This window comes from Streptomyces pseudoechinosporeus, from assembly GCF_054783935.1.
Genome location: NZ_BAAGPS010000009.1, coordinates 668,604 through 726,274, shown reverse-complemented (window position 1 = coordinate 726,274; position 57,671 = coordinate 668,604). Strand labels below are relative to the sequence as shown.

General features: G+C 70.1%; 30 protein-coding genes (2 of these 30 cut by a window edge). 12 read left to right on the top strand and 18 right to left on the bottom strand.

From position 1 onward, the window contains the following. The 5 genes from ACYVO6_RS14700 to ACYVO6_RS14680 form a co-directional block, all read left to right on the top strand. Positions 1 to 1,916, top strand: the 3' portion of a protein-coding gene (locus ACYVO6_RS14700) for a GDSL-type esterase/lipase family protein (protein ID WP_461061175.1). Its footprint begins 190 nt before the window's first position; only the last 1,916 of its 2,106 coding nucleotides appear in the window; its start codon lies beyond the left edge, outside the window; the stop codon is at positions 1,914 to 1,916. Positions 1,917 to 1,957: 41 nt separating this feature from the next. Beyond that, positions 1,958 to 3,406: an alpha-L-fucosidase gene (locus tag ACYVO6_RS14695; protein ID WP_461061173.1), complete on the top strand. Its 1,449-nt coding sequence runs from the start codon at positions 1,958 to 1,960 to the stop codon at positions 3,404 to 3,406. A gap of 5 nt (positions 3,407 to 3,411) precedes the next feature. Next, the gene (locus ACYVO6_RS14690; RefSeq protein WP_461061399.1) at positions 3,412 to 4,356 is read left to right on the top strand and encodes a hypothetical protein; all 945 of its coding nucleotides are present in this window, start codon (positions 3,412 to 3,414) and stop codon (positions 4,354 to 4,356) included. Continuing rightward, on the top strand, positions 4,353 to 5,267 hold the full coding sequence (locus tag ACYVO6_RS14685; RefSeq protein ID WP_461061171.1) for a beta-glucosidase: 915 nt from the start codon (positions 4,353 to 4,355) through the stop codon (positions 5,265 to 5,267). The genes ACYVO6_RS14690 and ACYVO6_RS14685 overlap by 4 nt, the downstream gene beginning before the upstream one ends. Before the next feature lie 75 nt (positions 5,268 to 5,342). After that, the gene (locus ACYVO6_RS14680; RefSeq protein ID WP_461061169.1) at positions 5,343 to 8,456 is read left to right on the top strand and encodes an alpha-N-acetylglucosaminidase; all 3,114 of its coding nucleotides are present in this window, start codon (positions 5,343 to 5,345) and stop codon (positions 8,454 to 8,456) included. 411 nt (positions 8,457 to 8,867) lie between these two features. Here ACYVO6_RS14680 and ACYVO6_RS14675 read toward each other — a convergent pair whose 3' ends face one another. The 4 genes from ACYVO6_RS14675 to ACYVO6_RS14660 all read right to left on the bottom strand — a co-directional run bounded on the left by ACYVO6_RS14675 (position 8,868) and on the right by ACYVO6_RS14660 (position 13,797). After that, complete coding sequence (locus ACYVO6_RS14675; protein WP_461061167.1) at positions 8,868 to 10,328, bottom strand: GH1 family beta-glucosidase; 1,461 nt, start codon at positions 10,326 to 10,328, stop codon at positions 8,868 to 8,870. Positions 10,329 to 10,419: 91 nt separating this feature from the next. Then, a complete protein-coding gene (locus ACYVO6_RS14670) occupies positions 10,420 to 11,361 on the bottom strand; it encodes a carbohydrate ABC transporter permease (RefSeq protein ID WP_461061165.1) in 942 nt (313 codons plus the stop codon). Positions 11,362 to 11,374: 13 nt separating this feature from the next. Next, positions 11,375 to 12,364: a carbohydrate ABC transporter permease gene (locus ACYVO6_RS14665; protein WP_461061397.1), complete on the bottom strand. Its 990-nt coding sequence runs from the start codon at positions 12,362 to 12,364 to the stop codon at positions 11,375 to 11,377. 119 nt (positions 12,365 to 12,483) lie between these two features. Next, the gene (locus tag ACYVO6_RS14660; RefSeq protein ID WP_461061163.1) at positions 12,484 to 13,797 is read right to left on the bottom strand and encodes an extracellular solute-binding protein; all 1,314 of its coding nucleotides are present in this window, start codon (positions 13,795 to 13,797) and stop codon (positions 12,484 to 12,486) included. A gap of 285 nt (positions 13,798 to 14,082) precedes the next feature. Between ACYVO6_RS14660 and ACYVO6_RS14655 the strand changes: the two genes are divergently transcribed. Then, positions 14,083 to 15,099 (top strand): LacI family DNA-binding transcriptional regulator, encoded by a 1,017-nt coding sequence (locus tag ACYVO6_RS14655; RefSeq protein WP_461061161.1) that lies wholly within the window; start codon positions 14,083 to 14,085, stop codon positions 15,097 to 15,099. A gap of 52 nt (positions 15,100 to 15,151) precedes the next feature. Here ACYVO6_RS14655 and ACYVO6_RS14650 read toward each other — a convergent pair whose 3' ends face one another. The 10 genes from ACYVO6_RS14650 to ACYVO6_RS14605 all read right to left on the bottom strand — a co-directional run bounded on the left by ACYVO6_RS14650 (position 15,152) and on the right by ACYVO6_RS14605 (position 29,087). Further along, positions 15,152 to 16,159 (bottom strand): RNA polymerase sigma factor, encoded by a 1,008-nt coding sequence (locus ACYVO6_RS14650; RefSeq protein ID WP_461061160.1) that lies wholly within the window; start codon positions 16,157 to 16,159, stop codon positions 15,152 to 15,154. Next, entirely contained in the window at positions 16,156 to 19,005 is a 2,850-nt protein-coding gene (gene uvrA, locus ACYVO6_RS14645) for an excinuclease ABC subunit UvrA (protein WP_461061158.1), read from the bottom strand. The genes ACYVO6_RS14650 and uvrA overlap by 4 nt, the downstream gene beginning before the upstream one ends. 271 nt (positions 19,006 to 19,276) lie before the next feature. Then, positions 19,277 to 21,652 carry a discoidin domain-containing protein gene (locus ACYVO6_RS14640; protein ID WP_461061156.1) on the bottom strand — a complete coding sequence of 792 codons (2,376 nt, stop codon included), beginning with the start codon at positions 21,650 to 21,652 and terminating at the stop codon, positions 19,277 to 19,279. After that, positions 21,649 to 22,722: a peptidyl-prolyl cis-trans isomerase gene (locus tag ACYVO6_RS14635; RefSeq protein ID WP_461061154.1), complete on the bottom strand. Its 1,074-nt coding sequence runs from the start codon at positions 22,720 to 22,722 to the stop codon at positions 21,649 to 21,651. The genes ACYVO6_RS14640 and ACYVO6_RS14635 overlap by 4 nt, the downstream gene beginning before the upstream one ends. Before the next feature lie 104 nt (positions 22,723 to 22,826). Beyond that, positions 22,827 to 24,257, bottom strand: a complete 1,431-nt coding sequence (locus tag ACYVO6_RS14630; RefSeq protein WP_461061152.1) for an alpha-L-fucosidase — start codon at positions 24,255 to 24,257, stop codon at positions 22,827 to 22,829. Next, positions 24,254 to 24,433, bottom strand: coding sequence for a DUF6903 family protein (locus ACYVO6_RS14625; protein ID WP_461061150.1), 180 nt, complete (start codon positions 24,431 to 24,433; stop codon positions 24,254 to 24,256). The genes ACYVO6_RS14630 and ACYVO6_RS14625 overlap by 4 nt, the downstream gene beginning before the upstream one ends. A gap of 34 nt (positions 24,434 to 24,467) precedes the next feature. After that, on the bottom strand, positions 24,468 to 25,349 hold the full coding sequence (locus ACYVO6_RS14620; RefSeq protein ID WP_461061148.1) for a carbohydrate ABC transporter permease: 882 nt from the start codon (positions 25,347 to 25,349) through the stop codon (positions 24,468 to 24,470). 22 nt (positions 25,350 to 25,371) lie between these two features. Next, the gene (locus ACYVO6_RS14615; protein ID WP_461061146.1) at positions 25,372 to 26,361 is read right to left on the bottom strand and encodes a carbohydrate ABC transporter permease; all 990 of its coding nucleotides are present in this window, start codon (positions 26,359 to 26,361) and stop codon (positions 25,372 to 25,374) included. A gap of 129 nt (positions 26,362 to 26,490) precedes the next feature. Further along, positions 26,491 to 27,813: a carbohydrate ABC transporter substrate-binding protein gene (locus ACYVO6_RS14610; RefSeq protein WP_461061144.1), complete on the bottom strand. Its 1,323-nt coding sequence runs from the start codon at positions 27,811 to 27,813 to the stop codon at positions 26,491 to 26,493. Positions 27,814 to 28,067: 254 nt separating this feature from the next. Beyond that, positions 28,068 to 29,087, bottom strand: coding sequence for a LacI family DNA-binding transcriptional regulator (locus ACYVO6_RS14605; protein ID WP_461061142.1), 1,020 nt, complete (start codon positions 29,085 to 29,087; stop codon positions 28,068 to 28,070). A gap of 71 nt (positions 29,088 to 29,158) precedes the next feature. Here ACYVO6_RS14605 and ACYVO6_RS14600 point away from each other — a divergent pair, with 71 nt between their 5' ends. Further along, positions 29,159 to 31,027, top strand: coding sequence for a glycoside hydrolase family 35 protein (locus tag ACYVO6_RS14600; RefSeq protein ID WP_461061140.1), 1,869 nt, complete (start codon positions 29,159 to 29,161; stop codon positions 31,025 to 31,027). A 175-nt stretch (positions 31,028 to 31,202) separates the two neighbouring features. On the opposite strand, the gene ACYVO6_RS14595 is transcribed toward ACYVO6_RS14600, so the two are convergent. Further along, positions 31,203 to 32,150, bottom strand: a complete 948-nt coding sequence (locus ACYVO6_RS14595) for a methionyl-tRNA formyltransferase (RefSeq protein ID WP_461061138.1) — start codon at positions 32,148 to 32,150, stop codon at positions 31,203 to 31,205. Positions 32,151 to 32,235: 85 nt separating this feature from the next. Between ACYVO6_RS14595 and ACYVO6_RS14590 the strand changes: the two genes are divergently transcribed. The 5 genes from ACYVO6_RS14590 (at position 32,236) to ACYVO6_RS14570 (ending at position 39,260) form a co-directional block, all read left to right on the top strand. Further along, entirely contained in the window at positions 32,236 to 33,606 is a 1,371-nt protein-coding gene (locus ACYVO6_RS14590) for a lysine N(6)-hydroxylase/L-ornithine N(5)-oxygenase family protein (RefSeq protein ID WP_461061136.1), read from the top strand. A gap of 153 nt (positions 33,607 to 33,759) precedes the next feature. After that, positions 33,760 to 35,454: an ABC transporter ATP-binding protein gene (locus tag ACYVO6_RS14585; RefSeq protein ID WP_461061134.1), complete on the top strand. Its 1,695-nt coding sequence runs from the start codon at positions 33,760 to 33,762 to the stop codon at positions 35,452 to 35,454. A 32-nt stretch (positions 35,455 to 35,486) separates the two neighbouring features. Beyond that, complete coding sequence (locus ACYVO6_RS14580; protein WP_461061395.1) at positions 35,487 to 37,352, top strand: ABC transporter ATP-binding protein; 1,866 nt, start codon at positions 35,487 to 35,489, stop codon at positions 37,350 to 37,352. Then, entirely contained in the window at positions 37,352 to 38,404 is a 1,053-nt protein-coding gene (locus ACYVO6_RS14575; RefSeq protein ID WP_461061132.1) for an iron-siderophore ABC transporter substrate-binding protein, read from the top strand. Before ACYVO6_RS14580 ends, ACYVO6_RS14575 begins: the two co-directional genes overlap by 1 nt. Before the next feature lie 157 nt (positions 38,405 to 38,561). Further along, a complete protein-coding gene (locus tag ACYVO6_RS14570) occupies positions 38,562 to 39,260 on the top strand; it encodes an isochorismatase family protein (RefSeq protein WP_461061130.1) in 699 nt (232 codons plus the stop codon). Here ACYVO6_RS14570 and ACYVO6_RS14565 read toward each other — a convergent pair. The 3 genes in view from ACYVO6_RS14565 to ACYVO6_RS14555 are tightly spaced (at most 39 nt apart) and all read right to left on the bottom strand, a layout consistent with a single transcriptional unit that may run on beyond the window. Further along, complete coding sequence (locus ACYVO6_RS14565; RefSeq protein WP_461061128.1) at positions 39,257 to 40,822, bottom strand: amidohydrolase; 1,566 nt, start codon at positions 40,820 to 40,822, stop codon at positions 39,257 to 39,259. The genes ACYVO6_RS14570 and ACYVO6_RS14565 overlap by 4 nt on opposite strands. A 4-nt stretch (positions 40,823 to 40,826) precedes the next feature. Next, positions 40,827 to 41,054 carry an MbtH family protein gene (locus tag ACYVO6_RS14560; RefSeq protein ID WP_352370378.1) on the bottom strand — a complete coding sequence of 76 codons (228 nt, stop codon included), beginning with the start codon at positions 41,052 to 41,054 and terminating at the stop codon, positions 40,827 to 40,829. A gap of 39 nt (positions 41,055 to 41,093) precedes the next feature. Then, on the bottom strand, positions 41,094 to 57,671 hold the 3' portion of the coding sequence (locus tag ACYVO6_RS14555; RefSeq protein ID WP_461061126.1) for an amino acid adenylation domain-containing protein. It continues 2,247 nt past the right edge of the window; 16,578 of the gene's 18,825 nt are visible here — the last part of the coding sequence; its start codon lies off the right edge, out of view — the gene reads right to left on this strand; its stop codon occupies positions 41,094 to 41,096.

Sequence of the window (57,671 nt, the reverse complement as noted above, 5' to 3'; positions counted from 1 at the left end):
GCATCCGCCTGACCAACGACTTCACCACCGAGCCGGTGAAGATCGGGCACGCGACCGTGGGCCGCAGTGACGGCGGCTCGGCCGTCGCGAAGCCGTACGAGTTGCGCTTCGGCGGCAAGGAGGAGGTGACGATCGCCGCGGGGGAGCAGGCCGTGAGCGATTCCGTCCGGCTCCCTGTGGTCGCGCGCAGCGACCTGGTGGTCAGCCTGTATTTCCCGGGGCGGCTGACCCACATCAGCCAGCACTGGATGGGCCTCCAGACCGTCTACTGGACGCCCGACGGCGGCGGCGACCACGCCTCGGACGCCGACGGAGACGCCTTCACCAGGACCGACTCCACCTTCCCGTTCCTGACAGGTGTCGACGTACAGGGCGGTGACACGGCGGGCGCCGTGGTAGCGCTCGGCGACTCCATCACCGACGGGGCGTCCTCCACGGCCAACGCCAACCGGCGCTGGCCGGACTATCTGGCGGGGCGGCTGTCGGCCTGTTCGTCCACCGCCGGAGTGCTGAACGAGGGCATCAGCGGCAACCGGATCACGGCCGGTGTCGACGGCAACCCGTCGGCGCTGGACCGGCTGGAACGCGATGTGCTGTCGCAGCCGGGCGCCCGGACGGTGCTCCTGTTCGAGGGCGTCAACGACCTCAGCTGGGGCGGCGCCACCGGCGATCAGGTGATCGACGGCATGAAGGAGATCGCGCGCCGCGCCCACGCCCGCGGGCTGCGCGTGATCGGCGCGACCGTCGTCCCGTATCGCGGCTGGGGCGACTGGTGGACCGAGGCGAAGGAGGCCGACCGGCAGAAGGTCAACACATTCGTACGCGACGGCGGAGTCTTCGACGACTACGCCGATTTCGACAAGGCGGTACGGGATCCGGCCGACCCCACGCGCTACGCCCCCGCGTTCGACTCCGGTGACCATCTGCACCCGAACGACACCGGGATGAAGGCGTTCGCCGACGCGGTCGACCTCACCACGCTCGGGGCGGCCCGCGACTGCCCCTCGGCCCGCGTCCGGCTCACCCCGTACCGGCCGACCCTGCAAGCCGGCGGTGACGGTACGGAGGTCACGTCGACCGTCACCAACACCGGCCCCAAAACGGTCACTCAGGTCAGCACTCGCCTCGATGTCCCCGACGGCTGGTCCGCCGAACCGGCCGACAGCGCACGCTTCCGCTCCCTCGCGCCGGGCGACAGCGCCACCGTCACCTGGACGGTGACCCCGGCGGCCGACGCGGCCTGGGGTACCCACGAGATCGGCGTACGCACATCCTTCGTTCAGGACGGCCGCACACGGCACGACTCGGACAGCGTGGACGCCACGGTGACCCCCGTTCCGTCCGAGGTGCGGGCGCCGTATCTGACGACCGCCACGACCACCGAGGAGGCTCAATACGCGCAGAACGGCGACCAGTTCGCCATCTGGGCAGGCGGCCAGGACCTATCCGGCTGGAAGGACGAGAAGGCGGCGGTCTACCTCGCCGACGCCGCGCCGCCGTCCGGCACCGTGACCGCCCGGGTCGCCGGTCAGACCGGCAGCGGCCCGTCCGCCAAGGCAGGGATCGCCGTCGCCAACGACTTCACCGCACCGGAGGCGGGCGGCTACGCGGTGCTCACCATGTCCGCGCAGTACGGCCTGGAGTTCCTGACCGACAGTGACGGCGACGGGAGGCTCGACACCTGGGCGGGTGGCGGCAGTTCGTACCATCCCGCCTGGCTGAAGCTCGTCCGTGACGGCACTGCCTACACCGCGTACGCCAGCCCCGACGGCACCGCCTGGCAGCAGATCACCACCGCCACCGTGCCGTCCGCGAGCGGCACCGGCGACGCCGGGCTGGTCGCGAGCGCCGTCAACCTCAATTACCCCGGCCAGACCACGACAGCACTCTTCGACTCCTTCTCCACGCACGCGTGATCCACCCACGAGTTCTCCACCCACGAGTGAGAGGCACGTTCATGGCAGTCGACCGCAGACACTTCATGACCACCGCGGCCGCCCTCGGCGGCGCGGTACTGCTCGCCCCGCCCGGCACCGCCCAGGCCCTCGCCCGAGGTGCGACGCCCGGCGCCTCGGGCGTTCCCGACTACCAGCCCACCAAGGCATCCCTGGACACCCACCCGGTGCCGCGCTGGTACAAGGACGCCAAGTTCGGCATCTTCATTCACTGGGGCGTCTACTCGGTGCCCGCCGGCTCCGGACGGCACATCGCCGCCGAGTGGTACCTCTGGTACCAGAGCTACAAGGACACCGCTGAGTGGAGGTATCACCGCGACACCTACGGCCAGGATTTCGTCTACGACGACTTCATCCCGCAGTTCACGGCGGAGAACTACGACCCGGACTCCTGGGTGAAGCTGTTCGAGCAGGCGGGCGCCGAGTACTTCGCGCTGACCAGCAAGCACCACGACGGATTCGCCCTGTACCCCAGCGAGTTCACCGACCGGCACTCGGTCGAGTACGGCCCGAAGCGCGACCTGGTCGGCGAGCTGATGACCGCGGCCCGCAAGCGCGGCACCGTACGGCCCGGCCTGTACTACTCGCTCGGCGAGTTCTTCAACCCGTCGATCGGCCGGCCGATGAAGAACTTCTACACCGACGAAGAGATCCCGATGGTCGGCTACAAGCCGGTCCAGGACTACATCGGCGACTACGAACTCAAGCAGCTGTACGAGATCGTCGACCGCTACGACCCGGAGCTGCTCTGGGCGGACGGCCAGTGGTTCCGGCCGACGGGCGAACCGCCGTGGCGCAGCGAAGAACCCCTCGCCCACTACTACAACCAGGCCAAGAACCGTCGCAGGCCCAAGGGAGTCGTGGTCAACGACCGCTTCGACACGCACTTCGACTTCGCGACGTACGAGCAGCGCACCAACCCCACCATGGATCCGCAGAAGTGGGAGTGCTGCATCACCATGGGCTACTCCTGGGGCTACAACAAGCACGAGCTGGACGAGGACTACAAGACCTCCGAGTTCCTGATCCAGCTGCTCGCCGACGTGGTCAGCAAGAACGGCAACCTGCTGCTCAACATAGGTCCCAGGCCGGACGGCACGATCCCCGAGATCATGCGGGAGCGGCTGCGGGACATCGGCGCCTGGCTGAAGGTCAACGGCCCGGCGATCTACGGGTCGACGCCCTGGGTGCGGGCGGAGGAGGAGGGCGGCTCGCTCGGCATCCGCTACACCGTCTCGCCGGGCAAGTTCAACATCATCGTGCTGGGCGCGCCCAGTGGCACCCTCTCGGTGCCCGGCGACATCCCCATCAGCGCCACGTCCCGGATCCGGCTGCTCGGCACGAGCGGCAGTCTGAGGTGGACCCGCGGTGACGGAAAGATCAACATCACCGTCCCGTCCTCCCTGCCCAGCGACATCGCCAACGTCTTCACCGTCGACTGGGCCCGGTGACCGGCATGGGAATCCGTAACGGCACCCAGTTCGACACCCTGGGCCCCACCCTCACCGTCACCACGCAGCCGGCCGAGCCGGCCGGCGGTGACACGGTCACCGCCACAGCGGTCCTCACCAACGACTGCCCGTTCCCGCTCCGCAACGCCGTGCTCCACCTGATAGACCCCGGCGCCACCACGGCGGCGAGGACCATCCCGCTCGGCGACCTGCGGCGCGGCGCGAGGACAACCCGGCGCTGGGAGACGGCGATGCCGGCCGACGTGGCCGGGAACGTGTCGTTCACCGCGCACGTGGTCTTCGACGTCGACGGGCGCAGCAGCGACTGCGCGCGGTCCGCGAAGACGGTCACGGTGCCCTACGAGCCCAATGAGGTGCGGGACCCGTACCGGACGTTCGCCACCACCGACGACGCCGAGTTCGGCCAGTACGGCAGCCAGCTGGTGATCTGGGCGGGCGGCCGCGACTTCTCCGGCGGCACCGACGAGAAGGGGGGCATCCTCCGTCCCGGCTCCGCCGCCGAGGCGAGCGTGGTGCAGGTCAAGACGGTCAGCCTCACCGGCAGCGACAACCCCACCGCCAAGTACGGCATCGCAGTCGCCAGCGACCTCACCGCCCCGGAGAAGGGCGGCTACGCCGTACTCACCATGTCGAAGTCGTTCGGCCTGGAGTTCATGACCGACAGCGACGGCGACGGACGGCTCGACACCTGGGCCGGTGGCGGCGGCTCCACCCACCCCGCCTGGCTGCGCATGGTCCGCGACGGCACCACCTGCACCGCGTACTCCAGCACCAACAACGGCCTTTCCTGGACCGAGATCGCGAGCGTGAACGTCCCCTCCTCGAGCGGCGCCCTGGACGCCGGCGTGGTGGCGAGCGCCGTGAACCTCAACTACCCCGGCACCACCGTGCAGGCCGTGTTCGACCACTTCTCAGTGGAGACGAGATGACAACCCATCGCCTCGCCCAGGCCGCCTACCGCCCCGAACAGGACTTCCTCCCGCCTCCCGTCTCCCTCACCGTCATCCCGGCCACCCCCGGGCCGGGCCAGGACGTGACCCTGACCGCCACCCTCAAGAACACCACCGGCATCACCCTGCGCGGCACCGTTCTCTACCTCGCCGTGGGCGACCTCGCGGAGTCGGACGGCCTGGGCGGCATCGCGCCCGGACGGTCGGTCACCCGCAGCTGGCGGACCCGGCTCCCCGACGACGTCGAGGGCCGGATCGAGCTCACCGCCCACGCGCTCTTCGACGTGCACGAGGACGGGTCCGACTGCACTCGCACCACCTCGCGGCTGCTGCTGCCGTACAGGTCGCTGGCCAGTTCCTTCGACAACGCCGGCATCTCCTCCGACGACGCCACCACCACCGCCGACATCGACGCCTCACGTTCCAGCCTGTCCGCCGAGGCGCTGGCATCGGTCGGACTGACTCGCGGAGCCTCGGTCACGTACGGCGGGACGACCTTCACCTGGCCGGACACCGAGCCCGGGGCCAAGGACAACGTGGTGTCCTCCGGGCAGACCGTGCGGCTGTCCGGCACCGGCTCGCGGCTGGCCTTCCTCGGCACCTGCACCTGGGGCGACGGCAAGGGGCCGGGGAGGGTCGTGTACGCGGACGGTACAGAGCAGGCCTTCTCCGTCGAGGTCTCCGACTGGTACTCGGCGAACCCCGAGGCCGCGGTGGTACTGCCGTACCGCAACACCCCCTCGGGCCAGGACAGGAACCCGGTCAGCCTCTTCGCCTTCGGCGTCGAGCTGGAGGACAAGGAACTGCACTCCGTCGTGCTGCCGAAGGTCAGCGACGGCCTGACGAGCGGTGTTCCCGCTCTGCACATCTTCGCGATGACCGTCGCCTGAACCGAGCCGCGGTGCGGTGCGACCACCACATCGCACCGCGGCTCGGAAGATCCGAAAAGTTCTGAGAGGACGTTCATGACAGGCAATCAACCCCTCAGCCGCAGACGCCTGCTGACCGGAGCGACCGCGTTCGGCGGAGTGGTGCTGCTGACCCCGCAGCCAGGTGCCCACGCCGCCCCAGGGGCCGCGGACAAGGCCGACAAGCCGTTCAACACGATCCCCGCATCGGTCGCGCTACGACGGCTGCTGCCCGACCACCACCGGCAGGTGACGCTGCGCGCGCTGGACGCCGGCAGTGCCGACCGGTTCAGGGTCACCGGCCGGGCCGGGGCGATCACCGTGGAGGGCACCAGCCCGGCGGTGCTGCTCACCGGCCTCAACACCTATCTCGCGCGGGCGGCGAAGGCCGACATCTCCTGGAACGGCGAACAGCTGAACCTCCCCAGATTGCTGCCCGCCCCCGACGGGGAGATCGCCGGATCGGCGAATGTGCCGCACCGGTTCGCCCTCAACGACACCAACGACGGCTACACCGGCCCCTACCGGGACTGGGACGCGTGGGAGCGCGAGCTGGACGTGCTCGCGCTGCACGGCATCAACAGGGTGCTGGTCTACACCGGCGGCGATGCCGTCTACTACGACGCCTTCAGGCAGTTCGGCTACTCGGACGCCGAAATGCGGGCGTGGATTCCGGCACCGGCCCATCAGCCGTGGTGGTTGCTGCAGAACATGTCGGGGTTCGGCGGCCCGGTGTCCCGGCGGCTCATCGAGCGCCGGGCCGACCTCGCGCGGAAGATCGCCGACCGGGTACGGGAACTGGGCATGACCCCGGTCCTGCCCGGCTACTTCGGTACTGTGCCGGACGACTTCGTCGCGAAGCACGGCGGGGATGCGGCCGTGGTGCCCCAGGGCGACTGGGGAGCCTTCAAACGGCCCGACTGGCTCGACCCGCGCACGACGGCCTTCGCCGAGGTGTCCGCCGCCTTCTACCGGGCCCAATCGGAGCGGTTCGGCGACAGCACGATGTACAAGATGGACCTGCTGCACGAGGGCGGCAACCCTGGTGACGTCCCGGTGGACGAGGCCGCGGCAGCCGTCGAAGGGGCGCTCCAGAAAACTCACCCGGGCGCGATCTGGGCCATCCTGGGCTGGCAGTCCAACCCGTCGAAGGCGCTTCTCGACGGCGTCGACAAGTCCCGGATGCTGATCGTGGACGGCCTGTCCGACCGCTACACCACCGTCACGGACCGGGAGAGCGACTGGGACGGCACCCCGTACGCCTTCGGCAGCATCTGGAACTTCGGCGGCCACACCCCGATGGGCGCCAACGCCCCGGACTGGGTGGAGCAGTACCCCAAGTGGCGTGACAAGGAAGGCAGCGCGCTCGCCGGTATCGCGGCGATGCCGGAGGCCGCCGACAACAACGCACCCGCCCTCGCCCTCCTCACCGACCTGGCCTGGACACCCGGCGTCATCGACCTGGACGACTGGTTCGCCGCCTACGCCCTCTCCCGCTACGGCGGCCCCGACCGGCACGCCGCCGCAGCCTGGCAGACGATCCGCGACACCGCGTACAACATGTCCCGCGCGGACTCCTGGAGCGAGGCACCCGACGGCCTGTTCGGCGCCCGTCCAAGCCTGACGGCGAACAAGGCCGCCGCCTGGGGCCCGGAGAAGGACCGCTACGACACCACCGCCTTCGACACCGCACTCACCGAACTCCTTGCTGTACGCGCGGAGTTGAGAGACAGCTCGGCCTACCGGTACGACGTCGTCGACGTGGCCCGGCAGGTCCTGTCCAACCGCAGCCGTGTCCTGCTGCCGCAGATCAAGGCCGCGTACGAGGCCGGGGAAAGGGCCCTGTTCGGCAGGCTGACCGGGACCTGGCTGTACTGGATGAACCTCCTCGACGACCTGCTGGCGGCCTCCGGCCCGCACCTGCTCGGGCGGTGGCTTGCCGACGCACGCTCCTGGGGCGCCGACCGTACCGAGAAGGACCGCCTGGAATACGACGCCCGCTCTCTCCTCACCACCTGGGGCGGACGCGCCAGCAGCGACGAGGGCCTGCACGACTACGCGAACCGGGAGTGGTCCGGGCTGGTCGGCGGCCTGTACCGCACCCGGTGGAAGACGTACTTCGACGCGCTCGCCACGGGACTCGCCACGGGAAAGGACCCGGCGACGATCGACTGGTTCGCCCTGGAGGACCGCTGGGCTCACGCGCACGAGACGCACCCGACCGAGCCCCACGGCTCCCCGTACGCCCTGGCCCGCCGCGTGCGCGACCTGCTCGCCGCGACTCCCCATCAGGCGGCCCTCACCGCGGGGGCCGACCGGGGAGCGGTGGCCGAGGACACGCCCGCGACGGTGACAGTCACCTTCACCAACAGGAACGGGTTCGCGGCGGCACGCGGCGTGACCCTCTCCGTCACCGCCCCCGAGGGCATGGCGGTGAAGCCGCTCGATCCGGTGCGCACCGAGTCGGTGGCGTCCGGCGAGACGTTCGCCGCTCGCTTCGAGGTCTCTCTTGCGGGTGAGCCGACGGAACTGGTCGCCCAGGTCGTCGCGGCGGCGGCGTACGCGGGCGGCGGGAAGGCGGTCGCGCCGGTACGGCTGGTGGCCGCGGCCGGGGTCGGCGACCCGTACCGCACGGTCACCTACAACGACGCCGTGTTCGGCCAGGCCGGCGACGAGATCGCTGTCGAGGGCGCCGGGGCCGACCTGTGGGGCGCCACCAACGAGTTCGGGGCGGTGTACCGGGCGGGCGCGTACGGCGACGGAACCGTGGCCGAGGTCATGGTCACGTCCCAGGACGCGACCGGGGGCTGGGCACGGGCGGGCCTCGTCGTCCGCAACGACCTGGGCACTCAGGCCGACGCGGGCTATGTGAACCTGGCGGTCACGCCGTCCAACGGCTGCGCGCTGAGCTGGGACGCCGACGGTGACGGCGGTTTCGACTCGATCGCGCTGTCGGGCTCCTTCACCGCGCCGGTGCGGCTGCGGCTGACCAGGTCCGGCGCCTCGTACATCGGGGAAGCCAGCGCGGACGGCGTCACCTGGACGATGTTGGGCACGGCCACGCCGGGAGGCGCGGCGGCCGCACAGGACGTCGGGGTCTTCATGACCGCGGCCAACGGCTGGAACGGCGCACGGGGCATCGCCACGTTCGACGGATTCACGGTGGCGTGATCTCTGTGACTGCGACGGCCGCGGTCAGCACGCCGAGGCGGTAGCCCGGAAGCTCGGCTACGAGACGACGGCCCGGCCCTGCCGGACGACACCGGCACAGCACGATCACGCCTCTGCCGACCCCTGCCAAGCGGGGTCTTGCCACCAGTGGTCACAGGACCCCGTGCCCCGCGCTGGTTCAGAGACTGTGTCAGACGTTCGTCTGGCGGTATCAGCGACTGCCCGGACTGGCAGCGCTGGACCGCAGAGGCATTACAGGACCTCTACATCACTGTGTTCAACCCACGTCGGGGTCACGTCCGCGGACGTGACCCCGGGACCAGCGGCAGGCCCCCCGTGAAAGCTGTCGTCATGGGACTGGTGGCGAGGTCCCCCCAGCGGACCGGCCGACCGTCCGGCTCTCTCCCTTGCTCAAGGGTTCCCGCCGCTCCCCTCCGGCAAGGTGCCGGTGCGGGCCACGTCGGCGTACCACCGCGCGCTGGCCTTGGGGATGCGCTTGCCGGTCGGGTAGTCGACGTAGACGGCACCGAAGCGTTTGCTGTAGCCGTAGCCCCACTCGAAGTTGTCCAGCAGAGACCACAGGAAGTAGCCCCGGACGTCGACGCCGGCCACGATCGCCCGGTGCACGGCCGACAGGTGGCCGTGGAGGTAGGCGATGCGTTCGGGGTCGGCCACCTCGCCCTCCGGGTTCACGTAGTCGTCGAACGCGGCCCCGTTCTCGGTGATCATCAGAGGCATCGCGGGGAAGTCTGCCTTGAGTCGCGTCAGCAGGTCGTACAGGCCGCTGGGGTCGACCGCCCAGCCCATCGCGGTGGTGCTGCCCGGCGGCCGGTGGAAGGCGACGTTGTCGGCGCCCGGCCAGGGGCTGTGCTCGCTCGCCCCGTGGCCGTCGGAGCCGTGGCTGGCCTCGCCGCCGGTGGCGGAAACGAGCGTGGGTGTGTAGTAGTTGACGCCCAGGAAGTCCAGCGGCTGGTGGATCGTGGCGGTGTCGCCGTCCCGTACGAAGGACCAGTCGGTCAGGCTCGCCGTGTCCTGGAGGAGGTCCTGAGGGTATTGGCCTTCGAGCAGAGGGCCGGTGAAGACGCGGTTGGCCAGTGCGTCGATCCGCCGGGCCGCGTCGAGGTCCTCGGCTGCCTCGGTCAGCGCGCGGACGTGGTGGATGTTGAGTGTGATGGACGCCTGCGCGCGGGCGGGCAGTTCGGCGCGCAGCGCCTGAACGGCCTTGCCGTGGGCGAGGTTGAGGTGGTGCGCCGCGCGCAGGGCCGCGACCGGGTCGGTGCGTCCGGGCGCGTGGACACCCGAGCCGTATCCGAGGAAGGCGCTGCACCAGGGCTCGTTGAGGGTGATCCAGGTCTTCACCCGGTCCCCCAGCGCATGTGCTGCCAGGGCCGCGTAGTCGGCGAACCGGTCGGCGGTGGCGCGCTCCGGCCAGCCGCCGGCATCTTCCAGCTCCTGGGGCAGGTCCCAGTGGTACAGCGTGACGACCGGTTCGATGCCCTTTTCCAGCAGTGCGTCGGTCAGGGCGCGATAGAAGTCGAGCCCCTTTTCGACGGCCGGGCCGCGGCCGGTCGGCTGCACGCGCGGCCACGACAGGGAGAACCGGTAGGCGCTCACTCCGAGGTCGGCCATGATCTCGACGTCCTCGCGCCAGCGGTGGTAATGGTCGGTGGCGACGTCACCGGTGTCGCCGTTGCGCACCCTGCCGGGCGTGTGCGAGTAGGTGTCCCAGATCGAAGGAGTGCGTCCGTCCACGGAGGCGGCACCCTCGATCTGGTACGCGGCGGTCGCCGTGCCCCAGGTGAATCCTTGCGGGAATCTGATGGCGGTGGTGTTCTCCGGGGCGGGCGCGACGCGTCGGGTTGCGGTGGTCACGTGGGTCCTTCCAGATGTACTGCGGGGCGGAGGCGGCGAAGTGGGGTGGCGGGCGTCGAAGGGCCGCGGCAGCGGGGGGACGGCGGGGCGCTCACCCCTTGACCGCTCCCTGCATGATTCCGCCGACGATCTGACGGCCGAAGACGACGAACAGGGCGAGCAGGGGCAGCGTGCCGAGCAGCGCGCCCGCCATGATCAGCGACTGGTCGCGCACGTATCCCGCGCTGAGCTGGGTGAGGGCGACGGGGACCGTCGGATTGGTCATGTCGAGCACGATGAAGGGCCAGAAGAAGTCGTTCCAGGCGTGTACGAACGTGATCATGAACAGTACGGCCATGGGAGGCCGGGCGATCGGCAGCACGATGCTCCAGAAGATGCGCAGGGAGTGCGCACCATCCACCCGCCCGGCCTCGACGAGTTCGTCGGGCAGCGCCTCGGACAGGTACTGCCGCATGAAGAACACGCCGACGGCGCTGACGAGCGTGGGGAAGATGACCGCGGGCAGCTTCTGGCCCCAGCCCAGTTCCGTCATCATCATGAACAGTGGTACGACGCCGAGTTGGGGCGGCACCATCATCGTGCCGATCACGAGCATCAGCAGGATGTTGCGGCCCTTGAAGCGGAGTTTGGCGAACGCGAAGCCGGCGAGGGTGGCGAACAGCACCGTGGACAGGGCGATCACACCCGCCACGATCAGGCTGTTGAGCATGGCCTTGCCCAGCGCGGCGTCCTGCCAGGCCTTGCCGAGGTTCTCCAGGAGGTGGGGTCCCGGCAGGAACGGCGGAGGCGTCTGGGTGACGCGCGTGTTGTCGGTCGACGCCGCCACCATCGTCCAGTAGAGCGGGAACAGTGAGAACAGGGCCGCGATCCCCAGCAGGATGTAGGCGACGGGACCCGCGTGGTGCTGACGTCCGGCACCCGGGTGCCGGAACAGTTGGCGGCGCCGTCCGCCGGACGGGGTGTCCTTCCGGGCCTTCTTCGCGACCCCGGGGCGCGTGTCCGCCGTCTGGACCGGGATGCTGTCTGTGGTCATGGAAACCTCCCGGTCAGGCCTTGCGCGCCAGGACGCGCTTGACGACTCGTTGGACGATGAACACGACGATGAGCAGCAGGAACATCGCCCAGGCGACCGTGGCGGCCCGGCCCATCTGGTAGTTCTTCCAGCCCTCCTCGTACAGCAGCAGACCCAGCGTCTGGTACTGGTTGTCCGCTCCCCCGGTGATGCCGTTCGGACCCTGGCCGAAGATCAGGGGCTCACCGAAGAGCTGGGTGGCGCCGATCGTGGACAGGACGATGGTGAACACGATGGTGGAGCGGATGCCGGGGACGGTGACCTTCAGGAACTGCTGCCACCGCGAGGCGCCGTCGATGGCCGCGGCCTCGTAGCGGTCGCGCGGGATCGCCTGCATCGCGGCGAGGTAGAGCAGGGCGTTGTAGCCGGTCCAGCGCCAGATGACGATCGAGGAAATCGCCGTCTGCGCGGCCCACTTGTTGTTCTCCCAGTCGATGTTGTCGACACCGATCAGGCTCAACACCCAGTTGATCATGCCGAAGTCGCGTTCGAAGAGCATCGTGAACACGAGGGCCGCGGCACCGACCGACGTGGCGTACGGCGTCAGGGCAGCGACGCGGAAGAACGTCGAGCCGCGCAGCCGGTAGTTGAGCAGGTGCGCCAGCCCGAGCGCCATCAGCAGCTGCGGCACGGTCGACAGGACGCCGATGGTGAAGGTGTTGAACAGCGCGTTCCAGAAGCGCTCGTCGTCCCACAGCGCCGTGTAGTTGTCGAAGCCGACCCACTCCATGAGGTTCAGGGTCGACAGTTCGACGCGGTGCAGCGAGATCCACGAGGTGTAGATGAGCGGGTAGAAGCTGAAGGCGGCGAAGACGACGAAGAACGGGGCAACGAAGGCGTACGGCGCTCCCCGGACGTCGAGGCGGTGCAGCAGCGTACGGCGCCGCTGACCGTCCCCGCCGGTGCCGGTCCCGGCCGGCGGGGCGGTGCCGGGCGCACCGTCTTGGGGTGTCGAGGTGGAGATGGCCACCGGAAGGTGTCCTTCCTGGAGGGTGAGGGAGGCGAGCAGGGCCCGGCGGCCCACACGGGCCGTGCGTGGGGCGCCGGGCGGCTACGGAGATGGGCGACGGACGGGGCCCGAGGTCAGCCGGCGGCCTTCTCGATGCGCGTGTCAGTGGTCTTCCATGCCTCGTTCGGGCTCTTGTTCTGCGCCTCGATCAAGGTCAGGCCCTGCGAGAAGATGTCCTTGATGGTGCCGTCCTTGCGGCCGAGCACCTGCTCGTCGGGGATCTCCTGGGCCGCGGCGCCGAAGATCTGCCCGATGGGCGCGCCGCTGAAGTAGTCCGACTTGGCATCGACCACTTCGGGTGTCTCCAACGCGGTCTGCGACGAGGGGAAGTTGCCGATCTCCTTGAAGAGGTAGGCCTGCTGCTCAGGGGCGGTGAGCCAGGCCACGAGCTCCTGCGCCTCCTTCTTGACGGGGCTCTTCTCCATCACGCCGAGGAACGCTCCACCCCAGTTGGCGCCCTTGGGCGCCTTGGCGACGTCCCACTTGCCCTTGTTCTTCGGGCCCGCCTTCTCGCTGATGTGGGCGAGCATCCACGCCGGGCAGACGGTGCTGGCGAAGGTGCTGTTGGCCAGACCGGGGTCCCAACCGGGCTGGAACTGGCGGAGCTTCGCGGTCAGATCGGACGTGGCCGCCTCGGAGGCCAGCTTCCACGCGTCCTTCACGACAGGGTTGGTGGCGTAGATCAGCTCGCCCTTCTTGTCGTAGAACTGCTGGGAGTCGCCGTAGATCATGGCGTTGAACAGCCCGCTGGAGCTGTCCATGAAGGCGACCTTGTCGTCCTTCGACTTCTCCTTGAACCGCTTGCCCGCGTCGACGTACTTCGACCAGTCGCCCTCCCACAGCTTGGCGACCTCGTCGCGGTCGGTGGGCAGGCCGGCCTGCTCGAAGAGGTCCTTGCGGTAGCAGACCGCCATCGGGCCGATGTCGGTGCCGAGGCCGATGACCTTCTTGTCCGCGGTGGTGACCTGGCTCTGCTTCCACGGAAGGAAGTGATCCGTCCCGGCCACGCCGGCCAGATCGACGAACTTGTCCTTCTGGGTGTCGGACAGTTCCTTGGCCCTACCAATCTCTATGCCCTGGATGTCCTTCAGCCCGCTGCCGGCGGCCAAGTGGGTCTGCAGGGCGGTGTAGTAGGTCTGCTCGTCGCCCGCGACGTCCGCCTTGATGACGACGTTCGGGTTTTCCTTCATGTACTTCTCGAGCAGACCGGTCTCCTTGAAGCCCATGACGCCGAACAGCCCCATGGTGATGGTGACCTTGCCGTCCTTCTTCCCCCCACCGGTCCCCCCGTCGCTGCTGCCCCCGCAGCCCACGACCAGACCGAGAGCCGACGCAGCCGACACGGCGGCCACGACTCTCGTACGCAACTTCCTTCGGAACTTGTTCATTTCGTCCTCCTAGCGGCGGCGCTGACGCACCGGAGTTCGAGCCCCACGGTCCGCTCCGTAGGCACGATTTGTCCGGTGGGTACGTTCCCAAACGACGATGGGAACGTACCCACTCGGGAGCCCGCAGCCTCGCCGCCACGAGAGGCGTCTGTCAAGAAGTCGAAGCCACATCGTTGCGGGAAGATGTCCTGGACCGCCCTCGGACCCTGCGGACGCTCTGCGACCGTCTGGCACAATGCGCGCAGGTGAGAGCCGTCCGGGCAGCGCAGAAGCGAGGGAGGCGTCATGGGGGGCAGACAACGCCCGACCATCAAGACCGTGGCCGCGCGCGCCGGTGTCGGACGCACCACGGTTTCACGAGTCATCAACGGCTCCGAGCTCGTCAGTGAGAAGGCCAGGGCCGCCGTGCTCGCCGCCATCGCCGAGCTGAACTATGTACCGAACTCGGTTGCCCGCGGGCTGGTGACGAACAGGACGAACTCCGTGGCCCTGGTGATCCCCGAGTCGGAGAGCAGACTGGGCTCGGAGCCCTACTTCTCGGCGGTCATCCGCGGGGTCAGCACCGCCCTCGCGAAGACCCGGACACAGCTCCAGCTGGTGCTCGTACGCGACCAGGCCGAGCGGGACCAGCTCACCGATTCGGTGGCGGAGCGGCGTGTCGACGGGGTGCTCCTGGTCTCGGTGCACGAGCACGATCCGCTGCCGGGGCTGCTGGAGGACATGGGGCTGCCCACGGTGCTCGCCGGGCGCCGCTCCCCCGACGAGTCACTCAGCCATGTGCACTCCGACAACGCGGGCGGGGCCGCAACGGCCGTCAGCCACCTCCTCACGCGGGGGCGGCGGACCGTCGCCACCATCAGCGGACCGCTCGACATGGACGTAGCGCGCAGCAGGCTCCAGGGCTGGCGCGAGGCCCTCGAGAAGGCGGGCCACGACGACACGGACCGACTCGTGGCCTCGGGCGACTTCACCGAGGAGGGCGGCGGGGCCGCGATGCGTTCACTCCTTGAACAAGTCCCCGAACTCGACGCCGTGTTCGTCGCCTCGGACGTCATGGCGGCGGGAGCGCTGGCGGAGCTGCGCAGGCAAGGGAGGGGCGTCCCCGACGACGTGGCCGTGGTCGGATTCGACGACTCCATCATCGCCCGGCACAGCAATCCGCCCCTCAGCACCGTGCGTCAGCCCGTCGAGGAGATCGGCAGCATGATCGCCCACATCCTTCTGGAAGAGATCGGCAATCCCGAGGAACCGCGTCGGCACGTCACGCTTCCCACCGAGCTCGTCGTACGCGAATCGTCATGAGCCCATGCCTGACCGGCCGCAGCACGGGGGTGGTCTGCGTACGCTCCAGCAGTCACTCGTCCGCGAGGTAGTCCCGCAGCACGTGCGACCGTGAGGGATGGCGGAGCTTGCTCATCGTCTTCGCTTCGATCTGGCGGATGCGTTCGCGGGTGACGCCGTAGATCTGTCCGATCTCCTCCAGGGTCCGCGGGTGGCCTCCGAAGAGGCCGTAGCGCAGGGAGATGATCCCGGCCTCGCGCTGGGTCATCTCCGCCAGGATGGTCTGGATGGCTTGCTGGAGGAGGCCGAAGGTGACCATCTCCCAGGGGGAGGGCGAGTCGCTGTCCATGATGAGGTCGCCGAACTCGGTGTCACCGTCATCGGACAGGGTGATGTCCAGGGAGACGGGGTCCTTGGTGTAGGCGTTGAGTTCGGTGAGGCGCTCCACCGGGATCTCCGCCTTCTCGGCCACTTCCTCCGGGGTGGGCTCTTGCCCGGTGTCGTGGAGCAGTTCGCGGCGGACCCGTGCCACGCGGTTGATGATCTCCACAGTGTGGACCGGGATGCGGATGGTGCGGCTCTGGTCGGCCAGGGCCCGGGTGACCGCCTGTTTGATCCACCAGGTCGCGTATGTGGAGAACTTGAAACCCTTCGTGTAGTCGAACTTCTCCACGGCCCTGATCAGCCCGGTGTTGCCTTCCTGGATCAGGTCCAGGAAGTGCAGTCCGCGTCCGGTGTAGCGCTTGGCGACCGAGACCACCAGGCGGAGGTTGGCCTCGGTGAGGTGGTTCTTCGCGCGGCGGCCGTCGTCGGCGAGGAGGGACAGTTCCCGGCGGAAGTGCGGGTCCAGGCCGGGTTCTTCGGTGAGGAGGTACTCGGCGTAGAGCCCGGCTTCGATGCGCTTGCCCAGGTCCACCTCCTGTTCGGCGGTCAGCAGCCGGACCTTGGCGATGAGCCGCAGGTAGTCCTTCACCTGGTCGACCGTGCCGCTGTCGGAGGGGAGCCGGGGCGCGGGGGCGTCGGTCTCGTCGTACTGCGCGAGCAGGAGTTCCTCCGGGTCCTGTATGTCCGTGGCGTTCACCTGGGCTGCTCCAGCAGGGAGTTGAGGAACCGTCCGGTGTGCGACCGGGGCTCGGCCGCGACCTGTTCCGGGGTGCCCTCGGCGACGATCGCACCGCCCCGCAGGCCGCCTTCCGGTCCCATGTCGATCAGCCAGTCGGCCGTCTTGATCACGTCGAGGTTGTGCTCGATGACGACGACCGTGTCGCCGCCGTCGACCAGTCGTTGCAGCGCCGTGAGCAGCCGGTCGACGTCGGCGGCGTGGAGGCCGGTGGTGGGTTCGTCGAGGACGTAGAGGGTGCGTCCGCGGGTACGGCGCTGGAGTTCGGCGGCGAGCTTGACGCGCTGTGCCTCGCCACCGGAGAGAGTGGTGGCCGCCTGGCCGAGCTTCACATAGCCCAGCCCCACGTCGTCCAGAGTCCGCAGATGCCGGGAGATGATCTGGTGGCCGTCGAAGAAGTCCACGCTCTCCGCGACGGTCATGGCGAGCACGTCCGCGATGGACTGGCCCTTGTAGCGCACGTCGAGGGTTTCCCGGTTGTACTGGGCGCCCTTGCACACCTCGCACGGGACGTACACGTCCGGGAGGAAGTTCATCTCGACCTTGATCGTGCCGTCGCCGTAGCAGTGCTCGCAGCGGCCGCCCTTGACGTTGAAGGAGAACCGGCCGGGCTGGTAGCCGCGCACCTTCGCCTCCGGGGTCTGCCCGAACAGCTTGCGCAGATGGTCGAAGACGCCCGTGTACGTCGCCGGGTTGGAGCGCGGGCTGCGGCCGATCGGCGACTGGTCGACCTGGACGACTTTGTCGAGGTGCTCGATGCCGGTGATGGTGCGGTGCCGGCCGGGCACTTGGTGCGCGCGGTGGATCTGCTGGGCGAGGGAGGCGTGCAGGATGTCGTTGACGAGCGTCGACTTGCCGGAGCCGGAGACGCCGGTGACCGCCGTGAAGACCCCGAGCGGGAAGGACACCGTGACGTCGCGCAGGTTGTGCTCGGACGCCGCGTGCACGGTGAGCTCCCGCCCCTCGCTCGGCTTCCTGCGCTGCGCGGGCAGCGGGATCGTACGGCGCCCGGAGAGGTAGGCGCCGGTGACGGACTCGGGGTGTTCGGCCAGTTCCTGCATGGTGCCCGAGCAGACGATCCGGCCGCCGTGAGTGCCGGCGCCGGGCCCGATGTCCACGACCCAGTCGGCGACCCGCAGGGTCTCCTCGTCGTGCTCGACGACGATCACGGTGTTGCCGCGGTCGCGCAGCCGCTTCAGCGTCTCGATGAGCCGTTGGTTGTCCCGCTGGTGCAGTCCGATGGACGGTTCGTCGAGCACGTACAGGACACCCGTCAGTCCGGCGCCGATCTGGGTCGCCAGCCGGATCCGCTGCGCCTCCCCGCCCGAGAGGGAGGCGGCGGGCCGGTCGAGCGAGAGGTAGTCGAGCCCTACGTCGAGCAGGAATCGCAGCCGCTCCCCGATCTCCGACAGCACGGCCTCGGCGATCCGCCGCTCGCTGTCCAACAGCTCCAACGCCCTTATGAAATCGGCGAGTTCGTTGAGCGGCAAAGCAGCCACCTGAGCGATACTGCGGCCGCCGACCGTGACCGCCAGGACACCCGGGGCGAGCCGGGCACCCCCGCAGGCCGCGCAGGGCACCTCGCGCATATACCCGGCGAACCGGTTGGCCGCTCCGGACTCGGCGCCCTCGGCAAAGCGGCGCTCAATATGCGGAATCACGCCCTCGTAGCGGGACAGGTGCGAGCGCTCACGGCCGAACCGGTTCTGGTACGCGAGGTGCAGCCGCCGTTCCGCCCCGTGTAGCACCATCTGCCGTATGTCGGCGGGGAGTTCGCGCCAGGGGGTGGCGGTGCTGAAGCCGGCGTCGGTGGCCAGGGCTTCGAGCAGGCGGGTGAAGTAGTCGGCGCCGCTGGTGTTGGTCCAGGGCGCGATGGCGCCCGCCGCCAGCGACTTGGTGTCGTCCGGTACGACGAGAGCGGGGTCGACCTCCATGCGCGAGCCGAGGCCGGTGCAGGCGGGGCAGGCGCCCCAGGGCGCGTTGAAGGAGAACAGCCGTGGCTCCAGCGACTCCAGGCCGATGCCGTGGGAGCGCGGGCAGGCCATCGCCTCGGAGAAGGCCAACTCGCGGGCCGCGGAGCCGAGTTCGCGATCCACGAACTCGACCCGGAGGACACCGCCGCCGAGCCCCAGCGCGGTCTCCACGGACTCCGTCAGCCGCTGTCGTACCCCCGGCTTGACGGCCAGCCGGTCCACGACCACGTCGATGGAGTGCTTCTTGCGCTTGTCGAGCGCGGGCGGCGTGGCCAGCGCGAGGACCGTCCCGTCCACCCGGACCCGGCTGAACCCGTCGGCGGACAACTGCCGGAACACCTCGGCATGTTCGCCCTTGCGGTCGCGGACGACCGGGGCCAGCACCTGGAAGCGGGTCCCCTCGTCCTCGTCCAGCAGCAGGTCGACGATCCGCTGCGGCGTCTGCCGGCTGACCGGCTCCCCGCACTCGGGGCAGTGGGGGTGGCCGATCCGGGCGTAGAGCAGCCGCAGGTGGTCGTAGACCTCGGTGATGGTGCCGACCGTGGAGCGCGGGTTGCGGCTCGACGTCTTCTGGTCGATGGCGATCGCCGGGGACAGTCCCTCGATGGCGTCGACATCGGGCTTGTCGAGCTGCCCGAGAAACTGCCGTGCATATGCCGAGAGGGATTCGATATAACGCCGCTGACCTTCGGCGAATATGGTGTCGAACGCCAGGCTTGACTTTCCTGATCCGGATACTCCCGTGAATACGATCAGCGCATCCCGGGGTAGTTCCACGGACACGTCACGGAGATTGTGCTGACGGGCACCTTTGACGACGATCCGATTTCTCACGGGACCCACCGTAACACCGCAACATCACTGGCTAGGGCCGCTGTTCGGCGTCGTTCAGGTGTGGGGAATATCGCCCTTGACAAGGGGTGAGGCCGCGTGAGCACGGAAATACACATCTCGGCGGACGGAATGCGGAAGGCGCACGAATAGCGCTTGACTTCTCTCCAGACGTGTGTGCAATTACGTCATCGCCGCCACCCCGAGACAAGCCACCGGCGGGTGGACGCCGTGGCATCCACCCGCCGGTGGCCGTGACACGCTCCGGCCCTGCCTACTCGCCGGTCCGGTACGCGGCGACCTCGGTCAGCGTCGGGGTGTACTGCTCCGTCGTGATCTGCCCCGTGAGCGCCACCCGGAGCCGGGAGGTCGTGATGCTGCCGAAGCCGGTCACGGTGCGGTCGTGCCCGATGCCGTCGTCGCGGCTTGCGAAGGTCACCCATGCACCGGTTCCGGCGTCCCACCGTTGCAGCTCGAAGGACTGCACCCGCGGGTTCGTGCCCGAGTCGGTGTACTCGTCCAGGTACACCTCGTCGAAGGTGGTGTCCGTGCCGAAGTCGATGTCGAGCGTGATCGGGTAGGCCGCGTCATCGGCCGCTGCCCAGCGGGTGGTGAGGTCGCCGTCGGTCAGCTTGTCCGCGGTGAGGGTCCCGTTCGCCCCGGGGTGGGTCGAGCTCGCGGTGGCCGGTTTGCCGAGTGCGAGGTCGACCCGGTTGTCCGCCTCTTCCTCGATGGGGTCGTCGTCGACCGGGTTGGTGACCTGCGGACCGATCCGCGTCTCGGCGATGCCCATGTCCGGTGCGTCGCCGTAGTAGATGTGCCTGCCGAGGAAGTCCTTGGTGCCCAGGTGCGGGTTGTAGCGGCCGGCGTCGATGAGCGGCGAGTCGTCTCGGAGGGCGAAGTGCGCCGCGGACTTTCGGATCTGTTTCACGCTTGCCCCGGTGACGTAGTCGGCGGGGTCACCGACGAACCGTGGGTCGGCCCGGGAGCCCTTCGGGTCGGCCGGTTCCTGGGTGGAGTGAGTGCCGCTCGCCTCGTAGTAGTCGTTGTTGGAGAACACGGCCTGCCGCAGGGCGCCGGTCCTGCGATACCACGGTGTCTCCGTCGTCTTCGAAGTGTTGTAGAAGATGTTGTTCAGGAAGTAGACGCGGCTCAGGAATGTCTCGTCGTGGACGTAGTCGAGGTCCGCGCCGTCGTAGACGAAGGTGTTGTTCGTGAAATACGTCGGCGAGTAGTTCGTCGACAGCATGTTTTTCACGAGTACGCCGTTGTCGTTGACGCTCAGGTTGTAGCGGGCTGTTGAATTGGAGCTGTTGCCCATGTAGGCCATCCAGCCCGCCGCGTTGTCGTGCGAGTAGTTGAACTGGTACGTGACGTTGAAGTTCGTGTACTCGAGGTCCCAGGGGGTGCCGTCGAACTCGTTGTTCGGGCCGCCGTACACCTCGTTGAACTGCATGACCGAGTCGGCGCCCGCCCATAGATAGAGGGCGCAGGACACCGCGTCGTAGCGCTCCAGATAGCCGTTGACCTCGTTGTACTCGACCTTCATGTTCTTGGTGTTGGCGAGCTGGATCGCGCCTTGGCCGATGCTCTCGGCGTAGTTGTGGCCGATGTAGACGTCACGGCTGTACAGGTCGCGGGTACGCACCCATAGCTGCTCCCAGCCCTCGTGCCACTTCCCGCTCTCGTCGTACTGGCCGGAGTCCGCTGAGCGGTCGTAGAACCAGTTGAACGCGAACTGGATGGCGTGCAGTTCGACGTTCTCGAAGGTGTTGTTCTCGATCCGGACGTTCTTGAAGTAATAGCCGCCGGTGTCGTACTCCTTGTAGCTGCGGTTGCCGAAGACCTGGAAGTTGACGCCGCCGTAGTGGATTCGCTGCCAGCTGCTCGGGCCGTCGAGGTTGTGGACGTACACGTCCGAGATGCGGAAGTGGTCCATGATGCTGTCCGCGCCGTCCTTCATGAGGTCGGCATTGATCGACACCATGATTCCGTCGCGAACGTACGAACCTGTCGTGATGTCGGTCGCGAAGTCGTCGTCATTGGACAGCGCGACGTTGTTGATCTCCCAGTACTGCTGATTGCGCAGCACGATGGCGCCGGTCCGGCCGACGGTTTCGGGATTCTTCGTGCCGTCCGCGTTGAACGGGCTCGGCACCTTCCCGTTCGTCGCGATGTACGGCCGGGCGGCGCTCGGGTCGCCGTACGCCGAGATGGTGATCGGCTTGCCCGCGCTGCCCGAGCCCTTCGGCCACAGCTGCTCGTCCTGCCACTGCTCACCGGCCTTGAGTAGGATGCGGTCGCCGGGCGCGAACGTCATCGCACTCGCCTTGGCCAGGGTGCGCCAGGCGGTCTTCGGCGAGGTCCCGGCCGCGTTGTCGCGACCGTTCGTAGCGTCGATGAAGTAGTCCTTGCCGCCGGTCATGTTCGGCGCGTTGCCCGGCCAGCTCGGCTTGGCGACGGCGGGCGCGGGAGCCCGGTCCGGGGCCACGGCAGCGTGCGCGGCGGGAACAAGCGATCCGACGAGCAGCGCGGCGAGCAGAGCGGTGAACAGGGTGCTGAGGCTCGCGCGGAGCGCCCGCGCCGAGGGCCAACGGCGCCTCCGCACCACCTCGTTGACGGGGGGTGATTCAGTATCGGCGGGTCTCATTTCTGCACATCCTCTGCGTTGATGGCGTCCACCGCCGAGGTGTCGACATCGATGTCGCTGGTGTCGACCCGGCGCTGGAGGAACTGGTCGAACTTCTCCTCGACGAGCGACTGCCGGATCCGCCGGCGGTAGTCGGCGAACGCCTTGTCCTCGTCGACCTTCTTGCTGTCGAGCTCGTAGTAGGTGATCTGGTCGGCTCCCATGACGGGGGCGGAGATCCGGCCCGGCGCGAGCTTGCCGAGCACCGCCATGAGGTCCTGGTCATGGGCGTTCAGCCCGGTCGAGCCACTGCCGTCGTACGTGCCGGTCGTGAGCTTGGCACCAGGTTCCCCGGCGGCGACGTCCGCGAGGCGCCCGGCGGCGGCCACGCGTCGCTGCAGGCCGGCGGCGTAGTCCCCGGAAGCGCCGTCGGGTACTGGCACGACGAGCTGCGCGTACCTGTACGTGGTCGCGTTGGCGCTCCAGGCCTCCCGGTCGGCGTCGAACGCGCGCCGGACATCGGCGTCTGTGACCCGGAGCGGCGCGTCGGCGTCCGCGCTGAGGCGCTTCTTCAGGCTTGTGGTGAGCTCGGTGAGCCGGTGTGTGTAGTACTCCTCGGGGGAGAACTGCGCGACGCCGTAGACGGTCCTGCCCGCGGCGATGCCCTCGGCACGAGACTCGTTCTCTTCGGCCAGCTCGGCGAGGAAGTCCGCGTGATCCACGGAGTCGATGAGCCCCTGCTCCTTCGCGAGGACGAGCGTGGTCTTGTCCCGCCAGATCTCGTCGAGCGCACGGGTCTCGAGCCGCTGGAGCACGGTCTTGTCGCCGGCCTTCGCGTTCCAGTCGGTCGCGCTCCGCAGGCGGTACTTGTTGCGCAGCTCGTTCTGCACGGTCGGCGCCAGCCGCCGCATGTGGAAGAGCAGTTCGTCGCGGGTCACGGGGTGCCCGTCGAGGGAGGCGACCTCGCTGGTCTCGGTGGTGCGGTGGCTGAGCAGGGTCACTGCGGTGACCGTCAGCGCGGCGAGTGCGAGGCATACGCCGGTGATGAGGAGGACGGCCCGGCGCGACGGCCTGCGTGAGGGGTTGGGCATGCGGGAGGTGCTCGGCCCCCGCGCGGCACGAGGCTTGCGCGTGGCGCCCGGCTTACGAGAGTTGCTCGGCTTACGTGAGGTGCCCTGCCTGGGCAAGGTGCCCTTCATGAGGCCACTCCGATCGCGGCCACGCGCGCCACGACGGGCGTGTCCCGCGCCTGAGGCAACTCGACCCATACGGCGTCGACTTCGGCCGGCGGAAACGTCAGGATGCGCTGGTGTCCCACCGCGTGCGCCTCGGCGAGCGTCGTCCAGCGGCCGTCCCGGTGGCCTTGGACGACGACATGCTCGATGCGCTGCCCCTGCGTGATGTCCTCACCCACGACGACCGCCTCAACCAGGCGGGGCCGTCCGAACGCGAGCGTCACGCCGGGCAGTTGGTCCGTGTCGTCCGGCCGCCACGGCGTACGCCCCCTGCCGGGCCACGCGGTTGCGACGTCACCCGGGGCACCGGACGAGACCGTCGCGGTCGCCTCGATCCGCCGCGCCCGGAAGTCCTCGATGTGCCACCCGAGTTGCTCAAGGACCGCCACGTCGGTGTCCCGTATGCGCCCTTCCCTGGCCGGCGGGACGTTGAGCAGAAAGCAGGAGTTGCCGCCGACGGTGCGCAGGTAGATGGTGAACAGCTCGTCCACGGAACGGACTTCGGCGTCCTCGGCCGGGTGGTGGAACCAGCCGGGACGGATCGAGGTGTTGACCTCGGCCGGGTACCAGACCAGGTCGTCCTCGTGCCCGGCCAGGGCGGCGCGGCTGCCGAGGTCGCGGTCGTCGCTGCGTACGAGCCGCGCGAAGGCGCCGTCGTCCGCCTGCTGCGAACGAGCCGCGGTCCGTTCGGCGTCCTGCAGGGCGCGCGGGACGACGCTCCACTCGTCGGGGCGGGTGTCCCCGGCCTCATTGCCGCACCAGCGGACGTCGGGCCCGCACACGCTGATGACCGTGTCCGGCTGCAACTTCCGTACCACCGCGTAGTACCGCTCCCAGTCGTACACCTGCACCTTGCCGTTCGGACCCTCGCCGTTCGCGCCGTCCAGCCACACCGAGAACACCGGCCCGTACCGGGTGAGCAGCTCGGTGAGCTGGGCGACGTAGAAGTCGTCGTACGCGGTCCCGGAACCGTAGGACGCCTCGGTGCGGTCCCAGGGCGACAGGTAGATCCCGAACCGCAGGCCGTGCCGCCGGGCCGCGTCGGCGACCTCCGCTACCACGTCGCCCCGGCCGCCTCGCCACGGCGACGAGGCGACCGAGTAGGCCGTGACGTCGCTCGGCCACAGGCAGAACCCGTCGTGGTGCTTGCAGGTGAGGATCACGCCGGTCATCCCGGCGCTCTTGAGCGCCGCGACCCACTGGTCGGCGTCGAGCCCGGCCGGGTCGAAGGCGGCCGGGTCGTCGTGTCCCTCGCCCCACTCCCGGTCCGTCATGGTGTTCATGCCGAAGTGGATGAACCCGTAGAACTCCATTGCCTGCCAGGCGAGTTGGCGCTCGCTCGGCCGGACCGCGGCCAGCGCCCGCGCCCGTCCGGCCACCGCCGCGTTCACCGGAACCGCCGGTTGTACGCGGCGAGCAGGGCCAGCAGCCCGGCCAGCGCGGCGAGCATGAGCAGGAGGTTTCCCCACCCGACCGTCGTGCGCGCGGTGACGACGAGCGTGAGGCAGGCTGCCGCGACGAGCGTACGGGCGGTGACGAGCAGCGCCGTACGCGTCGATTCCTTCATGACGTTTCCTTCCGCTGATGCCTCGGGGGCTGGGTCAGCCCTTTACTCCGCCGGAGGCGATGCCCTCGATGAGCCGGCGCTGGATGACCGCGTAGAGGATGAGGACGGGAACGATGACGATGACCATGCCGGCGTAGAGACGCCCGTAGTCGGCCGCCGCCTTCTGCGCGGTGAACAGGTTGAGCAGGCCGACCTGCAGCGTCTTGCCCTCGCCGGGGAGCAGGGTGAGCGCGATGATGAAGTCGTTCCAGTAGGCCAGGAAGTTGAACAGGATCACGGTGGTGACCGCCGGGCGCGCCATCGGGAGCATGACCTGGGCCATGATCCGGAAGCGGGACGCTCCGTCGATCGCGGCGGCCTCTTCGTACTCGACCGGTATCGACCGGAAGTACGCGGTGAGCAGGTAGATGGTGAACGGGATCGACGTGGCCGCGTAGACGAGCGACAGGACTCCGGGGTTGTCGATGAAGAACCCGCCTGGGAAGACGTCGATGAGCGCGCGGTCCCAGTCGACGAGCATGAGGAAGATCGGTACGACGATGTAGTTGACGTTGACGAAGAGCCCGGCCAGCAGCGCGGTCTCCACGAGGCGGCGGCCGCGGAACTCGTACCGGGCGATGACGTAGGCGGCCGGCACGGAGACCGCCAGGACGAGCACCAGGCCGAGCACCGTGACGAGCACCGAGGTCAGGAAGTACTGGCCCATGTGCGCGTCGACGAACGCATGGACGTAGTTCTCGAGGTGCAGGCCCTTCGGCAGCGTCCAGGGGCTGCCGAAGAACTCGCTCTTCTGCTTGAGCGAGGCGAGCAGCACCCAGGCGACCGGCACCGCGATGGCGAGCGCGAGGGCGATGACAAGGGCGTAGGTGAGGGCCCGGCCCCTGCGGGGGCGGGACGACGACTTGATCGTAGTCATGGTGTCCGTCCTCAAAGAGCTCTCAGAACTGGAGGGGCTCGCGCCGCGTCGCCCGGCTCACCAGGAGCGACACGAGGAACGAGAACGCGAAGATGACGACACCGATGGCCATGCCGTAGCCGTACGACGAGTTCGTGTACGCCTGCTTGTACATGTAGCTCAGCAGGACCTCGGAGGAGCCGTCGGGCCCGCTGCCCGTCATCGCGCGGACCAGGACGAAGCTGAGGTTGACGGCGCTCATGATGAAGAACGTCAGCGTGGTGCGGAGGTTCTGCCAGATGAGCGGCAGTGTGATGGCGAAGAACTGCCGGGCGGCGGAGGCCCCGTCGAGTGCGCTCGCCTCGTAGAGCTCCTCCGGGATGCTCGACATGCTCGCCATGTAGAGGACCATGTAATAGCCCAGCGACTGCCAGACCATCGCGATCGCGACGGAGTAGACCACGAGTTTCTGGTCGCCGAGCCAGACCTGTTGCAGGCCGTCCAGCGACAGCAGCCGGAGTGTGCTGTTGAGCAGACCGTTCTCCTGGTCGTACACGGCGGAGAAGATCGCCGCGATCACGACCACCGAGAGCACGTTGGGGATGTAGAGAACGAACCGGTACAGGTTCCGCCCGCGCAGCCGTTGCCGGGTCATGATCGCGGCGAGGAACAGGCCCATACCCATCGTCACGACGGTCACCACGACCAGGAGCGCGACCGTGTTCTGGAACGCGCGCACGAACTGCTCGTCGTCGAGGAGACGGGAGAAGTTGTCGAGCCCCACGAATCGCTTGTCCGGGGAGAACCCGCTCCAGGTGTAGAAGGACATCCGGAACACGTTCATGGTCGGGACGACCATGAACACCGCGAAGAGCACCAGCGCGGGGAGCAGGCAGGCGAGTACGAAGCGGGTATTGCCGCGCCGCCGGGCGGGGGTCCGGGTGCCGCGCCGCGAACTCCCGCTGAACGGCGGCCGTTTGGATGCGCGGTTCGTCGAGCCTGGGGGTGGGGTGGGGGTGGAGAGGGTCGTCACCGTGCCGGTCCTTGGGTCGCTCGAGGGATGCTCGATGGCGTCGAAGGTGAGCGGAGAGGGTCTCCCGGGTCTGCCGAGTCGGAGGGGCGCCGGCGGTGGCCCGGATCGGCCGGGCCACCACCGGGCACGTCAGTCGCCTGCCTCGCGCAGCTTCTCGCTGGCGTCGTTCAGCGCGTCCTGCCACTCGTCTTCAGTGGTGTCGCCGCTGATGATGCTGTTGGCGGTGTCGAAGAGCGTGGCCTTGATGTCGACGCCCTCGACGGGTGCGGTGCTCGCGAACCCGCCGACGAGCGGGGCGACCGACGGGTCCTCGTACACCTTGTAGAACTCGGCGTTCTCCCCGGACAGGCTGCTCACGATGCCCTCGATCGGCTGGATCGCGTTCGACTCTGCGAAGGTCTTCGCCGCCTCGTCGGAGTACAGGTAGGCGATGAAGTCCTTTGCCGCGTCCTTGTTCTGGGCGGCGCTGGGTATCCAGACCGACTCGACCGACGTCGTGATGTAGCGCTTGCTGCCCGCGGTGACCGCCGGCAGCGGCGTCAGGCCCCACTTGAAGCCCTTTGCGCGGGGAGCCTCCGCCATTTCGCCGACGATCCAGGTTCCGTTCGGCATGAACAGCGCCTTGTTGTCGAGGATCAACTGCTGGTTCTTGGTGAAGTCCTGCTCGTTGGCGTATCCGACAGTGGCCGGTGCGGCGTAGCTCAGCAGCCGGGTGGTGATGTCGAGGGCCTTCCGGGCGTTCGCCGTCTTCCAGACGTCCTTCTTGTACGTCATGACGTCGGTGTAGAACTGCTCCCCGCCGACGTCGGCGAGGAGCGCGAAGAAGAACGAGTCGAGGTAGCCGGCGGTCGGGTAGGTGAACAACGGAATGTCCTGCCGCTTGGCCGTGTCGCCGAGCGCGAACATCTCGTCCCAGGTGCTCGGGACCTTCCAGCCCTTCTGCTCGAACAGGCCCTGGTTGTAGAAGAGCCCGGTCGGGGCGTAGTACATCGGCATGAGGTACGTCTGATCGTTGCGGTAGGGGTTGGTGTTGAGGTTGCCGACGATGCCCTCGGTGAGCTTGTCCCCCACGGTGTTGTTCTCGCCGGGGACCTTCTCCTTCAGTACCGGTGTGAGGTCCTCAAGGGCCTTGTCCTTGATGAGGGTCTCGGTGAGTGCGGCCTCACGGCCCTGGCCGAGCACCACGACGTCCGGGTACCGTCCCGCCTTCATGTTCGGGGTGATCTCGTCTTCGATGCTCTTCGAGATCTGCAACTGGACATCGATGTCGGGGTGCGAGGCCTCGTACTGCTTGATGACCTGCGTGTACATGTCCCGGCCGTAGCCGCCTTCGAGGGCGGCGACCTTGAGGGTCGTCTTGCCGGAGTCCGAGCCGCCCCCGCCGGCGGAGCAGCCGGCGAGCAGTCCGAGCACCGTGACCGCGGCGCCCGCGAGGACGAGCGATCTCCTCATGTGGGGTCCTTCCCGTGGACAGTTGCCCACCTGGCTGCGAGCGGGATCCGGATCACATGGCAATCCGGAGTTGTTACGGTGGCACCGATAACATGAGGCCTTACGGTGGCACCGATTCATATGCAGGCGCAAGGGGCCCACAGGAGGCATTTCAGAGAGCGGCCGACACGAGGCTCAGCCGGCGAACGGCTGACACGAAGCCCGGTCGCGAAACGGCTGGCCGGGCTTCGCTCAGCGAACGGCCACTCGGAACCTCAGCGGGAGCGCGGCGGTGCCGTGGAGGCGCGTACCGACAGTGACGCGGTGACGATGGATTCGTCGACGTCGGCGTCGTCGCCCCGCAGCAGAAGGGCGACCGCCGCCGCGCCGTAGCGGTAGAAGTCCTGGCGGACGGTCGTCAGCGGCGGAGAGCCGTAGGCCGCGAGGGCGATGTCGTCGACGCTCACGATGGAGACGTCGTCGGGCACCGACCGGCCGCGTTCGTGCAGGGCGCGGATCACCCCGAAGGCCATCTCGTCGCTGGCGACGAAGACCGCGGTCACGTCCGGGATCATCGCGATGATCTGCCCCTGCCGGTATCCCGAGTCGGGCGACCAGTCGCCCTCGAGGGGCGGCGGCGCCTCGATCCCGGCTGCGGCCAGGCACTCCTGCCAGCCCTGTCGCCGCCGGCGCGCCTCGATCCACTCGTCCGGGCCGGAGATGTGCCAGACCTGGCGGTGCCCCAGGTCAAGCAGGTGCTGCGTGGCGACACGGCCCGCCTCCTGCTGGTCGATCCCGAGCACCCGGGCGCCCGCCGTCCGTGAGCCGTCGAGGGTGACGGTCGGGATGTCGCGGGTGATGTCCTCCATCTTCGGCGTCACGGAGATGAGCGGTACGGCGATGACGAAGCCGTCAACGCCCTGGTCGGCGAGCTTGGAGAGGGATCGCTCCATCAGGCCGGTGTCGAGCGCGGCGATGGTCGCGATGCTCACCGCGTACCCGGCCTCACCGGCGGCCGCCTCGACACCGGCGGTCACCGCCGAGCGCGAGTAGTAGCCGCCGGACGCCAGCAGCACGAGCCCGATGGTGTGGCTGCGCCCGGAGGAGAGCGCCCTGGCGGCGCTGTTGAACCGGTAGCCGATCTGGTCCACGGCGGCGAGGACGCGCCTCTTGGTCTCGGGGTTGACGTTCGGCGAGCCGCGGAGCGCGCGCGAGACGGTCTGCGCCGACACCCCGGCGGTCCGGGCCACGTCGGCCATGCTCGGCTGCCTCAGCCTCGCGGTGCCCTCGGTCATCGCGCTCCTCTCCCCCGGCCGGCGCGCCTGCTCGTCGGCCGTCCACCAGATCCTATCGAACCTTGTTACTCATGGCATCGATAACATACGCTCACACGGTGACTGAGCCGCCGACGACACACATCTCTTTGGCCCACACCACGACCGACGCGGCGGCCGGCGCCGCCACCAGCGCGCTCACCTGGCGCGGGGGCCGCCTGTACCGGCACGGCGTCCCCCATCGCATCCTGTCGGGGGCGCTGCACTACTTCCGCGTCCACCCTGACCTCTGGCGGGACCGGATCCGCCGGATCGCCGACCTCGGACTCAACACGGTCGACACCTATGTGGCGTGGAACTTCCATCAGCCCCACGAGGACGAGGCGCCACTCTTCGACGGCTGGCGGGACATCGAGCTGTTCATCCGCACGGTGGGCGAGGAGGGCCTCGACGTCATCGTCCGGCCCGGCCCGTACATCTGCGCGGAGTGGTCGGGCGGCGGCCTGCCGAGCTGGCTCACCGGCCGGGACGTCGCGGTCCGCAGCTCGGATCCGGCGTTCACCTCCGCCGTCGGCCGCTGGTTCGACGAGCTGGTCCCCCGCATCGCCGCCCTCCAGGCATCCGAGGGCGGGCCGGTCGTGGCGGTGCAGGTGGAGAACGAGTTCGGCAGCTTCGGCGACGACCATGCCTACCTGCGCTGGAATCGCCAGGCTCTGACCCAACGGGGCATCGGGGAGCTGCTGTTCACCGCCGACGGCCCCACCGAGCTCATGCTGGACGGCGGCACTCTGCCCGGCACTCTGACGGCCGTCACCCTGGGCTCCCAGCCCGACGCCGCCCGGCAGCTCCTGGCGGCACGGCGACCGGACGAGCCGTTCGTGGTCGCCGAGTTCTGGAACGGCTGGTTCGACACATGGGGCAAGCGGCACCACGTTCGCGGGGTGGACAGCGCGGTCGGCACACTTCGCGGCATCGTCGCCGACGGCGGCAGCGTGAGCATCTACATGGCACACGGCGGCACCAACTTCGGCCTCTGGGCGGGCGCCAACGAAGACGAAGGCCGACTGCAGCCCATCGTCACGAGCTACGACTCCGACGCGCCGATCGCCGAGGACGGCAGCCTCACTGCCAAGTTCTTCGCCATACGCGAGGCGCTCGGCGCCCGGGGCCCCCTCCGCTCCCCCGCACGGATGCCGACGCTCCCGCCGACCCGCGTCCCGCTCGTCCACCGCGCCGACCTGCTCCCCGGCCTCCGCGCCGTGCCGGCCCCGACCGCGACGGCCCCGCGCCCCGCCTCGTTCGAGCAGCTGGGGCTCGACGCGGGGATGGTCCTGCACATCGCGTACCCGCGCATTCCTGCGGGCGAGCACCGGCTCGTTCTCACCGACGTACGCGACCGGGCACTGGTCTTCGCCGACGGCAGGTGGCTGGGCGTCGCCGACCCTGACTCTCCGGAACTCCCCATCCACGGAACCGGCGAAGTCGTACGGCTGAACGTCCTGGTCGAGAACCTCGGCCGGGTGAACTACGGCCCGGGCATCGGCGGGCACAAGGGCCTGCTCGGTCCCGTCCTCGTCGACCGGCGCATCGTGCAGGGCTGGGACAGCTCGCCGGTCGCGCTGCAGGAGTGGTCCGCCACGGAGTTGGCCGACGCGGTCGCCGCCGGTCCCACGACCACGCACGCCGGGTTCGCCGTCGCGACGTTCGACGTCGACACGCCCGCGGACACCTTCCTCGCGCTGCCGGGATCGAGCCGTGGCCTCGTCTGGGTCAACGGCTTCCTGCTCGGCCGCTACTGGGAGATCGGGCCGCAGGTCACGCTGTACTGTCCGGCACCGCTGCTGCGCGCCGGTGAGAACACCGTGACGATCCTCGAGCTGGAACGGCTCGGCGGAATCCTGGAGTTGCGGGACCGCCCGGAGCTCGGACCGCCGGAGGAGTACGTCGAGGAGTTCGGCTGAGCCGCCACCTTGGCTGCGGGTTCGTTGTGGCTGGTCGCTCCCCCACTCTCGGCTCCTCCCCCACTCTCGGCTTCGCTCGAGCGGGGGGACCCCCACGAGCGGGGGACCCCCATCGCGGCGGAGCCGCAAATGTCACAGCCCCGCGCCCCTGAAGGGGCGCGGGACCTCACCGGAGTCACGGCCGCGCCGTGAGATACCCCCCCATCGTGCGGAAGTAGTCCGCCGCCGCGTGCTCCGTGCCGTCCTCGGTGCGGACGCGCTTCACGCAGAGGCCACGCAGCTGCCCGTTCCTGGCCTCACCTCCGGCGACGATGACCACGCCGTCACCCTCGCGGATGAAGATGCGGCCGGGAGTGCCGCCGTAACGGGCTTCCGACACCGCTGCCTCGACGATGCGCAGGCGCTGACCGCGGTGGTAGGTGAAGGCGTTGGGGTACGGGTCGCACTGGGCGCGCACCAGGCGCTCCAGGTCCTCGGCCGGCCAGGTCCAGTCGATCCGGCTGTCCTCGAGCGACCGCTTGTGGAAGAAGCTCGCCCGGCTGCGGTCCTGGGGGATCCACCGTGCGCGGCCCGAGGCGATCAGGTCGAGGGACTCGGTCACGACCGGCGTGATCAGGTCGACCGTGCGGTGGAACAGATCGGTGACGGTGTCGGTGGGGCCCACCGGTACGGCTCGCTGCAACAGGATGTCGCCCGCGTCCAGTTCGGCGTTCATCCGGTGTGCTGTGACGCCGACTTCCCGCTCGCCGTTGATCAGCGCCCAGATCAGCGGGGAGAAGCCCGCGTACGCCGGCAGCAGCGAGTCGTGGATGTTGAGCGTGCCGTGCGGCGGGAGGTCGAAGACCTCGGGGGGCAGCACGGTGCGCCAGTTGTTGGCGACGATGAGGTCCGGTTCCGCTTCGCGTAGCGCGGCGAGGAGTTCGGGGTCGTCGGGGCGGTTGCGCAGCAGGACCGGGATGCCGTGCTTCTCGGCGAGATCGGCCACCGAGTCGTCCCAGATCTTCTCGTATACGTGGTCGCTCTTGGGGTGGGTCACGGCCAGGACCACCTCGTGGTCGGACTCCAGCAGAGCCTGGAGGGTGCGGTGCCCCCAGGTCTGATAGCCGAACATGACGACCCGCATACTCGATCCTCTCCTAGGACACACCATTGCAAGGTAAGGCTAACCTTATTTAACATCAGTGGCGCCTAAGGGAAGGAAAGTTGCGGTGAACGCACTGCACGACGAACCGGACGCCATCCACGATGTGATCGGCGTGGGTTTTGGCCCGTCAAACCTCGCACTGGCCATCGCAGTCGAGGAACACAACTCCCGAGCCGCCCCCGAGAAGCGCATCCGAGCCCGGTTCCTGGAGCGTCAGCCGTCCTTCGGCTGGCACCGTGGCATGCTCATCGACGACGCCACGATGCAGGTGTCCTTCCTCAAGGACCTTGTCACGATGCGCAATCCGACCAGCGACTTCAGCTTCCTGTGCTTCCTGAGGGAGCGCGGCAGACTCGTGGACTTCCTCAACGCGAAGACGCTGTTCCCGCTGCGGATCGAGTTCCACGAGTACTTCGAGTGGGCAGCGGCCCGCATCGCACACCAGGTCGACTACGGCGCCGAAGTCGTCTCCGTAGAGCCGGTACTGGCCGAGAACGGAGAGGTCCGCTGGTTCGACGTCGTCAGCCGCGTCCCCGGCGCTCCCGAACGCACCGTCGTCCGCAGGGCCCGTAACATCTCGGTGGCCGTCGGCCTGGAGCCCCATCTCCCGCCGGGCACCGAGCTGTCGGACCGTATCTGGCACAACAGCGAACTGGTGCCGCGCGTAAGCGAGTTGAACGACTCCGGTGCTTCGGTGGGCCGCATTCTAGTCCTTGGCGCAGGTCAGAGCGCCGCGGAGGCGGTCGACTATCTGCACCGCTCCTTCCCCGAGGCGGAGGTCTGCGCGGTCTTCGCCAAGTACGGGTACACACCCGCCGACGACAGCCCCTTCGCCAACCGGATCTTCGACCCCGAGGCCGTGGACGTCTACTTCCAGTCCACGCCCGAGGTGAAGCAGTCCCTGGTCGACTACCACCGCAGCACCAACTACTCGGTGGTCGACATGGACCTGATCGAGTCGCTGTACGCGACCATGTACCGCGAGAAGGTCCAGGGCCACGAACGTCTGCGCCTGCGCAACGTCTCCCGCATCCGGGACGTACGCACGCTGGACGACCGCCTGGACGTCACCGTCGAGTTCCTGCCCACCGGCGAGCGGGAGGTGCTGTCCTCCGACCTGCTGGTCCATGCGACCGGCTACCGGCCCAGGGACCTCGAGACGCTGCTGGGCAGGACCGCGAAGCTCTGCCTGCGGGACGACAACGACGCCGTACGCGTGGGCCGCGACCATCGCGTGGAGGTCGCGCCCGAGGTCACCGCGGGCATCTATCTGCAGGGCGCGACCGAGCACACGCACGGTCTCACCTCCACCCTGCTGTCCACCACCGCCGTACGCTCCGGCGAGATCCTCGACTCCCTGCTCACCCACCATGCGAGCGACGCGGCCGCGGGAATCAGTGCCTCTGTCAGTTCATCCGTCAATTCATCGGCCTGAAAGGGCGGTTCATCGTCGTGGACGACGGCACGCGGTCGCGTGCCGTCGGACGGCGCCCGGGGTCTGTCGTGTGCGCCCCGGGCTGGGCAGACGCATCGACTTAGGGTAGCCTCACCTAGGTTTTTCTCTTTGTCCGATCCCGGAGGGGTACGGGTGGGTCCTTCATATCCGTCGGGGCGGGACGTCCTGAGGGACACGGTCAGGGGTCAGCGACGTAACGTCGCGCTCGGCTCTCTCCTCGGTTCCGGGCATCAGATCGGCGAGGCGCTGGTGCCGGTCCTGATCGGCATCGTGATCGACCAGGCCGTCACCGACTCCGACACCGGCGCCCTGTTCCTCTGGCTCGCGATCCTCGCCGTGGTCTATGTGGGCCTGGCGTTCAGCTTCCGCATCGGCGCCTGGTCCGGTGAAAAGGCCTCCGTACAGGCCGAGCACGCCCTGCGTATCACGCTCGTACGAAGGGTCCTGGACCCCGGCGGCGGAGCGGAGGAGGGCCGGCTGCCCGGAGCGATGGCCAACATCGCGACGGAGGACGCCAAGCGGGTCGGCGCCGTCAACCTGGCGTTGATGTTCGGGATTTCGGCACTGATGGGCCTGCTCACCTGTGCCATCGTCCTGCTGCGTACGTCGGTGCTGCTCGGTCTGGTGGTGCTGCTCGGCACACCTGTCCTGCTCTGGCTCGGGCATCTGTTGAGCAAGCCGCTGGAGAGCCGCAGCGAGGCCGAGCAGGAGCGGGCGGCGCATGCCTCGGCCGTGGCCGCCGATCTGGTGGCCGGTCTGCGGATCCTGAAGGGCATCGGCGGTGAGTCGACGGCCATCGCCCGCTACCGAACCACCAGCCGCGACTCCCTGCAGGCGACCTTGCGGGCCGCACGCGCGCAGGCCTTCCAGAACGGCATGGTCCTGGCGCTGACGGGCTGCCTGATCGCCATCGTGGCGCTCGTCGGTGGCCGCCTGGCCGCCCAGGGCAGCATCAGCCTGGGCGAGTTGGTGTCCGCGGTCGGGCTCGCGCTCTTCCTGCTCGGGCCGTTGGAGACGCTCGCCTGGGTCAACGCCGAGTTCGCGCAGGGCCGGGCCTCGGCCGCCCGGATCGCGGAGGTCCTTGCCACACCGCACTCCGTCACGTCCGGCGGCCGGAGCCTGCCGCAGCAGGTGCGCGGCGCGGTCCGGCTGAGCGGGCTCAGCCACGGCGGGCTGCGCGAGGTGGACCTGGACATCGCGCCCGGTGAACTCCTCGGCGTGGTCGCGACCGACCCCGCGCACGCCATCGACCTGCTGCGCTGCCTGTCCCGGCAGACCGACCCCGAAGCCGGAACGGTCGAACTGGACGGCGTGTCCCTGCGCGACCTGGATCCCGCTCAGATGCGTACGGCCCTGCTGGTGGCCGAGCACGACGCGGACCTCTTCGAAGGCACCGTCCGCGACAACGTCACCGCCGCGGCCCCCGACGCCCACGATGCAGAACCGGCGATGACGGCGGCCGGGGTGGCACAGGTCGCGCAGACCCTGCCGGACGGCGAGGACACCGCGGTCAGTGAGCGCGGCCGGTCCCTTTCGGGCGGGCAGCGTCAACGCGTCGCTCTCGCCCGCGCGTTGGCGGCCGACCGGCCCGTGCTGGTGGTCCACGATCCAACCACCGCGGTCGACGCGGTGACCGAAGCCCGCATCGCGGCCGGCCTCCGGGAGATCCGCAAGGGCCGCACCACGGTGCTCGTGACCACCAGCCCCGCGCTGCTCGCGGTCACGGACCGGGTGGTGCTGCTCGACGACGGCCGGATCACCGACACGGCCCCGCACACCGATCTGGTACGCCGTCACGAGGCGTACCGCGCGGCGGTGCTGTCATGAGCGACACCTCGGCGAACGAGAACAAGGAAGCAATGACCGCAGCAGGCCCCGATACGGACGAACAGGCGCCCGACACCCGGGAACTGCTGCCCACGGCGACCTCGGCCCGGACCCGTGCCGCCGTCCGCGAACTGGTGCGTCCGCGTCGCGCCCTGGCCCTCGGCAGCTTCGCGGTGATGGTCGCGGCCACCGGTGTGGGGCTGCTCGTCCAGCCGCTGCTGGGCCGCATCGTGGACGTGGTGGCCGAGGGGCGCCCGCCCGGGGACGTGACGGTTCCGGTCGTCCTGCTGGTGCTGGTCGCCCTCGCCCAGGGCGGCACCACCGCGCTGGGCCTGACGCTGGTCTCCCGGCTCGGCGAGACCCTGCTGGCGCAACTGCGCGAGCGGTTCGTGGAGAAGGCGCTGCGGCTGCCGCTGGAACAGGTGGAGAAGGCGGGCGCGGGAGACCTCACCGCCCGGGTGACCCGGGACGTCTCGGTGGTGGCCGAGGCGGTGCGCAACGCCCTGCCCGAACTGGCCCGCTCCCTGCTGGCCATCGTGCTGACGCTGGGCGCGATGGCGGCGCTGGACTGGCGTTTCCTGCTCGCGGCCCTCCTCGCGGTGCCCGTCCAGGCGCACACCGCCCGTTGGTACGTACGCAATGCCGTGCCGCTCTACGCCCGTCAGCGCATCGCGACCGGCGCTCAGCAGCAGCAGCTCCTCGACACCATCGCCGGGGCCGGCACGGTGCGGGCGTTCCGGCTGGAGGAGCAGCACACCACACATGTGACGCGGCGTTCGTCGGCGGCGGTCGAGCTGACGCTGCGCGGAGTGAAGCTGGTGCTGCGGTTCTACAACCGGCTGCACGTGGCCGAGTACACCGGCCTCGCCGCGGTCCTCGTCACCGGGTTCCTGCTGGTGCGCGCCGACTCGGTGTCCATCGGCACCGCGACCGCCGCGGCCCTGTACTTCCACAGTCTGTTCACCCCGATCAACTCCGCGCTGGTGCTGCTCGACGACGCGCAGTCGGCGACCGCCGCGCTCGCCCGGCTGATCGGGGTCGCCGACCAGCCGGACCCCGAGCCGGAAGAGACGGCGAATCCTCACAAGCGGCGGGAGCCGGGCACGGCGGCGGACGGCACCGTCACAGTGATCGGCATCGACCACGCGTACGAGCCCGGCCGTCCCGTCCTGCACGACGTGGACCTGACACTCCGGGCCGGCGAACGCGTGGCCCTGGTCGGCCCGAGCGGCGCGGGCAAGACCACCCTGGCCAAGCTCATCGCGGGCGTGCACGCCCCGACGTCCGGCTCGGTGCACCTGACCGGCGCCGGAGCGTACGGCAACGGCGAGGGTCTGCCGGTGGCCCTGGTCACGCAGGAGACCCACGTCTTCGCCGGTTCGCTCGCGGAGGATCTGCGCCTGGCGCGGGCCGACGCCACCGACGACGAGCTGCGCACGGCCCTGGCCACCGTTCAGGCCCTCGACTGGGTCGAAACGCTGCCCGAGGGCCTGGACACGGTCGTGGGCGAGGGCGGGCACCGCCTCACGCCCGCCCAGGTCCAGCAACTCGCCCTGGCGCGGCTGGTGTTGGCCGATCCCCCGGTGGCCGTGCTCGACGAGGCGACGGCCGAGGCCGGGAGCACCGGAGCCCGGCTGCTGGAGCGGGCGGCCGACCGGGCGGTCGAGGGCCGCACGGCGCTGGTCGTCGCACACCGCCTCACCCAGGCCGCCGCCGCGGACCGGATCGTCGTCATGGACGGCGGCCGGATCGTGGAGAGCGGCACCCATGACGAGCTGTGCACCGCGGGCGGGACCTACGCCTCCCTGTGGGAGGCCTGGTCCGGTACCCGCAGCACGGCCGATCAGCCCCCCACGCAGCACCAAGTCCCCGACACAACCACCATGAAGGACCACTGATGCTCGGCTCTCTCAGAGGTACACGCCTCGCCGCGGCGCTCGTCTCCGCGCTACTGCTCTTCACCACCGCCTGCGGCTCGGGAGATGATTCCGAGGCTGCCGCGGATAACAAGGAATCCGCGAACAGCGCCTTCCCGGTGTCCATCCCGCACAAGTACGGCAGCACCTCCATCAAGGCGGAGCCCAAGCGGATCGTCACGGTCGGCCTGACCGACCAGGACGCCGTACTCGCCCTCGGCAAGGTGCCCGTCGGCACCACCGAGTGGCTCGGCGGCTACAAGGGCGCCATCGGCCCCTGGGCCGCGGACAAGCTGGGCAGCGAGAAGGCCCCGACCGTGCTGACGGACACCGGCACCGGACCGCAGACGGAGAAGATCGCCGCGCTCAAGCCGGACCTGATCCTCGCGGTCTACGGCGGTCTGACCAAGGAGCAGTACGAGACCCTGTCGAAGTTCGCACCGGTGGTGGCCCAGCCGAAGGCGTACAACGACTTCGGCGTCCCGTGGCAGGAGCAGACCGAGATCATCGGCAAGGCGCTCGGTCAGGAGACGGAGGCGAAGGAGCTCGTCGAGGGCGTCCAGGCCGACTTCAAGAAGGCGGCCGAGGAGAACCCGGACTTCGCCGGGAAGACCGCGGTGATGGCCACCCCGTACGAGGGCATGTTCGTTTTCGGCAGCCAGGACCCGCGTTCCCGGCTGCTCACGGATCTCGGCTTCAAGCTGCCGACCGATCTGGACAAGGTCATCGGCGACGAGTTCGGCGCCAACATCAGCAAGGAGCGCACCGATCTGCTGGACACGGACGCCATCGTGTGGATCGTCTCCGACGTGGCCAAGGACGAGGCCAAGCTCAACAAGGACGCCCTCTACGCCGATCTGAACGTGGCGAAGCAGGACCGTGAGGTCTTCGTCAAGGAGGCGAGCGACTACGGAAACTCCGTCTCGTTCGTGACGGTCCTGAGCCTGCCGTACATGCTCGAGCGCCTGGTGCCGCAGCTGGCCGCGGCCGTCGACGGCGACACCGCGACGAAGGTGGAGCAGCCGGCGTCCTGATCGCTGCCGCTCCCGGATTGAACAGGGGCCTGGGGTCGCGGGTTTGACCCGCGACCCCAGGCACTTATTAGGTTAGGCTAGCCTTACTAACTCGAGGTGAGCCGCTCGCGCAGGCGCCCCGGGTTCGGCATGAGGTGTGCATCGGGGAGGATTCGCCATGGGTTTACCGGTCGTCGACTCGTACCCCATGCCGGACCGTTCCGTGCTTCCCGCGTCGTCGCCGTCCTGGACGATCGACCCGGCACAGGCCGCCCTGCTAGTGCACGACATGCAGAACCACTACGTCCAGGCGTTTCCGGCGGACTCCTCCCCCGTCGTGGAGCTCATCGACAACATCACCACCCTGCGTGAACTCGCGGGCACACTCGGCATGCCGGTGGTGTTCAGCGCGGAGCCGGCCGAGCCGCGCGCCGGTCAGCGGGGGCAGCTGAGCGACATCTGGGGGCCGGGTACGGTCCCCGAGCCCGACGCCGCCTCGATCGTCCCGCAGCTCACGCCACGGGCGGGCGAACATCTGCTGGTCAACGTGCGGCACAACGCCTTTCTCCGCAGCCATCTCGGCCGGCTGCTCCGCTCCACCGGGCGGGACCAGCTGATCCTGTGCGGTGTGCGGGCGCACCTCGGCATACTGCTGACGGCGGCGGACGCCTTCATGCACGACATCCAGCCGTTCGTCGTGGCCGACGCGGTGGCGGACTTCTCCGCCGAGGACCACTCCATGGCGCTGCGGTGGATCGCGCGCACGGGCGTCGTGTGCACCACGAACCAGCTGTTGCGCGAACTCCTGCACAGCAGGGCCGCGCACGACACATCAGCGACGGTCCGGCCCGTGCACGAGCAGCGGCGCCCGGGTTAGCCGTTACTCTCCTGGCCGTCGACGAACGTCGTCACCACCTCGATGTCCCCGATGCGCGAGGTGTCGACCCGCCTCGGGTCGTCGCCCAGCACGACCAGGTCGGCGCGCTTGCCCGGAGCGAGAGAGCCCGCGACGGAGTCCCAGTGGCAGGCATAGGCCCCGCCGACGGTGTACGCCCGCAGGGCCTCGTCGACGGTAACGGACTCGTCCGGACCGATTACCTGTCCCGACTCCGAGGCCCGCTCGACCATGAACTGGACGGCCCGCAGCGGCGATCCGTCCGCGACGGGCCGGTCGGAGCTGCCCACCAGCGTGATGCCGTGATCGAGGAATCCCCTGCCCCGGTACATCCACGGCGCCCGTTCCTCGCCCATGATCGACGCGTAGTCGTCACCGAAGTAGCGCAGGAAGTTCGGCTGCACCACGGCGCTCACGCCGAGCCGCGCCATGCGGGAGAGCTGGTCGGGCCGGATCAGTCCCGCGTGTTCGATGCGGTGCCGCGCGCCCGGTCGCGGCCAGAGGTGATGCGCCCGCTCCAGGGCGTCCAGGGCGACGTCGGCCGCACGGTCGCCGATGGCGTGCACGGCGAGCTGCCAGCCGCCGAGATGACCGTCCACGATCGTGTCCGCGAGCGCCTCGGGGTCGTCCTGCAACTGGCCGGCGTGGTCCAGGCCTTCGTACGGGCTGCTGAGTGCGGCCGTACGGGCCATCATGCCGCCGTCGGTGTAGATCTTCAGCGCGCCCACGGAGAGCCATTCGTCCCCGAACCCGGTGCGCAGGCCGAGGTCGAGGGCGCGCGGGATGCCGTCGTCCTGGTGCGCGGCCACCGGGTTCAGCCGGTCCGCTGCCACCATGAGCTGCACCCGCAGCGGCAACTTCCCCTGCTCGCGGGCGAGTTGGTAGGCGCCCAGCTCGACCGGACTGTGCCCGAACAGGGCGCCGCCTATGCCCGCCTCGGCGCAGGCCGTCACGCCCTCGGCCAGGCAGACCCGGGCCGCGCGCCCGATCGCGCCCGCCAATTCCTCCTGGGAGTACGGCAGTCGCAGCGCCCGCGCAGCTCCCATGGCCTGCTCGGCGAGGAAGCCGTCCTCGTGCGGCACTTGGGAGGGCAGCAGGTCCAGGACGGCGGTGTTGACCACACAGCCGTGTCCGGAGTCGTGCAGCAGGTACACCTTGCGCCCCTCGCTGACCTTGTCCAGCTCGGTGGCGGTCAGATGGCGGCCAAGGGCCCGTTGGTCGTATCCGACGAGATGCGCCCAGCCGCCGGGCGGCGTGTCCGCCACGGCGGCGGCGACCACCGTGAGCACGTCCTCGACCGAGGTGCACGGCGCCACGCTCGGGGTGGCCGCCTTGAAACCGGTCCACGCCAGGTGCACATGGCTGTCGATGAACCCGGGCAGCACGGTCGCGCCCTGCAGATCCACCACCCGGCGCGCGGGCAGCCCGGTCACCGCCTCGTCCAGGCCCACGATCCGGCCCTCCCAGATGCCCAGGTCGTGGGCGACGGGGTGGTCCGGGTCCATGGTCAGGATGTGCGCGTTGGTGAGTCTGGTGCTGAGCATCGGGTCAGCCGGTCCGCTCCATCCGCTCCACCAGACTCGTGGGTCGCATGTCGGTCCAGTTGGTCTCGATGTAGTCGAGGCACTCCTGACGGGGGCCCGGGCCGTGGACGACGGTCCAGCCCGCCGGGACGTCCACGAAGTCGGGCCAGAGGCTGTGCTGGCCCTCATCGTTGACGAGTACGGAGTAGACGCCGTCGGGGTTCTCGAACGGGTTGGTGTTGCCGCTGCTCATGCGGTGATCCTCCTGGGTACGGGACTTGAGGGCAAGGGGCTAGGGACGGTGCTGGGTGCGAGTGACCAGGCCCTTCAAGGCGCGGAACCAGGTCTCGGCCAGGTCGCGGACCGCCTCCTCGGACAGTACGGCCTCGGGCCAGGACCAGTGGGCGGCCAGGACGGGGCCGTCGGCGCGGTCCTCGGTCACGACGTTGATGCCGAGGGCGTGGCCCTCCCGCATCTCCGGTTCGGCTCCGATGTCCGCGACGTCCTCCTCCGGGGCGTACGACCAGTCCGTGTCCTCGGGGATGCCGAACCGGCCGAGGTAGTTGAACTCGATCGCCGGTGTCTCGAAGGCGGCGAGGACCGGTGCCGTACGGGGGTTGAGGTGGCGCAGCATGCCGTAGCCGACGCCGTTCGCGGGCAGCGAGCCGAGGTGCCGGCGGACCGCGGCCAGTGCCTCTTCCGCAGCCGGGCCGCCCTGGAGCGCGTCGTCCAGGTCGGCCGGGCCGGTGTCCAGGCGGACCGGGAAGACGCTGGTGAACCAGCCGACCGTACGCGACAGATCGGCGTCCTCCGCCAACTCCTCCTCGCGGCCGTGGCTTTCGAGGTCGACGAGGACCGGGCCCAGCGAGCCGTCCCCGTGGCGTCGCCGCCAGTCGGCGACGGCGAGGCCGAGTCCGGTGAGCAGGACGTCGTTGACGTTCGCGCCGAAGGCGGCGGGCACGGCCGAGAGCAGCGGGCCCGTCTGGTCGGCGGGCAGGCGCAGCGCCAGCTCCCGTACCGTGCCGACGGTGTCGCGGGCCGGGTCGAGCGGGCGGTCCAGCGGGAAGGGCACGGCGCCGTCGAACACGCCGGTCCAGAACGGCAGTTCCGCCTCGCGGGCCGGGTCCTGGGCCAGCTCGGCCAGCTTGCGCGACCAGGTCCGGAAGGAGGTGTCGACGGGCGGGAGCTGTGCTCGGCGCCTGGCCGCGACGTCCTGCCAGGCCGCGGCCAGGTCGGGCAGCAGGACGCGCCAGGAGACGCCGTCGGTGACGAGGTGGTGGGCCATCAGGAGCAGTCTGCCCGGCTCACCGCCCGCGTCGAACCACACGGCCCGCACCATGACGCCAGCGTCGGGGTCGAGCGTCGCGCGGGCGGCATGGGCGCGTTCCGCGACCACCGTCCGCAGTGCCTCGCCGTCCAGCCCGCGGACGTCGACCCGCTCGATCCACGTCTCGGTGTCCACCGCGTCCGGGCCCGGGACCGCGATGGTCCAGCCGTCCGCTCCCGTACGGTCCAGCGTGCCGCGCAGCATGGCGTGCCGATCCGAGAGGGCCCGCAGCACGGCGGCCAGCTTCGGCCGGTCCAGGGCGGCGGGCGTCCGGACCAGGGCCGCCTGGTGGTAGCCCTTGAAGGAGCCGCCGAGTTCGCGCAGCCAGTGCATGACCGGAGTCAGCGGCACGGTGCCGATGCCGTCGTCGGCCGGGCGGGCACCGGCTGCCTCGGGTCCGGCAGCCGTGGCTACCTCGGCGAGAGCGGCGACCGTACGGTGCCGGAACACCAGGCGCGGGGTGATCCGCACGCCCGCCGCCCGGGCCCTGCTGACGAGCTGCATGGCCACGATGCTGTCGCCGCCCAGGGTGAAGAAGTCGTCGTCGACGCCGACTTCGTCCAGTCCCAGTACGTCGGCGAAGACGCCGCACAGGGTCTTCTCGAGTTCCGTACTGGGAGCCCGGCCGGTGGAGACGGCGCTGAAGTCCGGGGCGGGCAGGGCGGCCCGGTCCAGCTTGCCGTTGGCCAGTGCGGGCAGCCGGTCCAGGAGTACGACGGCGGCGGGGACCATATAGTCCGGCAGCTGCCCGCCGACGTGCCCCCGCAGCCGGCCGGCGTCGGGGAGCCGTTCCGCGACCGGAACGACGTACGCCACCAGCAGTTTCCGCGGGCCCTCCTGACGTACCGTCACCACGGCTTGGGCGACGTCGGGGTGGGAGGAGAGCACGGACTCGATCTCGCCGGGTTCGATCCTGAAGCCGCGGATCTTGACCTGGTCGTCGGCCCGGCCCAGGTAGTCGAGCTGCCCCTCGGCGGTCCAGCGCGCCAGGTCACCGGTCCGGTACAGCCGCGAGCCGGACGGCCCGAAGGGGTCGGCGACGAAGCGCTCGGCGGTCAGCGCGGGGCGGCCCAGGTAGCCGCGGGCCAGTCCGCCGCCGGCCAGGTAGAGCTCGCCCGTGACGCCGGGCGGCAGGGGCTGCAGCCGGTCGTCGAGTACGTACGCCCGAGTGCCCGCCACGGGCCGGCCGACGAGCGGCCGGTCGCTGTCGCGGACCCGCGCCACCAGGGCGTCGACGGTGGACTCGGTGGGCCCGTACAGGTTGAACGCCTCGGTGCCGGGCAGCTGCCCGAGCCGCTCCCACAGCGCCGCCGGTACGGCCTCGCCGCCGACGCCGACGACGGCAAGCGGGCAGCTGCCGTCCTCGCGGACCAGCCCCGTCTCGGCCATCTGCGCGAAGAACGACGGCGTGACCTCCAGGAAGTCGAAGCCGTGCTCAACGGCGGCCGCCGCGAGCAGTTCGGGGTCGCGACGGGTCTCGTCCGACACCACATGCACGCAGTGCCCGTCCAGCAGCCACAACTGCGGTTGCCAGGAGGCGTCGAAGGAGAACGACCAGGCGTGACCGGCCCGTAGATGCCGCCGGCCTGTGGCCGCCTTGGCCGGTGCGTACAGCGTCTCGCGGTGGCTGTGGAAGAGGTTGCCCACGGTCTCGTGGGTGACGACAACTCCCTTGGGGCGGCCGGTGGAACCGGACGTGTAGATCACATAGGCCGGGTGGCGCGGCGTCAGCGGCGTGACGCGGTCGGTGTCGAGCAGGTTGGCGGGGCTCTCGCCCGCGAGCAGTTCCGCGGTCCGCGAGTCGTCGAGGAGAACGGACGGCGGGCCGTCCGGGGGCAGCAGTGGGGCGAGGTCCTTCGTGGTGAGGACGAGTACCGGGCGGGCGTCGTCGAGCATGTCGCGGGTACGGCCCGCCGGGGCGTCCGGGTCGAGCGGCAGATAGGCGGCACCGGCCTTGTGCACCGCCAGGATGGCGAGCAGGGTGCGGGCGGTGCGGGGCAGCGCCAGGGCGACGATCCGCTCAGGTCCGGCGCCGTGCGCGACGAGCAGCCGGGCGAGCCGGTTGGCCTTGGCGTTCAGTTGGGCGAAGGTCAGCCGGATGCCGTCGGAGGCCACGGCGGGGGCGTCCGGGGAGAGTGCGGCCTGCCGCTCGAAGAGGGCCGGCACGGTGGTCGGCGAGGCGAGTGCGGGCGTGTCGTTCCACTCGGTGAGGATCCGCCGGCGTTCGGCGGCTCCGAGGACGTCGATCCGGGTGATCGGGGTGTCGGGGTCGGCGACGACCGCATGCAGCAGGCGGATCAGCCGTTCGGCGAAGGCCTCGGCGGTGGTGTGGTCGAACAGGTCGGTGCTGTACTCCAGGACTCCGTCGACGCCTTCGCCGTCGGCCCGCTCCACGAAGTCGAAGGAGAGGTCGAACTTGGCGGTGGTCTGGCCGACCTCCTCCCGCCGCGAGCGCAGCCCCGCGAAGCCGTCGTCGTCACCGCCCGCGGCGAGGTACACGACCATGACCTGGAACAGCGGGTGCCGGGAGAGCGAACGAGCGGGATTGAGCACGTCCACCACCCGCTCGAACGGCACGTCCTGGTGGTCGAAGGCGGCCAGGTCCGTCTCCCGCACGCGGCCGAGCAGTTCGCGGAAGGTGGGGTCGCCCGCGGTGTCGGTGCGCAGCACCAGCGTGTTGAGGAAGAAGCCGACCAGGTCCTCAAGCGCCTCGTCGGTGCGACCGGCGATCGGGCTGCCCAGCGGGACGTCCGTACCGGCTCCGAGCCGGGTCAGCAGCGCCGCCACCGCGGCCTGGACGACCATGAACATGCTCACGTTGCCCGTCCGGGCCAGTGCGCGCAGCTCCGCCGCAAGCCGCGGGTCCAGCGGCATGTCCACGGACCCGCCGCGGTAACTGGCCTCCAGCGGACGCGGCCGGTCGGCGGGCAGCGCGAGCTCCTCAGGGAGCCCTGCCAAGTTCCGCTGCCAGAAGGCGAGTTGACGGGAGGCCAGGCTGGCCGGGTCCTTCTCGTCACCGAGCATCGCCCGCTGCCACAGGCCGTAGTCGGCGTACTGGACGGGCAGGGGTGCCCGGTCCGGGGCGCGGCCCGCGGCCCGTGCCTCGTACGCCTCCGTCAGGTCCCGCGTGAGCGGACCGTCGGACCACTCGTCGCCCGCGATGTGGTGGAGCAGGAGCAGCAGTACGTGTTCCTCGTCGGCCACCTGGAACAAGCAGACACGGAGCGGGGGTTCACGGTCCAGCTCGAAGCCGTACTCGGCGGCCTCCACGAGCCGCCCGTCCAGCTCCTCCTCGCTGGTGCGGGTGATCTCCACCTCGATCCCGGCCTGCTGCGGGTCGAGGATCAGCTGGTGGGCGCGACCGTCCTGTTCGGGGAAGACGGTGCGCAGTGGCTCGTGCCGGGCGACCAGGTCGTCGACGGCGAGCTGGAGCGCGTCCGTGTCGAGCGCTCCGGAGAGCCGCCAGACGATCGGGATGTTGTACGTGGGGCTGGGGCCCTCCACCTGATACAGCACCCACAGCCGCTGCTGGGCGAAGGACAGGGGCAGCCGTTCAGGGCGGTCGGGGGCGGCGGTCAGGACCGGGCGCGCGGGCTCGTCGCCGGCACCCGCCAGTTGCTCCGCGAGCCGGGCCACCGTCGGGGCCTCGAACACGGTGCGCAGCGCCAGCTCGACGCCCAGGGCCGCCCGTACGCGGCCGGCCAGCCGCATGGCCAGGAGGGAGTGGCCGCCGAGGGCGAAGAAGTCGTCGTCGACGCCGATCCGTTCCAGACCCAGCACGTCCGCGAACAGTCCGCAGAGGATCTCCTCGCGCGGGGTGCGCGGGCCGTTGCCGCTGCCGGTTTCGGCCGTGAAGTCGGGGGCGGGCAGGGCTTTGCGGTCGAGTTTGCCGTTGGGGGTGAGCGGCAGAGCGTCGACGGCCACGAAGGCCGCGGGGACCATGTGTTCGGGCAGGGCTGCCCCGGCATGCGCACGCAAGGCGGCTGATTCAGGTGCCCGGTCCGAGGCCGGCACGATGTACGCGACGAGCCGCTGGTCATGCGGAACGACGACGGCGTGGGCGACGGCCTCGTGCCGGGCGAGCACGGCCTCGACCTCGCCGAGTTCGATACGGAAGCCGCGGATCTTGACCTGGTCGTCGGTGCGGCCGAGATACTCGACGGTGCCGTTGGCCGTCCAACGGGCCAGGTCTCCCGTGCGGTACATGCGGGCGCCGGGTGCGCCGTACGGATCGGCGACGAACCGCTCGGCGGTCAGGCCGGGACGGTCGAGGTAACCCCGGGCGAGTTGGATGCCCGCCAGGTAGAGCTCGCCGGGGACGCCCGGAGGTACCGGACGCAGCCCGGCGTCCAGGACGTACACGCGCGTGTTCCACACCGGGCGGCCGATCGGCACGCTCTCCGCTTCCGGCCGCACCTCGATCGCGGTGACGTCGACGGACGCCTCGGTCGGGCCGTAGAGGTTGTGCAGCTCGGCGGAGAGCACCTGGTGGAAGCGGTTCGCCAGCGGTACGGGCAGGGCCTCGCCGCTGCACATCACGCGGCGCAGACCGGTGCACCGCGCTGCGGAGGGCTCCTCGAGGAACAGCTGGAGCATCGAGGGAACGAAGTGCACCGTCGTGATCTGCTGCTGCTGGATCAACTCGGCGAGATAGGCCGGGTCCTTGTGGCCTTCCGGTCGGGCCAGGACGAGAGTCGCCCCGGTGATCAGCGGCCAGAAGAACTCCCACACGGACACGTCGAAGCTGGACGGCGTCTTCTGCAACACCCGGTCGTCACCGGTGAGTTCGTACGCGGCCTGCATCCACTGCAGACGGTTGACGATGCCCTGGTGCGGCACGATCACGCCCTTGGGACGGCCCGTCGAGCCGGACGTGTAGATGACGTACGCCGGGCTCAACGGGTCGTAGCCCAGCGGCAGTTCACCTGCCGGTCCGTCAGGCAGGGCGTCCCGGATCACGCACACGGGACGGGCGTCCTCCACCATGAGGGCGAGCCGCTCCTCCGGATAGTCGGCGTCCAGCGGCAGGTACGCCCCACCTGCGCGGTGCACCGCCAGCAGCGCCACCACGAGGTCCACCGATCGGGGCAGCGCGACCGCCACCGTGCCCTCCGGGCCCACGCCCATGCCGGCCAGCACCCGCGCGGTGTGCTCGACGCGCGCGTCCAACTCGGCGTAGGTCAGGCGCTGTTCGCCGAGGACGAGGGCGTGCGCGTCGGGTGTGCGGGCCGCCTGGGCGCGGAACAGCTCCGGCAGGGTGGTCGGCTCCACGTCGTGCGCGGTGTCGTTCCACCGGCCGAGGACGGACTGCCGCTCGGAGGCCTCCAGTACCTCCAAGTCCCGTACGGGCTGATCCGGATCAGCAACCACCTGCTCCAGCAGCCGCACCAGACGCCCGGCCAGCCGTTCGGCCGTCCTCGCGTCGCACAGGTCGGCCGCGTATTCCAGGAGCAGCACCAGACGGTCCCGGCCCGCCTCGTCCACGAAGGTGAAGTGGAGGTCGAACTTGGCCATGCCGGTGTCCATGTCGAACCACTCGCTCGGCATGCCGAGCACGTCCGGGTCGCCGTCGGGCCGGTAGTGGTATCCGAGCATGACCTGGAAGAGCGGGTTGCGCCCGGCCACACGCGCCGGGTTGACCGCCTCGACCACCTGGTCGAAGGGCAGGTCCTGGTGCTCGAACGCCTCCAGCGCCGACTCCCGTACGCGAGCGAGGAGTTGGCGGAAGGTGAGGTCACCGCCGGACAGGTCGGTGCGCAGGACGAGCGTGTTGACGAAGAAGCCGACCAGATCGTCGAGCGCGTCGTCCGTACGGCCCGCGATCGGTGCGCCGAGCGGAATGTCGTCCCCGGCACCTAGCCGGTGCAGCAGGGCGGCGGTGGCAGCCTGGAACAGCATGAACATGCTGGTGCCCGTGGCGGCGGACAGCTCGCGCAGCTCTCGGCCGGTGTCGGTGGGCAGTTCGAAGCGGACCTTGCCGCCCCGGCCCGTGGGCTCGGCCGGGCGGGGCCGGTCGAGGGGCAGGGTCAGTTCCTCCGGCAGGTCACGCAACGCGTCGGTCCAGTGGGCGAGCTGCTCCTCCCCGAGCCGACCGCCGAGCAAGGTGTCCTGCCACAGCGTGTAGTCGGCGTACTGCACCGGGAGCGGCGCCCAGTTGGGTGCGTCACCTGCCGTGCGCGCCGCGTACGCGGTGTTCAGATCGGCCAGGAACGGCCGGTCGGACCACTCGTCGGTGGTGATGTGGTGCAGCACCACGGCCACCACATGGTCGGCCGGAGCGATCCGGAACACCTCGCAGCGCAGCGGGAGTTCACGGCTGAGGTCGAAGGGACGACGCTGGGCCGTCTCGATGAGGGTGTCCAGGGCGTCTTCGGCGCAGTCCGTGACGGTGAACGACGGCTCGCTCTCCGCCGCCGGGACGATCCGCTGATACGGCTCCCCGTTCTCCTCGAGGAACATGGTGCGCAGCGCCTCATGCCGGGCGGCCACGTCCCGCAGGGCGGCCCGCAGCGCGTCCAGGTCGAGTTCGCCGCGGAGCCGGAAGACCAGCGGGAAGTTGTACGCGACGCCGCTGCCGGTGATCTGTTCCACCAGCCACAGACGGCGCTGGGCGGCCGACAGCGGGATGCGTTCGGGCCGGTCGACGACGGGCACGACGGCCGGGCGGGCCGGGCGTCCGCTGTCGGCGCGGGCGGCGAGCAGCTCCGGGGTCGGGGCCTCGAAGAGGTCGCGGATCGCCAGTTCGGCGCCCAGCTCGGTGCGGGCCCGGCTGATCAGCCGGGTGGCGAGCAGGGAGTGGCCGCCGAGGTCGAAGAAGCCGTCCTCGGCGCCGACTTCCGGCAGGCCGAGGACCTCCGCGAAGAGCCGGCAGAGCACCTCCTCTTCGGGAGTGCGCGGCCCTCGTCCGGTGCCGAGCGCGACGGCCGGTTCGGCTTCGGGCAGGGCGCGCACGTCGAGCTTGCCGTTGTCGTTCATGGGCAGCCGGTCGAGGGTGACGAAGGCGGCCGGGACCATGTAGTCGGGCAACCGCTGCTTGAGGTCGTCGCGGAGCTGCCGGACCAGGCTGTTCGCGTCGCGCGCGGCGGTCGGCTCATTGGCGTACGGGGCCTCCCCGCCGCCGGGGAGATACAGCCCGGCGGTCAGCCCGGGAGCGTCACCGGCGTCACCAGCCAGGAACACGGCGTCGTACGTGCCTTCTCCGCGGGACCAGGTGGTCAGGACGCGGTGTCCACGCTCGGCGCCGAGGTCGTGCAGCATCTGGGGATCCACTCCCCCGTCGGCTCCGATATGGGCGTCGGGGATACAGGTGAGACGCATGGGGGCCGTGGTGACGAGCTCCGCCAGGTCGAGGTCCCCGGTGAAGCCGACGGCCGGGACGTCGTCGAGCCGCAAGGCAGGATCGCCCGCGTACAGAACGGCGTCATAGCGGTAGCGGCTGAGCTCGTTGTGGTGGCGGGCGCGCTTGGTGCGGAGGTCGACGCCATAGCCGAGGGTGGTGAAGTAGTCGGGGTCGACGAGAAGTTCCTTCTCCAGGCGCAGCCCGCGCTCGACGGCCCTGCCCAGTGCGTCGCCGCTCACGCCGCGCGCGAGCTGGATCTCCGTCTGGAAGGTGCGGGCGAGCCGCAGGTTGCGCACGTCGCCGACGAAGAGCGCGCCGCCGGGGGCCAGCAGCTCCATGGCGCCCTGGATCACCGACGTGAGGTAGTCGATGCTCGGGAAGTACTGGATGACGGAGTTGATGACGATGGTGTCGAAGTAGCCGTCGCCGGGCAGCCCGTTGAGGTCGTCGGCGGGCTGGGCGCGGAGCGTGACCTTGGCGGCGAGTTCCGGATCCTGGCGCAGTTCCTCGCCGATCTTGCGGATGACGGGGGCGGCGAAGTCGGTGGCCCAGTAGGCCTCGGCCTGCGGCGCGAGCTGGGACAGCAGCAGGCCCGAGCCGACGCCGATCTCCAGGATCCGCCGGGGCCGCAGCGAACTGATGCGCTCGACGGTGGCCTCGCGCCACTCCCGCATGTGGTCGAAGGGGATGGGCTGCCCGTCGTACGAGGAGTCCCAGCCGGCGTAGTCCTCGGTGAAGACGGCGGTGCTGATCTCCTCGTACTCGTCGGAGTAGATCTCCTGCCACTCACCGACCTGTTCGCGCTCGGCGGTGTCTCGATCACTGCCGGTGGGCCGGTCGGGGACGACGTAGCCGACGAGCCGGTCGTCGCGGACGAGGACGGCGGCCTGGGCCACCCGGGGGTGCTGGGCGAGCGCGGTCTCGATCTCGCCCAGCTCCACCCGGTAGCCGCGGATCTTGACCTGGTCGTCGGTACGGCCCAGGAAGTCCAGGTTGCCGTCGGCGCGCCGGCGCACCAGGTCGCCGGTGCGGTACATGCGCTCGCCGGGCTCACCGAACGGGTCGGCGACGAAGCGTTCGGCGGTCAGTCCCGGCCGGTCTAGGTAGCCGCGGGCCAGGCCGATGCCCGCGATGTAGAGCTCGCCGGGCACGCCGTCCGGGACCGGTCGCAGCCAGGCGTCCAGGATGTGGGCGCGGGTCCCGCGGATCGGACGCCCGACAGTGGGTGTCGCGCTGTCGAGGGTGCCGCCGCCGAGGGTGTTGATGGTGTACTCGGTCGGCCCGTAGAGGTTGTAGCCGTACGTCCCCTCGGTGTCGCGCAGCCGGTTCCACACCGTCTCCGAGACGGCCTCGCCGCCGAGCAGCACCAGCGGCGGCCGGTGACCCTCCAACAGGCCCTGCTCGATGAGGAGATGGGCGTACGTGGGGGTGACGTTGACGACGTCCACGCGATGCGCTTCGCAGTACGCGACCAGGGCCTCGGCGTCGCGCCGCAGCTCCTCGTCGCAGATGTGCACCTCATGCCCCTCGACCAGCCACAGCAGTTCCTCCCACGACATGTCGAAGGCGAAGGACACGGTGTGGGCGATGCTCAGCCGACGGCCGCCCGCCGAGGCGATGGCCGGTTCGAAGATCTCCCGCTGGTGGTTGAGCTGCATATTGGTCAGGCCGCGGTACGGCGTGACGACGCCCTTGGGGCGGCCGGTGGAGCCGGAGGTGTAGATGACGTACGCCGGGTGCTCCAGGCTGAACGCCTGGCGCGTCAAGTCGCCTGGGAACGCAGCCAGTTCGGCTGTCACCGCCGGGTCGTCGAGCAGCACGCGCGGGCTGTCGGGTGCGGCCCCCTCCAGGCGTGCGGCGACCGCTTCGGTGGAGAGGATCAGTGTCGGCCGGGCGTCGTCGAGCATCGTCGCCAGCCGGTCGTCCGGGTAGTCCAGCTCCAGCGGCAGATACGCGGCTCCGGTGCGCAGTACGGCGAACAGGGCGACGACCATGTCCAGGGAGCGGGGCAACCCGAGGGCCACGACCTTCTCGGGCGCGGCACCGCGGGCGAGCAGCAGCCGGGCCATGCGGTTGATACGGGCGTCGAGTTCGGCGTACGACAGCGTTGTGTCGCCGAAGACGAGCGCGGTGTCCTCGGGAGTGGCGGCGGCCTGCGCTGCCAGGAGGTCGGCGATGGTGTCCTCGGGGTCGGGGACACGGCTCGCGGCCCGTTCGCGCTCCAACTCGGCGTGCTCGGCGGGAAGCAGCGGATCGAGGCCGCCCACGGGGGCGTCCAGGTCGTGGGCCAGCCGCTCCAGCAGCAGTGTGAAGCGGTCCAGCAGGTCCTGGGCCTGCCGCCCACCGACGACGTCGGCCCGGTGGGTGAGGGTGACCTGGATGCGCTGCCCCGGTGTGACGACCAGGTTCACGGGATAGTGCGTCGCGTCGACGTTGGCGACGGCGGTGGCTCCGTGCCGGTCCGCCAGCTCGGCGAGCCGTTCCTCCGTGTCGCTGTTGCGCAGCACGAAGAGGGTGTCGAACAGCCGACGGTGGCCGGTCTCGGCCTGGAGGACGCCCAGGCCCAGGTACTCGTACGGCATCACGGCAAGGCGTTCGTCCTGGGCGCGCCGCAGCAGGCCGAGCACGGGCTCGGCGGGGTCGTAGGCGATGCGGGCGGGGACGGTGTTGAGGAACATGCCGATGACGTTCTCGATGTCCGGCACCTCGCTCGGCCGGCCCGCGACGGTGGTTCCGAAGACGACGTCGGTACGGCCGGTCGCGCTCGCGAGGGTCAGGCCCCAGGCGGCGGTCAGCACTGTGTTGAGGGTCAGGCCGTGCCGGCGTGCGGTGTCGCGCAGCCGCTCGCCCAGGTCCGCCGGGAGGGCGGCGTCCAGGCTCTCCGGGATGTCCGGTTCCAGGCCCTGGTCGGCGGCGGCGAGCAGGGTGGGTTCGTCCAGACCGGCGAGGGCCGAGCGCCAGGCGCGGGTGGCGACGGCGGTGTCCTGGGCCTCCAGCCAGGTGAGGTAGTCGCGGTACGAGCCGGGCGCGGGCAGGGCGCTCGCGTCGCCCCCGGACTCGTACAGGGCGAAGAGCTGGTCCAGGAAGACCCAGGCCGACCAGCCGTCCCACAGCAGCAGATGGCGTCCGACGACCAGCCGGTCGCCGCGCTCCGCGCCGAGCCGCACGAGCAGCATCCGGAACAGCAGCGGCCGGGTCAGGTCGAAGCGGCGGGTGCGTTCCTCGTCCATCAACTCCCGGAGCTGTACGTCCTGTTCGGCGGCGGGCAGCCCGGACAGGTCGACCTCGTGGAGCGGGATCTCCGGATCGCGCACGATGAACTGCACCGGCTGGCGCAGGCCTTCGCTGGTGAACCCGGCGCGCAGGCTCGGGTTGCGCTCCAGCAGGACGCGGGCCGCGGTGCGCAGCCGGTCCGCCTCGACGGGCGTGGCGAAGTCGAACGACTCGTGGACGGTGTATACGTCCAGAGCGCTGTCGTCGTACGTCGAGTGGAAGAACAGCCCCTCCTGGAGCGGGGCCAGCGGCCAGATGTCCTCGACGGAGTACGGGCTGAGCCGGTGGACGCGCTCGGTCTCTTCGGCGGTGAGGGAAAACGCGGAGGTCAGCGTGCGGGCCGAGGCCACGGGGACGGCCGCCACGGCGAGGGCCGCGGGCGTGCGGTGCTCGAAGACGTCCCGGGGATTGAGCTCCAGGCCCGCCCTGCGGGCGCGGCTGGAGACGCCGATCGAGGTGATGCTGTCGCCGCCGAGCATGAAGAAGTCGTCGTCGATGCCGACTTCGTCGAGCTTCAGCACGGCCGCGAAGATCTCGGTGAGGGCGCGCTCGCGCTCGTCGCGCGGGGCGCGCGCTTCGGCGCGTACCGCCTGCGGCGCGGGCAGTGCGGCCCGGTCGAGCTTGCCGCTGGGGGTCAACGGCAGGGCGTCCAGGACGACATAGGCGCCGGGCACCATGGGTGCGGGCAGCGACTCGGCGAGGGCGGCCTGGAGTTCGGCGGGCTCCGGCCGGGCGTCGCGGGCGGGGACGACGTACGCGATCAGGGCGCTGCCCGCGACGGTGACGGCAGCCTGGGCGACGCCGGGTTGGCCGGTCAACGCGGCCTCGATCTCGCCGAGTTCGATGCGGTTGCCGCGGATCTTGACCTGACGGTCGGTGCGGCCCAGGTACTCGACGGTCCCGTCGGCGCGACGGCGCACCAGGTCACCCGTGCGGTACATGCGCTCGCCGGGCGCGCCGTACGGATCGGCCACGAACCGTTCAGCGGTCAGGCCAGGGCGGGCGTGGTAGCCGCGCGCCAACTGGACGCCCGTCAAGTACAGCTCGCCGGGGGTACCTTCGGGCGCTGGACGCAGGCAGGAGTCCAGTACGCGCAGGCCGGTGTTCCACACCGGGCGGCCGATGGGCACGGTGGTGCCGGGTGTGCCGTCGTACGGGTGGTACGTGACGTCGACGGCGGCTTCGGTGGGGCCGTACAGGTTGTGCAGCGGTACTCCGGTGAGCTCCCGCCAGTGGGAAGCGGCGGCGCCGGGCAGCGCCTCGCCGCTGCTGAACACACGGCGCAGTGAGGCCGCCCAGGACGGGTCGGCGGTGATCTCCTCGGACTGCAGGAAGGCTTCGAGCATCGACGGCACGAAGTGCAGGGTGGTGACGCCCTGTTCGCGGATCAGCCCGGCCAGGTACGCCGGGTCGCGGTGCCCGTCGGGGCGCGCGAGGACGACCGCGGCGCCCTCGCACAGTGCCCAGAAGAACTCCCAGACGCTGACGTCGAAGCTGGCCGGGGTCTTCTGCAACACGCGGTCGTCGGCGGTCAGTTGGTACTCGCCCTGCATCCAGGTCAGGCGGTTGACGATGGCCCGGTGAGTGACGACGACGCCCTTGGGGCGGCCGGTGGAGCCGGAGGTGTAGATCAGGTAGGCCGGGTCGTCGGGGCACACGGGGACGGGCGGGGCTTCAGGCACGTACTCGGCCGGGGTGTCCACCAACAACGGTGTGAGTCCGGGGACTTCGGGCAGCCGGGGTGCGGTGGCGGTCGTGGTGACGACCGTCGCCGCTCCGGAGTCGGTGAGCATGTGCGTCACGCGGTCGGCCGGGTAGTCCACGTCGACCGGGAGGTAGGCGGCGCCGGACTTGAGCACACCCAGCAGGGCGATCATGAGTTCCGTCGAGCGCGGTACGGCGACCGCGACGACCGCGCCGGGACGGGCACCCCCGGCGCGGAGCCGCGCCGCCAACTCCTCGGCGCGAGCGTCGAGTTCGCGATACGTGAGCGTCTCGTTCTCGTACACCACAGCGGTGGCCTGGGGGCTACGGGCGGCTTGGGCCTCGAAGGCGGCGGCCAGCGTGGTCTCGGGCACATCCCGTCGTTCGCCGACCGGGTGTGCGAGGGACAGTTCCTCCGCGGAGAGCAGTTCCAGGTTGGCGGCCTGCTGCCCGGGGTCGGCGGCGAGGGCGCCGAGGATCCGGGTGAGCCGGTCCGCGATCCGGTGCACGCTCTCGGCGTCGAGCCGCTGGGCGTGGTGCTTGAGGCGCAGGTCGAGTCGACGGCCCGGCTTCACGATCAGGGCGAGCGGGTAGTGCACGGCGTCGTGGAACTCGTGACCCGTGACGTGGACCGTGCCGGAGGGATCGGCGAGGCCGGTCGCGGACGGGTAGTTCTCGAAGACGACCAGAGTGTCGAAGAGTTCGCCGCTGCCCGCAAGCCCGGCGACCCGCTGAAGCTCCGCGAGGCCGAGATGCTGGTGGTCCAGCAGCCGCGCTTGCTCGTCCTGGAGCCGGCCGAGCAGCTCGGCGAGGGTGTCGGCGGGCTCCCAACGGAAGCGGGTCGGCAGGGTGTTGATGAACAGGCCGACCATGGACTCGATGCCCTCGACCTCGGCGTCACGGCCGGAGACGGTGGTGCCGAACACCACGTCCTGCCGGGCGGTCAGCCGCCCAATGAGCAGACCCCAGGCGCTCTGCACGACCGTGCCGAGAGTCACCCCGAGTTCCCGGGCGCGGGCCGCCAGCCGAGCGGTGACCTGCTCGGACAGCTCGACGCGCACCTGCGCGGGCTCGATCGGCGTACCGTCGACGGGCGCCTCGACCAGCCGCGTGGGCTCGTCAAGACCGGCGAGGGCGGTGCGCCAGGCCTCGCGAGCGGCATCGCGGTCGGCAGTGGCCAGGCGGCGCAGATACGCGTCGTACGGCGCGACCTCGGGCAGTTCGGCCGGCGTGTCCCCGTAGCAGGCCATCAGCTCGCGGTGCAGCACCGGCAGGGACCAGCCGTCGGCGACGATGTGATGGAACGTCAGCAGCAGTCGGCTGCGGTCCTCGCCCAGCCGTACGAGCGCGCAACGCAGCAGCGGCGGGCGGGCGAGGTCGAAGCGCCGGACACGTTCGTCGGCGGCGACCGCGTCGGCGAGCGTCGATCGGGCGTCCACGTCCTGCGTGGACAGGTCCACCTCGCGCCAGGGCAGCTCCAGCCGGTCGGCGACGATCTGCACCGGGCGGCCGTCGGCGAGCTGGCGGAAGCAGGCGCGCAGCGGGGCGTGCCGCTCCAGGACGCGCTGGGCGGCCCGGCGCAGGGTCTCGCCGTCGACCGGACCCGACAGTTCGAGGGCCTGCTGGACGACATAGGCGTCGCGATCGGCGCCGTCGACGAGGGAGTGGAAGTAGAAGCCCTCCTGGAGCGGGCTCAGCGGCAGCAACTCCTGGACGCCGACCGGGTGTTCCCCTTGCAGCTCGGCGAGTTCGGCTTCCGTGAGCCGGACGAGCGGTGTGTCCTCCTCGGTGTCCTGCGTGTCGGTCCGTACATCGGCGGCTTCGGCGAGGGCCGCGACCGTACGGTGCCGGAAGACGTCGCGGGAGCTGAGGCGCAGTCCGGCCCGGCGGGCGTGGACGAGGAGCTGGATGGCGGTGATGCTGTCGCCGCCGAGCGCGAAGAAGTCGTCGTCGATGGTGACCGAGCGCAGGCCGAGCACCTCGGCGTAGGCCGCACACAGCAGTTCCTCGCGGGCGTCGCGCGGCGGGCGGCCGGAGCTGAGGGCGCCGTAGTCGGGGGTGGGCAGCGCGGCTGAGTCGAGCTTGCCGCTGGGGGTGACCGGGAGGCGGTCCAGCGGAACGACGGCGGCCGGGACCATGTACTCCGGGAGCCGGTCGGCCGCGTACGAACGCAGCGCCCTCATCAGGGCGTTCACGTCGCGGAAGGGCGCGGGTCGGTTGGCGTGCGCCGCCGTGCCGGACGGGCGGTACAAGCGGCCGTTGTACGGGGCGTCACCGAGGGCGAACAGCACATCGAGGCTGCCGTCGTCGGCGGAGCCGTTCCAGGTGACGGCGACCCGGTGCCCGTGCCGCGAGCCGAGGGCATGGAACGTCTCCGGGTCCGGCGCGTCGGCAGACGCGGCAGTGCGGCTGCGGCCGTCCAGGGTCGCCAACGCGGCCAGGTCCTCGGCGAGCCGGACGTTCGGCACGCCGACCACCCGCAGCAGGGACGGCCCTTCACCCAGGCGGGCGTCGAGGTCGTCCAGGCCGCCGAGGTCGGCCCACGCGATCTCGTCGCCGTCGACCGGAGCCGGGGCGGCGGCGGCCCGCTTGGTGAGCACCACGTCATAGCGGTACCGGGTCAGCTCGTTGTGATGGGCTCCGCGCTTGACGCGGACGTCGGCGTCGAAGCCTTCGAGCGCCGCGAAGAAGTCGGGGTCGAGCAGCAGCTCCCCCTCCCAGGCCACCGACCGCTCCACGGCGGTGCGCAGGGCCTGCTTGTCCTCCGGGTCGCCGGCGCGGCGGGTCTCCACAGCGGCGCGCAGGCAGCGCAGCAGACGGGCGTTGCGGACGTCGCCGACGAACAGCCGGCCGCCGGGCGCCAGCAACTCCGACGCGGCAGCCAGGACCTCGGCGAGGTAGTCGGCGCTCGGGAAGTACTGGGCGACGGAGTTGATGACGACGGTGTCGAAGTAGCCCTTCGGCAGCCCGGAGGTGTCGTGCGCGGGCTGGGCGCTCAGGCGGACCCGGTCGACCAGCTCCGGCACCGCTCCGACCTGGGTGCGCAGGGCGCGTACGGCCTCCTCGGAGAGGTCGGTGCCCCAGTACGCCTCACACCCGGGCGCGACACGGGAGAGGATCAGGCCACTGCCGACGCCGATCTCCAGTACCCGGCGAGGCGTCAGCTCCTCGATACGGGCGACGGTGGCGTCGCGCCACTCGCGCATCTCGTCGACGGGGATGGGCAG

Excerpts from the sequence above, each read along its gene's own strand:
- ACYVO6_RS14560 (WP_352370378.1), bottom strand. The coding sequence starts at position 41,054 with ATGAGCAGCGGCAACACCAACCCGTTCGAGAACCCCGACGGCGTCTAC.
- ACYVO6_RS14655 (WP_461061161.1), top strand. The coding sequence starts at position 14,083 with ATGGGGGGCAGACAACGCCCGACCATCAAGACCGTGGCCGCGCGCGCC.
- ACYVO6_RS14625 (WP_461061150.1), bottom strand. The coding sequence starts at position 24,433 with ATGAAGGAATCGACGCGTACGGCGCTGCTCGTCACCGCCCGTACGCTC.
- ACYVO6_RS14605 (WP_461061142.1), bottom strand. The coding sequence starts at position 29,087 with ATGACCGAGGGCACCGCGAGGCTGAGGCAGCCGAGCATGGCCGACGTG.
- ACYVO6_RS14640 (WP_461061156.1), bottom strand. The coding sequence starts at position 21,652 with ATGAGACCCGCCGATACTGAATCACCCCCCGTCAACGAGGTGGTGCGG.
- ACYVO6_RS14670 (WP_461061165.1), bottom strand. The coding sequence starts at position 11,361 with ATGACCACAGACAGCATCCCGGTCCAGACGGCGGACACGCGCCCCGGG.
- ACYVO6_RS14695 (WP_461061173.1), top strand. The coding sequence starts at position 1,958 with ATGGCAGTCGACCGCAGACACTTCATGACCACCGCGGCCGCCCTCGGC.
- ACYVO6_RS14565 (WP_461061128.1), bottom strand. The coding sequence starts at position 40,822 with ATGCTCAGCACCAGACTCACCAACGCGCACATCCTGACCATGGACCCG.
- ACYVO6_RS14575 (WP_461061132.1), top strand. The coding sequence starts at position 37,352 with ATGCTCGGCTCTCTCAGAGGTACACGCCTCGCCGCGGCGCTCGTCTCC.
- ACYVO6_RS14595 (WP_461061138.1), bottom strand. The coding sequence starts at position 32,150 with ATGCGGGTCGTCATGTTCGGCTATCAGACCTGGGGGCACCGCACCCTC.
- ACYVO6_RS14580 (WP_461061395.1), top strand. The coding sequence starts at position 35,487 with ATGACCGCAGCAGGCCCCGATACGGACGAACAGGCGCCCGACACCCGG.
- ACYVO6_RS14635 (WP_461061154.1), bottom strand. The coding sequence starts at position 22,722 with ATGCCCAACCCCTCACGCAGGCCGTCGCGCCGGGCCGTCCTCCTCATC.
- ACYVO6_RS14600 (WP_461061140.1), top strand. The coding sequence starts at position 29,159 with ATGGCATCGATAACATACGCTCACACGGTGACTGAGCCGCCGACGACA.
- ACYVO6_RS14680 (WP_461061169.1), top strand. The coding sequence starts at position 5,343 with ATGACAGGCAATCAACCCCTCAGCCGCAGACGCCTGCTGACCGGAGCG.
- ACYVO6_RS14685 (WP_461061171.1), top strand. The coding sequence starts at position 4,353 with ATGACAACCCATCGCCTCGCCCAGGCCGCCTACCGCCCCGAACAGGAC.
- ACYVO6_RS14570 (WP_461061130.1), top strand. The coding sequence starts at position 38,562 with ATGGGTTTACCGGTCGTCGACTCGTACCCCATGCCGGACCGTTCCGTG.
- ACYVO6_RS14660 (WP_461061163.1), bottom strand. The coding sequence starts at position 13,797 with ATGAACAAGTTCCGAAGGAAGTTGCGTACGAGAGTCGTGGCCGCCGTG.
- ACYVO6_RS14620 (WP_461061148.1), bottom strand. The coding sequence starts at position 25,349 with ATGACTACGATCAAGTCGTCGTCCCGCCCCCGCAGGGGCCGGGCCCTC.
- ACYVO6_RS14610 (WP_461061144.1), bottom strand. The coding sequence starts at position 27,813 with ATGAGGAGATCGCTCGTCCTCGCGGGCGCCGCGGTCACGGTGCTCGGA.
- ACYVO6_RS14690 (WP_461061399.1), top strand. The coding sequence starts at position 3,412 with ATGGGAATCCGTAACGGCACCCAGTTCGACACCCTGGGCCCCACCCTC.